Genomic DNA, 57452 nt, shown 5'->3' on the forward strand with positions numbered 1-57452 from the left:
ATGGCAAGGGGCGTCGAGCGGCCATCGAGGTGATGATCAATACACCATTGATTCAGGACCATGTCCGCAAGGGCGAGGTGCACGAAATCAAGGAAGTGATCAAGAAGTCTACCAACCTGGGGATGCAAACCTTTGACCAGGCGCTGTTCGCCCTGTATCGCGATGGCATCATTTCTTACGAGGTGGCGCTGTCACATGCCGACTCGGCCAACGACCTGCGCCTGATGATCAAGCTGGATGATGAAACCAGCAAGAAGGCCGATGCTCAGGAAACAGACCTGCCGAGCTTCACGCTGCAGGACGAGGACGACAACCTCAACCTGTCCGGCGAGTTGAACGTCAGGCAGATGTAAGCGTCGGGTACGGCGATCGGTTCAAAAAAGGGCGGCTCTTGCGGGGCCGCCCTTTTGCGTAGGTCGTGGTGGTGCTGTCAGCATCAGCGGCGGAACACGATACGTCCGTCCATCAGGGTGGCATTGACCTGACCCTTCAGGGTCTGGCCCAGGAAGGGCGTGTTCTTGCCGGCCGACCGCAGTGCTTCGGGTGTCAGTGTCCACTCGGCAGCGGGGTCGAAGATGCAGATGTCCGCCTGGGAGCCGATTTCCAGCGTGCCGGCATCAATGTCCAGAATCCGGGCTGGTGCGGCGGTCAGCGTCTCGATCAGCTGCGGCAACTCGATCAGCTGCTGTTCCACCAGCGACAGGCTCAGGGGCAGCAGGGTTTCCAGACCACTCATGCCGGGCTCGGTTGCCGCGAAGGGGGCCTGCTTGGCAATCGGGTCGTGGGGCTGGTGATCCGAGCAGATCGCCGTAATCGTTCCCGTGACCAGGCCCTGCCGCAGTCCGGCGCGATCCAGCGGGCTGCGCAGGGGCGGTTGCAGATGATAGGCCGAATTAAAGCCGTTAACGCACTCGTCGGTCAGCAGCAGGTTCTGGATCGTCACGTCTGCAGTGACCTGCAGGCCGCGTTCGCGAGCCGCTTCGATCAGGCGCACCGAGCGTTCACAGGACAGCTGGCCGAAATGGGCACGGACACCGGTCTGTTCGACCAGCAGCAGGCAGCGGGAAACCTCAATGGTTTCAGCGGTTTCCGGGATGCCGACCAGGCCCAGTCGGGTGGAGGTGGTGTCATCATGCATGCAGCCGTTACCGGCCAGAGCGTTGTCCTGAGCCTGGAAAACCACCAGCAGATCATGGGTCGCTGCATATTCAAGACAGCGCAGCAGGGTCTGGCTGTTGTGGATGGCGTTGCGCATATTGGTGAAGGCTACGCAGCCGGAGCTGGCCAGTCCGTGCAGGGGAGCCAGTTGTTCGCCTGCCAGCCCCTGGGTCAGGGCGCCCATGGGTAGCACGCGGGCAAAGCCGAGATCGGCAGCACGGTCCTGAATCAGTTCGGCGACGGCTGCGGTTTCCACGATCGGGCGAGTGTCCGGTGTTACGACCAGGGTGGTGATGCCACCGGCGACGGCCGCCGCGGTTTCGCTGGCGATGGTGCCCTTCTGGGTGAAACCGGGCTCGCGCAGATTGGTGCAGAGGTCGATCAGGCCGGGGCAAACCACCTGATCCCGGGCATCGATCACCTCGTCGGCGACGAATTCCTCGGGTGCCTGGCCCAGCGCGACAATGGTGCCATCCTGCACATAGAGGTCGGCAACTTCGTCCCAGTGCTGGGTCGGGTCGATGACGCGGCCGCCCTGAATCACGATATTCATGCCTGCTCCTCCTGAATCAACTCTTCGCGCTGGGACAGCTGGCCACTCATGGCCTTGGACATCACCGCCATGCGTACCGCGATGCCGTTGGTGACCTGATCAAGAATCAGGGAACGCGGACCATCCGCAACTTCGGACTCGATTTCGACACCGCGGTTGATCGGCCCGGGGTGCATGACCACGGCATCCGGTTTGGCATAGGCCAGCTTGTCGCGGTTGAGGCCGTACAGCTTGTAGAACTCGGACTCGTTGGGCAGCAGGGCGCTTTGCATGCGTTCCTTTTGCAGGCGAAGCATCATGATGACGTCCACATCGCGCAGGCCGGGGGTCATTTCGGTATACACCTTGACGCCGAGGGCCTCGATATGACGCGGCAGCAGGGTCTTGGGCGCGATCACACGGATTTCGCCGACCCCAAGGGTGCGCAGGGCATGGATCTGGGAGCGGGCGACGCGGGAATGCAGAATATCGCCGACAATGGCGACGGTCAGGGGCTCGAAGGCACCTTTGTGGCGTCGAATTGTCAGCATGTCCAGCATCGCCTGGGTCGGGTGGGCGTGACGGCCATCCCCGGCGTTGATCACGGCCACGTTCGGGGTGACATGCTGGGCGATGAAGTGTGCCGCACCGCTGTCGGCGTGGCGCACCACGAACATGTCGGAGTGCATCGCTTCCAGCGTCATCAGGGTGTCTTTCAGCGTTTCGCCTTTCTTGGTCGAGGAGGTGTTGATATTCAGATTCAACACGTCCGCGGACAGGCGCTTGGCGGCCAGCTCGAAGGTGGACAGCGTACGCGTGCTGTTTTCGAAAAACAGGTTGGCTACGGTTTTGCCTCGCAGCAGGGGGACCTTCTTGACCTGCTGTTGGCTCATGTCGACGAACGAATCGGCGGTATCAAGAATTTCGGTCAGCAGTTCGCGTGGCAGACCTTCAATGGTCAGGAAATGGCGCAACTGCCCGTCGGGTGTCAGTTGAATTGCGTTCGGGTCGGTAGCCTCAAACATGGTGGTATGCTCTTGTCGTTTCAGTCACGCTGACGAATGGTCAGCGTCAGGGGGTCGGGGCCATTGAGTTTGACCAGCTGGTCGGGACCCAGCGCCAGGGTGCCGCCGATGACATCGGCCTGGATCGGCAGTTCGCGGCGCTGCAGGTCCAGCAGGGTAATCAGATTGACCGATGCGGGACGGCCGTAATCGAACAGCTCGTTCAGGGCTGCTCGAATGGTACGGCCGCTCATGATCACGTCGTCCACCAGCAGAATATCGCGACCTTCGGTGGCGCAGGGCAGTTGTGTAGGTTGGACCTTGGGGTTCATACCCACCTGGGTGAAATCATCACGGTAGAAGCTGATGTCCAGAACGCCGAGGGGGCTGGTCAGCTCCAGTTGCCGGTGCAGTCGCTCCGCCAGCCAGACGCCACCGGTGCGTATCCCGATCATCAGCGGATCCTTGAGGTTGCGCTGGGTAATCAGAGCGCGGGTTTCGCCCGCCATTTTGTCGAGCAGTGCATCAACGCTCAGGGTGCCCGAGACCATAAATATCCTCCAGTCGGGTGTGGCTTGGAATACGGTCGGCACTGCCGAACCAGTCTTCCAGAATCAGTTGGGCGGCAATGCCATCCACCGATTCCTGCTTGAAGTTGGTGCCGCCGCCGGCTTCCAGGTGAATGCGCTTGGCTTCGGCCGTGGTCAGGCGCTCGTCACTCAGAAAACAGGGCAGCTGATAGCGATCCTGGATGCGGTTGGCAAACTTGCGTGCCCGGCGAGCCATCTCGGAGATGGTGCCGTCCATATTGAGCGGAATGCCCACGACCAGAATATCCGGTTTCCATTGCGAGATGACGCGATCAAGTGCCTCCCAGTCGGGCATGCCGTCGCGGGCTCGGATGGGGTCAATCGGGTTGGCGCTGGCGGTCAGGCTTTGGCCGATCGCCAGGCCGATACGTGTTGTGCCGAAATCGAATCCCAGCACCAGTTGGGTGTCGCTGTTCATCCAGTCGTTTCAATCAGGCGTGTCCGGCGTGAGCCGGCAGCAGGTTCAGGTTGATGCCCAGCGTGGCGGCCGCGGCTTGCAGCCGGTCCTCCAGTGGCAGGTGGAAAAGTATATCCGAATTTGCCGGACAGCTTAACCAGAGGTTGTCGCGCATCTCCTGTTCCAGTTGCTCTGGCCCCCAGCCGGCATGGCCCAGTGCGACCAGAAACGTCTCCGGACCATGGTTGCGGGCAATTGCTTCCAGAATGTCGACCGAGGTAGTCAGGCAGATGTCGTCGCTGATGGCGTGTGAGGACAGCCAGGTGTGCCGAGACGATGGCGTATGCAGGACAAACCCGCGGTCATCGCGCATCGGCCCGCCGTTGAAAACGGGGCGTTCGGATTCCAGTCCGGTCTGATTGTCCAGCTCCAGATGATTGAGCAGATCGCACATGCGGATGCCGCTGGGGCGATTGACTACGATGCCCATGGCACCGTATTCACTGTGATCGCACATGTAGATCACCGTCTGGGCAAAAGTGTCATCCAGCAGGTGTGGCATCGAGATCAGGAAATGGTCGCGAAGCGAAGTGAAAGACATGGGCATGGTCCCTCCGCCAGTCAAGTGAGTAGTTAAGGCTTAGTACACTCGCGTCTGTTTCTCAAATTTCCAGGTGCGAATAATTTCAAGTACTTCTGCCTCCTTGCGCATTTCGACCGGGAAACTCTGGAACGGTGATGCCAGCTGTACGATGCGAATGGCCGCATCATCCAGAGCCGGGTGGCCGGATGACGCCAACACCTCAATGTTGATGACCTGACCGTCGGGGTTCAAGGCGACCAGCAGTCGCAGGGTGCCTTGCAGCCCTTGGCGGCGAGCCTGTTCAGGGTAGTTCAGGTTCCCCACCGTTTCCACCCGGCGGCGCCAGTTGTCCAGATAGCTGGCATAGCGGTGAGACCGTGTTGCCGCCGATGTCAGACGCAGGACGCGCGGCTTTTTGGCTCGTTCCTCGCGGATCAGGTCCAGCTTGGCCTGCAGACTGGCAATTTCCAGGCTGCGCGCCATCAGCGAGGTGGAGCTGGCCGGCTGGGGAGCCGGAGGCTGTGCCGGCTGAGCGGCCTGTTGCGGTGCCTGGCGTTTGGCTTGCGGTGTTTCACGGGCGACCTGAACGCGTTGGGCGCTGGCTGCTTCGCCACTCTGCCGGGCTTGCTGGCCGGTGCTGGGCGGGGTCTCCGGTGCGGGCTGAGCCGGTGCGGGCTCAGGATCACGCTGGGGCGCCTGGGCGCGGGACTCGGCGCTGGACAGAGGGGCGATTTCCGTGGTCGACGGCGTGGCGACCGTGTCGGAATTGCCGCTGCCACGCTGGTTATGCTGGGCGATAAAGTCGGCCTGCTCGGGCGCCTCCTGCTGTGGGTACTGAGCCAGGGTAACGTCCAGTGTCTGCTGTGGCGGTTCCAGATCCGGCAGGCTGAAGCTCAGGATGAGCACGAGGACGCCGTGAACCAGGGTGGCGAGAAACAGCAGGAAGCCGAAGCTGTCTCTGTTCAGGTAGTGCCAGAGTGGTAAACGGTCGTCCATGGTTTTCATCGTGCTGTCAGTTTCCCTTCAATACAGTCCATCAGTTGCATGCCGATGTCGAGATTAAACTGGTCGTCCAGCTCTCGGATACAGGTCGGGCTGGTGACGTTGATTTCGGTCAGGTAATCGCCAATCACATCCAGGCCGACGAACAGCAATCCCTTTGCTTTCAGTGTGGGGCCGACCTGTTCGGCAATCCAGCGATCCCGATCGCTCAGCGGGCGGCCTTCACCGCGACCACCGGCGGCCAGGTTGCCACGGGTCTCGCCGGCCATGGGAATGCGGGCCAGTGCATAGGGCACGGGTTCGCCGTCGATCATCAGAATGCGCTTGTCGCCATCCTTGATCTCGGGGATGTATTTCTGCGCCATGATGGTTTGCGTACCGTGCGCGGTCAATGTCTCGATAATCACGCCCAGGTTGGTTCCGTCTTCACGGATGTGAAAAATCGAGGAGCCGCCCATACCGTCCAGTGGCTTGAAAATGACGTCCTTGTGCTCGGCGTGGAACTGGCGCAACAGGTCTTCGCGACGGGTTACCAGTACGGGCGGGCAGCACTGAGGGAAATGGGTGGCGAACAGTTTCTCGTTGAAATCGCGCAGGCTGCCGGTACGGTTGACGATCAGGGTGCCCTGGGTTTCCGCCATCGCCAGCAGGTGAGTGCTGTAGATGAATTCGTTGTCGAACGGCGGGTCCTTGCGCATCAGGATTACATCCAGCTCGGCCAAGTCACGGATGACATAATCGCCGCGTTCGAACCAGGCGTTCGGATCCATGGCAACCTTCAGTGGCGCCATCTGTGCCTTAACGGTACCGTCACGCAGGAACAGGTGTTGCTGCTCCATGTAGTGCAGTTCCCAGCCCTTGCGCTGAGCGGCCCAAAGCATGGCCAGAGAGCTGTCTTTCTTGTAACTGATGGCCTCAATGGGGTCCATCACGATGCCGACTTTGACTGTCATCACAAATGTCCTGTACTGAGTGAAAGAGTGCTACCCCAGATCGCCCCAGAGATATTGCAGAATGGCGCAGGCCGTGACCGGGGCCGTTTCGGTGCGCATGACGCGAGGGCCAAGGGCGACCGGTTGGAAACCGGCGTCCAGAGCTGCCTCGACCTCGGTTTCGGTGAGGCCGCCTTCAGGGCCGATCAGCACGGCGACGGAGGATGGCGCGTCCATTGTCTGCAACGGTTGTGCGGTGTGGTGGTGCAGCACCAGCTTGAGTTCGGCGTCCACGTTGTGAATCCACTGTTCCAGCGGGCTGACGTCGAAGATTTCGGGTGGTCGTGTGCGCAGGCTCTGTTCGCAGGCACTGATGGCGATCTGCTGCCAGTGGCGCAGGCGTTTGTCCTCGCGCTCCGCCTTCAGGCGCACTTCGCAGCGTTCACTGGTCAGTGGCGTGATTTTGGCGACGCCCATTTCGGTGGCCTTTTGCACGGCATAATCCATGCGTTCGCCTCGTGACAGTGTTTGGCCGATATGCACCTGCAGGCCGGATTCGACAGCAGGCTGGGCTGCCTCGGTGATCTGTGCACTGGCACGGCGTTTATCGACGGCGCTCAGGGCAGCGGTATATTCGGCCCCGTCGCCGTTGAACAGACGGATCAGGTCGCCTTCGCGCAGGCGCAGGGCGCGCACCAGGTGCTGTACGCTGGTGTCGGACAGTTCGACCAGGGTGCCGACGGTAAGCGGCTGGGGTTCATAGACGCGGGGTATGCGCATGAGCGTCCTGCTGATTCAAGGAAACAAGCCGCTATTATGTCGCATCGCAGGCAAGGGATGCCAGTGGGCAGGGCATTGTCCATTCGATTTCACGAATGGACAATGCGGGTGTGTCGCTGTCCGGAATCAGAGCCCGGCGGCAGCACGCAGGGCGTCGGCCTTGTCGGTCTTCTCCCAGGGGAAGGCCAGGAAGGTGTCGTCGCCAACGCTCATTTCGAACGGGTTACGACCGAAGTGGCCATAGGCCGCGGTCTGACGGTACATCGGGTGCAGCAGGTCGAGCATGCGGGTGATCGCGTATGGACGCAGGTCGAAATGCTCGCGTACCAGTTCAACGATCTTGTCATCGCTGATCTTGCCGGTGCCGAAGGTATTGATCGACACTGAGGTCGGTTCAGCGACGCCGATGGCGTAGGACACCTGGATCTCGCAGCGATCGGCCAGGCCGGCAGCGACAATGTTCTTGGCGACGTAACGGCCGGCGTAGGCTGCAGAACGGTCCACCTTGGACGGGTCCTTGCCGGAGAAGGCACCGCCACCGTGACGGGCCATGCCGCCGTAGGTGTCGACGATGATCTTGCGGCCGGTCAGGCCGCAGTCACCGACCGGGCCGCCGATGACGAACTTGCCGGTCGGGTTGATGTGGTACTGGGTCCCCTTGTGCAGCAGCTCGGCCGGCAGAACATGCTTGATGATCAGTTCCTGTACCGCTTCCTGCAGATCGGCCTGGGAGACGTCCGGGTTGTGCTGGGTGGACAGCACTACGGCGTCGATCGCGACCGGCTTGCCGTTTTCGTAACGGCAGGTCACCTGTGACTTGGCATCGGGGCGCAGCCAGGGCAGCAGACCGGACTTGCGCGCTTCCGCCTGGCGCTCCACCAGACGGTGGGAAAAGGTGATCGGCGCGGGCATCAGCACGTCGGTTTCGTTGGAGGCATAGCCGAACATCAGGCCCTGGTCACCGGCGCCCTGATCTTCCGGGCGGCTGCGGTCGACACCCTGGGCAATATCCACGGACTGCTTGCCGATGATGTTGATCACGCCACAGGTTTCACCGTCGTAGCCGACGTCGGAAGAGGTGTAGCCGATATCGCAAATGACGCCGCGTACCAGGTCTTCCAGGTCAATCCAGGCGGAGGTGCTGATCTCGCCGGAAATGATCGCAACGCCAGTCTTGACCATGGTTTCACAGGCGACGCGGGCATACTTGTCTTCCGCGATGATCGCGTCCAGCACGGCATCGGAGATCTGGTCGGCAATCTTGTCCGGATGTCCTTCAGAGACGGACTCGGAGGTGAATAGACTGTATTCGCTCATTCCGGGGAAAATCCTCGCACAGGGTCAGGCGCGGCCACTCGGCATCAACAGGCGGGCCGGGCTGAAATTGAGATAGGTTGTTTACAGGGCGTTGAAAGCCGCTATCAAGGCCGTGGATCGATTTTCGACGGCCTGCCAAAACCGGTTATTCTAACGCCAGCATTGGCCGCTTGCATAATATCGAACGGCTTTTTACTTGAAAATTTTGCGTATTCCGCATGAAAAACGCTCTATTTGCATATTTGGATTTGAAGCCGGTCGCCATCTGGGCGAAAATTGCGCCCCTATATTTCCCGAATCCGTAAACCTCAGGTTGGGTCCAGCCCCAGGAGTAGATTGATGTCCTCTCGCCGAGAACTTGCCAATGCCATCCGTGCATTGAGCATGGACGCCGTACAGAAAGCCAAATCCGGTCATCCGGGTGCCCCCATGGGCATGGCGGATATTGCCGAAGTGTTGTGGAACGATTTCATGAAACACAACCCCGGCAACCCGCACTGGTATGACCGTGACCGCTTCGTGCTGTCCAATGGCCACGGTTCCATGCTGATCTACTCGCTGCTGCACCTGACCGGCTACGATGTCGACATCGATGACCTGAAAAACTTCCGTCAGCTGCACAGCAAAACTGCCGGTCACCCGGAATACAGTTATTGCCCGGGTGTCGAGACCACTACCGGCCCGTTGGGTCAGGGCATCACCAACGCGGTGGGCATGGCGGTGGCCGAGAAGGCACTGGCGGCGCAGTTCAACCGTGACGGTCACGACATCGTGGATCACTACACCTATACCTTCATGGGCGACGGCTGCCTGATGGAAGGTGTATCCCATGAAGCCTGCGCACTGGCCGGTACCCTGGGCCTGGGCAAGCTGATTGCCTTCTGGGATGACAACGGCATCTCCATCGACGGTGAAGTCGAGGGCTGGTTCACCGACGATACGCCGGCACGTTTTGAAGCCTATGGCTGGCAGGTGATTCGCGGTGTTGACGGTCATGACAGCGATCAGATCCGTGCCGCCATCGAGCAGGCGCGCGGCAATGGCGAACAGCCGACCCTGATCTGCTGCAAAACGGTGATCGGTTTCGGTTCCCCGAACAAGCAGGGCAAGGAAAGCTGCCATGGCGCACCGTTGGGTGATGATGAAATTGCACTGACGCGTGAAGCGCTGCAGTGGACCCATCCCGCCTTTGAAGTACCGGCGGAACTCTATGCCGACTGGGATGCGCGTGAAGCGGGTGCCCGTGTCGAAAACGAATGGAACGAGCGTCTGAGTGCCTACACCGCTGCCTACCCGGAACAGGCGGAAGAGCTGTTGCGCCGTCTGTCCGGTGAGCTGCCGGCCGACTTTGCCGACAAGGCCGATGCCTGGATTGCCCAGGTTGCCGAGAAGGGTGACACCATTGCCTCCCGCAAGGCCTCGCAGAACGCCATTGAAGCCTTCGGTCCGATGTTGCCGGAGTTCATGGGCGGTTCTGCCGACCTGGCCGGTTCCAACCTGACCCTCTGGTCCGGCTCCAAGGGCCTGACCCGTGACGATGCCAGCGGCAACTACATCCACTACGGTGTCCGTGAATTCGGCATGAGCGCGATCATGAACGGCATCGCGCTGCACGGTGGCTTCATCCCCTACGGTGCCACCTTCCTGGTGTTCATGGAATACGCCCGCAACGCCGTGCGCATGGCGGCGCTGATGAAGCAGCGTGCACTGTTCGTTTACACCCATGATTCCATCGGTCTGGGTGAAGACGGCCCGACGCATCAGCCGATCGAGCAGATCGCCAACCTGCGCCTGACCCCGAATATGGAAACCTGGCGTCCCTGTGATGCGGTAGAGTCCGGCGTTGCCTGGAAAGCCGCCGTGCAGCGCAATGACGGCCCGAGTTCATTGATCTTCTCCCGCCAGGGACTGCCGCACCAGAGCCGCGATACCGACCAGATCGCCGCCATTGAGCGTGGTGGCTATATCCTGCGTGACTGTGCCGGTACCCCGGACGCGATTCTGATTGCGACCGGCTCTGAAGTATCACTGGTGACGGAAGCCGCTGACGTGCTGACTGCCAAGGGCAAACAGATTCGTGTGGTGTCTATGCCCTGCACCGAGCGTTTCGACAAGCAGGAGGCCGCGTACAAGGAACAGGTCCTGCCGGCTGCCGTGACTGCACGTGTGGCTGTGGAAGCGGCTCACGCCGACTTCTGGTACAAGTATGTAGGCCTGAACGGCGCTATCGTCGGCATGCGCAGCTTTGGCGAATCCGCCCCGGCCGGCGAACTGTTCAAACTGTTCGGCTTCACGGTCGACAATGTTGTCGGCACCGTTGAAGGCCTGCTGTAAGCGGGGTGCCGGGCGTTCGGTACGCCCGGCCATGCAACCGGCATGAGCTACAGAATCGCGATCAATGGTTATGGCCGTATCGGCCAGGGTGTGCTGCGGGCGCTCTATCAGCGCGGGCTGCAGCATGAGCTGCAGGTGGTGGCCATCAATGAACTGTCCGATCTGGATACGCTGACCTATCTGACGCGGTATGACACCACGCACGGCCGTTTCCCCGGCCCGGTCAGCAATGACGGCGAAGCCTTGCTGATCAACGGGGATCGTATCCGGGTGTTCAGCCAGGCAGAACCCGAACGGGTACCCTGGGGTGAACTGGATGTGGATCTGGTGCTGGAATGCTCCGGTGCATTCAGAACCCGTGCGGATGCCGAGCGGCATTTGGCCAGTGGTGCCAAGCGTTTGCTCTATTCGCACCCGGCCCAGCCCGATATCGATGCGACCCTGATATTCGGACACAACGAGTCCAGTCTCAGGGCCGAACACCGTATTGCCTCTGCGGCCTCCTGCACCACCAACTGTGTGGTGCCGGTGCTGGACCGGCTGGACCGGCATTTCGGTATCGACAGCGGCGTGACGACCACCATCCATTCGGCGATGAACGATCAACCGGTGATCGACAGTTATCACCGCACCGATCTGCGTCTGGCGCGCAGCGCCATGCAGTCGATTGTGCCGGTGGATACCGGGCTCAGTCGTGGTATCGATCGTCTGCTGCCACACCTGGCCGGACGTTTCGAATGCCTGCATGTGCGGGTGCCGACGATCAACGTGTCGTTGATGGACCTGTCGATCAATCTGCAGCGGGATACCGATCCGCAAGAGGTCAATGCCATGCTGCGTGCGGCGGCTGACAATGAGCTGGCGGGGTTGCTGGGGTATACCGAAGAGCCTCACGCCTCGATGGATTTCAATACCGATCCCCGCTCAGCGGTGGTGGACGGTACCCAGACCCGTGTATCGCGAGGGCGGCTGTTGAAGCTGCTGTGCTGGTTCGACAATGAATGGGCGTTTGCCAACCGAATGCTGGATATTTCCGGATACTGGTTGCAGCTCAAGGATTGAATCTCTGAATTAACAAGAACAGGAACTCCTCTTATGAGCGTATTGAAGATGACTGATCTGGATCTGGCCGGCAAGCGCGTGCTGATCCGTGAAGACCTTAATGTTCCGGTCAAGGATGGTCAGGTAACCTCCGATGCCCGTATCCGTGCCTCCCTGCCGACCATCGAAGTGGCGCTGAAAGCCGGTGCCAAGGTGATGGTGATGTCCCATCTGGGCCGCCCCACTGAAGGTGAGTACGAAGAGCAATACTCGCTGGCACCGGTAGCCGAGCATATCAGCAAGCTGCTGCAGCGCCCGGTACCGCTGGTCAAGGACTGGCTGGACGGTGGCTTCGAGGTGGAAGAGGGTGAACTGGTTCTGCTGGAAAACGTCCGCTTCAATGCCGGCGAGAAAAAGGATGATGAAGCGCTGTCGCAAAAAATGGCGGCGCTGTGCGACGTCTACGTGATGGACGCTTTCGGGACTGCACACCGTGCCCAGGCTTCGACTCACGGGGTTGCCCGGTTTGCGCCGGTTGCCTGTGCGGGGCCGTTGCTGGCCAAGGAGCTGGAGGCTCTGGCCAAGGCGCTGGACAACCCGGCTCGCCCGATGGCCGCCATTGTGGGTGGCTCCAAGGTATCGACCAAGCTGGAAGTGCTCAATGCACTGTCCGAAAAGTGCGATCAGCTGATCGTCGGCGGCGGTATCGCCAACACCTTCCTGGCCGCTGCCGGCAAGCCGGTAGGCAAGTCTCTGTGCGAGCACGACCTGATTCCGGCCGCCAAGGCGCTGATGGACAAGGTCAACATCCCGCTGCCGGTAGATGTGGTTGTGGCCAAGGAGTTTGCCGAGTCCGCTGCAGCGATCATCAAGTCTGCCGATGACGTAGCCGACGATGAAATGATCCTGGATATCGGCCCCGAGTCTGCCAAGAACCTGGCGGCACTGCTGACCAGCGCCGGCACCATCATCTGGAATGGCCCGGTGGGCGTGTTTGAATTCGACCAGTTTGGCGAGGGCACCAAGGTCCTGTCGCTGGCCATTGCGGACAGTGCAGGATTCTCGATTGCGGGCGGTGGCGATACCCTGGCGGCGGTGGATAAATACGATATCGCTGATAAGATCTCCTACATCTCCACCGGCGGTGGCGCCTTCCTGGAGTTCGTGGAAGGCAAGGTGCTGCCGGCGGTTGCCGTATTGGAAGCACGCGCGGCGAAGTAAGATTTTTGATTAACCAATTCAAAGGGTGAAACCATGGCTTTGATCTCCATGCGTCAGCTGCTGGACCATGCCGCCGAATATGGCTACGGCATTCCGGCGTTCAACGTCAACAACCTGGAGCAGATGCGTGCGATCATGGAAGCGGCGGCCAAGACCGACTCGCCGGTGATCGTGCAGGCTTCTGCCGGTGCGCGCAAATACGCGGGCTCCAACTTCCTGCGTCACATGATTCTGGCTGCCATCGAAGAGTTCCCGGATGTGCCGGTGTGCATGCACCAGGACCACGGTACCAGCCCGGCGGTATGCCAGCGCTCCATTGCCATGGGCTTCTCGTCCGTGATGATGGATGGTTCTCTGGGTGAAGACGGCAAGACGCCCACCGATTACGCCTACAACGTTGATGTGACCCGTCGTACTGTTGAGATGGCGCACGCCTGCGGTGTTTCCGTGGAAGGTGAACTGGGCTGCCTGGGTTCTCTGGAAACCGGACAGGCCGGTGAAGAAGACGGCATCGGTGCCGAGGGTACCCTGACCCACGAGCAGATGTTGACTGACCCGGATGAAGCAGCCGACTTCGTCAAGGCGACCAATGTGGATGCGCTGGCAATTGCCTGCGGTACTTCCCACGGGGCCTACAAGTTCACCAAGCCGCCAACAGGCGATATCCTGGCGATCGATCGCATCAGGGCGATCCACGAGCGTATTCCGACTACCCACCTGGTGATGCACGGTTCCTCTTCCGTACCTCAGGAGTGGCTGGCCGTGATCAACCAGTTTGGTGGCGAGATCCCGGAAACCTACGGTGTACCGGTTGAGCAGATCGTCGAAGGTATCAAGTACGGCGTGCGCAAGGTCAACATCGATACCGACCTGCGTCTGGCCTCTACCGGTGCCGTGCGTCGCTTCCTGGCCGAGAACCCGGCCGAATTCGACCCGCGCAAATTCCTCAAGGCGACCATGCAGGCGATGAGCGAAATTTGCATCGCCCGTTATGAGGCCTTCGGTACTGCCGGTCACGCCAGCAAGATCAAGGCGATTTCGCTGGAAGCGATGTCCGAGCGCTATGAGCGCGGTGAGCTGGACGCCAAGATCAACTGACAGCCCTGAAACCGCTGTAAGAACCCGGCTGTAGCCGGGTTTTTTTATGGCCGAGGGTTGCGTGGAGGACCTCTGTCTTCTTTTGGAGACTGCGTAAGTTATTGATTTTAAATAATCATGAATGTGAATGCAGGATGAATCATGCAAATGGCGACACTTTTGCTCATGATTCATAGCAGTTTCTGGCTGAACCCGAGATGACTTTCAAATGATTGTTTTAACTCATTGTTTATAAAGAAAAAATTATTATTGGCACGATACTTGTTTAGACATACCAGCTGTCACAGAAAGGAGTAAACAGAATGGTACGTCTGACCCTGGTTTTGACCGTCGTGCTGGCGGTAGTCGGTTTGCCGAAGGCCCTGCAGCCATTATTGTTTCAGAAGGAGCCACGGCTGGTCATGTTGACCACGGATGAAGACCCGCATTTGCTGAATACCGGGGCACCGGTAAAAGCGGTACCGCAGAGGGCCGAACAGGACCCAAACCTGCTGCTGCCGATAGAAGTGCTGGAGGCCGGTCCTCAGCTGACCCTGGTACAGCCGTATGCCGAAACACTGATCATGGACCCCCGCAGCTGATCTGTCGCGAGGATCATGTATGTCGGGTCGTGTGTCGTGATCGCAGTTGAGGCCGTTGGGCAGGGGCCCCATGTTGTCCGGGCAGCGGGCAGGTTATCCTAGGCCGGTATTTACGGTTACAAGGATCCTCCCATGCCCTATCTGATTGCGGTCACCCTGTTGTGGGCCGTTTCATTCAGCCTGATCGGTGAATACCTGGCCGGACAGGTTGACAGCTATTTTGCCGTGTTGACGCGTGTTGTACTGGCCGGAGCGTTGTTCGTGCCCCTGTTGCGTCCCGCGCGCTTGCCGGCCGGGCTGATGTTGGGGGTGGCCGGATGCGGTGCGCTGCAGTTCGGCCTGACCTATATCTGCCTTTACCTGTCCTTTGAGCACCTGAGTGTTCCCGAAGTTCTGCTGTTTACCATTTTCACACCGCTGTACGTGGCGCTGATCGACAATCTTCTGCAGCGCCGTTTCAGTCTGGCACCGCTGGTGTCGACGCTGGTGGCCGTGATCGGTGCTGCCATTATCCGTTATGACCAGGTGGGGGCCGGCTTTGTGCAGGGGTTCCTGCTCCTGCAGTTGGCCAATCTGGCGTTTGCCGCCGGTCAGGTGGGTTATGCGCACCTGAGCCAACACTATGACCAGGGTGGGCGTCAGGGCTGGCACAGTTTCGGTTTCTTCTTTATCGGGGCTTTTGTATTGGTGCTGCCGGCCTGGCTGCTGCTGGGGAGTACGGAAAAGCTGCCGCAGACGGGGTTGCACTGGAGCGTGCTGGCCTGGTTGGGACTGGTCGCTTCTGGACTGGGCTTCTTTTTCTGGAATCGTGGCGCCGCCCAAGTGGATGCCGGTACGCTGGGTATCATGAATAATGCGCTGATTCCGGCGGGACTGGTGGTGAATGTCCTGATCTGGAATCGAGATGCGGATCTGCTGCGCCTGTTGACGGGTGGCGGGGTGATTCTGGCCGCGATCTGGCTGAATGCCGTATGGCCGCGCTGGTTCCGGCCGGGTTCCAGATGGGTATGACCCCTCCGGTCATGCGGATGATGATGGTGAGAAAAGGGAGATGTGAAAAGCCGGATGTCATGGAGTGACGGGCTTTGAAAGGTGGTTAACGGGACTGGCGGTGTGCCCTGGAGTGGTCGACTGAAGGGGTGGAGGTTTATACTCCACCCCCGCGTCTACTCAGTGCACCAGTGCTGAAGCGCCTGCCAGGGGACGGCGGGGCTTGAACATGCGCACGATGCTGCGTGCCAGTGACTTGATGCCGTTCATGATGAACTCGGCGCGCTCGCGGCGAGCCTGCTCAACATAGTAATCCACGTCTACCAGACCGTTTTGTGTCATTACCATGCGATTGAAGTCGGACATATTAGAGTAGAGCTCCTGATTTGTAGTGAATTTACAAGGCTTATACTAAGGTCTAACGTCAGAGGCGACAAAGGATAGATTTTCAGGCTATAGTTGAAAAAAACTAAACAGTCACAGGAGAGCCATCATCCGTCGCCTGCCACCCCTCAACGCTCTGCGCAGTTTCGAGTCTGCCGCCCGTAACCAAAGCTTCAACGATGCTGCGGAGGAGCTGTGCGTGACCCCTTCAGCGGTCAGTCATCAGATCAAGTCACTTGAAGAATTTTTAGGTTTGAAATTGTTTCGACGCGAGCGTCGCCAGGTCAGTCTGACCACGGCCGGAGAACGCTACCTGCCGTCCGTGCAGTTGGCACTGGATGAAGTCGAGAGTGCTACGCGTCGTTTGATGACGTCGCCCAACCTCAGTGCGGTCAATATCAGTGTGGCTCCGGCCTTCCTCAGCCGCTGGCTGGTCCCGCGCATTACCCGTTTTCAGGAACAGTATCCGGATGTAGAGCTGAGGTTCAGCGCCACGACCGGTTATGTGGACTTCGAACATTCGGATACTGATATGGCGGTGTACTACGGGGAAGGGGACTGGCGTGGTGTGGATATCCACTTTCTGCGCCATCTGGCGGCTACGCCCGTGTGCAGCCCGGCCTTGACGGAAGGTGACCGGGGGCTCAGAGAGCCTCAGGACCTGTTGCACAAGACACTGATTCACGTGACGGGGCGGCAGCAGGAGTGGCGACAGATTCTGCAGCAGCTGGGTGTCCGTGCGACCGGACTGACGCGCACCATGTCGTTTTCGAGTACGGCACTGGCCGTGTCGGCAGCCATTGAAGGTATCGGGGTGGCGTTGGCGGATCGGGCGCTGGTTCGGCGGGAGCTGGATAGCGGTCAGCTGGTAGTACCCTTCGATATTACCCTGGACAAGCCGAAAGGATTTTATTTGGTGTATCAGGAGAAGCGGCAGCTGACTTACGGCATGGAAGCCTTCCGTGACTGGATGCTGCTGGAGATGCAGCAGGACCGGCACTCCGGGTGAGTGCCGGACAGTGATCAGCGTTCGGCTTTATTCATCGATGAACTGCTCGAACTCGGTCATGGTCAGTTTCCACCAGTCGATGGTGTCGTCCAGGTTGTCGCGGCTGACGCCATATTTCAAGTTGACGATCAACTCGACGGTGGGATCGCCATCGTCATCCAGATACGCCTTGCCATAACGCTTGTTCAGGTTCCAGTCGTTGATCTGCTCAAGGGTTATGTCATAACCGCTCCAGGCGGCTGAAAACTGAATGTCGGTGCAGTCGCGGTTGTCGTCACAGCCGTAGAAGTAGATGCCGTACTTGCTGCCGTTGATGCGGCCGGTGATCAGGGGATCGCCGTAGTCATCCTCCTCAAGGGTGGCGGAACCGAACCCTTTGGCCAGCTCGAGAATCTGTTGCGGGTCGGTAGCGTCTACCTGAGAGGCCGCCTGAACGTTGGCGGCACACAGACCGGCGGTGAGCAGCATTATCGGGATCGCTTTCATTCGTCACTCCATGTGTTGATTTCAGCGGATATTATTCCGTATGTGATGCCGGCAAGATACCCCGAGAGGCAAAGGATTGGAGCATAAGGGGGCGGCAAGGCTAGAATGGGCGCATCACTTATTATGCAGGTGCGTCATGTTGGACAACAGTCAGCCGTTTTACCAGTTAACTCCGGACCGGGTTATTGATGCTGTCGAATCGCTGGGCCATCTCAGCGACGGGCGTATTCTCGCATTGAACAGTTACGAGAACCGGGTTTACCAGGTCGGGCTGGATGAGCGCGAGCCGCTGATCGCCAAGTTCTACCGTCCCGAACGCTGGAGCGATGCCCAGATTCTGGAAGAGCATCAGTTTTGCTTCGAGCTGGCCGAGCAGGAGTTGCCGGTGGTGGCGCCTCTGCGCAATGCCGATGGCGACAGTCTGTTCAGTTTCGAGTCCTACCGGTTTGCGCTGTATCCGCGCCGAGGTGGTCGAGCCCCCGAGCTGGGTGATCCGGATCATCTGTACCAACTGGGGCAGACGCTGGGCCGCATTCACCTGATGGGAGCGCGACATCCGTTTCAGGCGCGGCCGGTGCTGGATATTCAGAGCTACGGTCGTGACAGCATTGAATTGATCACCGAGGCCTTTATTCCCGTTTCGCTGCGTGCGGCGTATACCAGTCTGGGGGCCGATCTTCTGGCCGGAATCGAACAATGCTATCGGAATGCAGGCGATGTGCGTCGGATTCGGGTACACGGTGACTGTCACGGCGGCAATATCCTCTGGCGCGATGATATGCCGAATTTCGTCGACTTCGATGATGCGCGCATGGCACCGGCGATTCAGGATCTGTGGATGCTGTTGACCGGGGATGATCGACAGCAGCAACAGTTGCAGTTGTCCGAAGTGCTGGACGGGTATAACGAATTCGCCGAGTTTGATCCTCGCGAGCTGCATCTGGTCGAAGCGCTGAGAACGCTGCGCATGCTGAACTACAGTGCCTGGCTGGCGCGCCGTTGGGAGGATCCCGCATTTCCGCGCAACTTCCCCTGGTTCAACACGGAGCGCTACTGGGGTGAGCACATACTGCAGTTGCGTGAGCAGTTGAGTGCACTGGGTGAACCGCCGCTGCAGCTGCTTTAGGGGCAGCTGCAGCAGGTGGTGGAATAACCGGGATCAGCGGGGAGGGTCGAGCTGGTTGTTGATGCTGGTATTAACCCTGAACCAGCCGGCAATGCTATAGCGGTCGGTGGTGGCGGGCAGGACCTCGTGGGGAAACTGCTCGCTGAGGAATATCACCAGTGTGCCCATTTGAGGCACCACGGTTTCGATCACCTTGTCACTGTCTGGTTCTGGCCAGATCAGCAGCTCGCCGCCCTGCCTGCTGTGCCAGTCCCTGTTGAGGTAGAGTACGGTGGTCAACACCCGGTTGGTTTGGCCGCGAAAAGCATCCAGATGGCGCTTGTAGAAAGCCCCCGCCCGGTAGTGAGAAAAATGGGCTTCGTAATCGAACAGGCCCATGAACAGGCGTCGGTTCAGTCCTTCGCGCAGCCCTTCCATCCAGTTCAGGTATTCGGCTTCGACTGCCTGTTGCTGACCCAGCCAGCGGATCGTGTCACGGCGAATCTCGCCATGCAGCTGGTGGTCCTGTTCACGACCGATTCCGGCGCGTTGAAACTGTTGGTCATTGAGTGCCTGCAGGTGCCGGTAAAGATTGCCGGTCAGCGTTTCGGGTAGAGCAGAAGGCAGGATAATGTAGCCGTTGTCGACCAGTGCATCAGCGATCTGGTCGTACAGTCTCTGATGCAGGTCGAGGGTCAGTTCAGGGGGTGAATACACGTATGCATCCTCCGATTATAGGATGATATTGTATACTGTTATTTGCGATAAATGTCACGAAAATGTTTTCATAATGGATATAAATGCCTTCTTTTTCTGTTAAATGGTTGTTTTTGATGGTGCTGGTGCTGGCGGGCTGCACTGAAGCGGTGTCCGAAGTGCGAACGTTGACCGTGCAGGCCAGTGCTTATAACTCGGTGGCCGCGCAGACCAGTGCAACTCCGACGGTGGCTGCCTGGGGGGATCGACTGGAGCCCGGCATGAAAGCGGTGGCGGTATCGCGGGATCTGCTGGCCGAGGGGCTGACACGCAATACGTTGATCGAGATCGAAGGGCTGCCGGGGCAGTACCGGGTGCTGGATAAAATGAACAAGCGCTGGACGCGCAAGATCGATATCTACATGGGCACGGATGTCAAAACCGCACGGGAATGGGGTGTGCGAGAGGTTACTATCCGCTGGTTGCCGGTCGCCGATGTTGGGCCGCAAGGGGAGTGATGTATTATGCGCGTTCTGCGCCTTCGGAGCGCAACGGGTGCATGACGAGGTAGGCAAAACGTGGAATATGAATTCAGGCGTGATCTGTACGATCAGCCGGAAGCAGTGGTTGAAATGGAGCAGGCGCTGTTCGGGCGCTGGCTCAGTGAAGAACTGGCTGAAGACCGGCGGCAGGCTGAACGGGTGTTGCAACAGGCGGAGCAGCTGTTGGTATCGCGTCGTGGCCGGTTTGACTGGCATGGCCATGAGTTAAGCGTGCGCCTGGACAGCGAGAGCGCCCGTGTCTGGTTGCAGGCCGATGCGGACCCGGATGAGCTGGAAGACGGCTATGGACTGGCGGACGAGGCCTGTGAAGCGGGCCTGGAAGATTTTATCGGCCTGTTGCGCGGCTGGATCGATTATCTGTCCAATTGAGTTATAGGCGCATGGGTGTGGCCCTGCTACAATCCTGAGTGAAACAGTCAACTATAGACGTGGAGAACACAGCATGAGCATTCAGATCGGCGATCGTATTCCTAATGTAGAACTGCGTGTTATGGGCGCTGAAGGGCCTGAAGCCGTGAACACGGCAGATCTTTTTGCCGGCAAGAAAGTCGTATTATTTGCCGTACCGGGCGCGTTCACGCCGGGATGCTCCAAAACGCATCTGCCGGGTTTTGTCGTCAAGGCCGACGACATCAAGGGCAAGGGCGTGGACAGCATCATCTGCACGGCCGTGAACGATGTCTTCGTCATGGATGCCTGGGGCAAGGCTCAGAACGCCGAGGAAATCATCATGCTGGCAGACGGCATCGGTTCTTTTGCCGCAGCACTGGGTCTGGATCAGGACCTGTCGGGCATCCAGTTCGGTACCCGCAGCCAGCGTTATGCCATGATCGTCAACGACGGTGTGGTTGAGCTGTGCAACATCGATGAAAAGGGCATCGACAAGAGCAGTGCCGACACCATTCTGGCCGCACTCTAAGCATGTCCATGGGCCGCTTTCGCGGCCCATGTAAGATTCCGCAATACCTTCAGAACAAATGGATCTGAAAACCGCCTGCACGATTTTCCTCGCCGCCTAATACTGAAGTGACTTTCAGGTCTACCTGAGAGCTGCTTACTCTCACAGGCGGGAGGTACTATGAAACCTGTACGTACATTGCTTACGGCACTGATACTGGGTGGTTCGATCGGACTGGCGGTACCCGCATCAGCCGAGATGGCTTTTGGCAATCGGGCCGACACGGAACTGGCCACCTCGCTCTGGGCACTCATGGAGTACAAGGGACTGGTGGGTGAAGGGGCGGTGATGACACGTCCCTATAAGGGCATGCCGCCCCACGGGATGATTCTGGAGCTGATCGAAATGCCGGTGAGCCTGCAAGGGCATACCGGTCCGCTGATCGTCAAACGCAACTATGGCGGTGACGGCATATCGGTGGACGATGTCATCAATGATCCCGGGCGTTATCTGCAGGCGGTCACTGTCATGCTCAAGCGTGAGCCCGGCTACGACCCTGACAATCACGACTGGTTCTATGTCAAATACGATGCTCGTGGCAGGGTAATGAAAAATCCCAAGGGCGTACCGCTGGCGGGACGTGTTGCCAAGGGCATGCAGACCGGCTGTATTGCCTGTCACGGGACGGCAAGCGGGGATGACTTCGTGTTCAATCACGACCGCTACAAGTAGTGAAAAGCACCGGACCGGTTATCCCGGCCGGTGCTGTCATTCAGTCTTCCATCAGTACTCTGGCGTGGTAGCGCAGGTGATCTTCGATGAAGCTGGCGATGAAGAAATAGCTGTGGTCATAACCGGGCTGCAGGCGCAGTTCCAACGGATGTCCCGCTGACGTACAGGCGACCTGCAGAGCCTCGGGTCGGAGCTGTTCGGTCAGAAAATCATCCGCACCGCCCTGATCGACCAGAATGGGAATCTTGCTGTCCGCTTTGGCGATCAGTGCACAGGTGTCCCAGTCTTTCCAGGCCTCGGGATCGGTGCCCAAATAGCCTGTAAACGCCTTTTCTCCCCAGGGACATTGGCTCGGATTGTTGATCGGCGCAAAGGCCGAGACCGAAGCATAACGGCCGGGGTTCTTCAGCGCACAGATCAGCGCACCGTGGCCGCCCATGGAGTGGCCACTGATGGCACGTTTGTCGGTGACCGGGAAGTGCTGCTCGATCAGTGTCGGCAGCTCTTCGGTCACGTAGTCGTACATGCGGTAGTGATCGGCCCAGGGGGCTTCGGTTGCGTTGATGTAAAAGCCGGCACCGGAACCGAAGTCGTAGCTGTCATGCTCACCGGGCAGATCGGTGCCGCGCGGACTGGTGTCCGGCGCGACGATAGCGATGCCCAGTTCGGCGGCGATGCGCTGGGCACCGGCCTTCTGCATGAAGTTCTCATCGGTACAGGTCAGGCCCGACAGCCAGTACACTACGGGAACCGGCTGCACCTGTGCCTGTGGCGGCAGGTAGATGGCGAATACCATCTCCGTACCGGTCGCAGTTGAGACATGCTTGTAGCGCTTGAGCCAGCCGTCAAAACACTTGTTGCTGGCGATCAGTTCGGGAGCGATGTTGGACATGCAGGCCTCACTGGTCGAACAGAATGACGGAACGAATGCTCTTGCCTTCGTGCATCAGGTCGAACGCCTTATTGATGTCTTCCAGCCCCATGGTGTGGGTAATGAACGGATCGATCTCGATTTTGCCGTTCATGTAATCTTCCACATAGCCTGGCAACTGGCTGCGGCCCTTGACGCCACCGAAGGCGGAGCCTTTCCAGACCCGGCCGGTGACCAGTTGGAACGGACGGGTAGAAATTTCTTCCCCGGCACCGGCTACGCCGATGATGATCGACTCGCCCCAACCCTTGTGACAGCATTCCAGCGCGGAACGCATCACCTGCACGTTACCGATGCATTCGAACGAGTAATCCACGCCGCCGTCGGTCATATCGACGATGACCTGCTGGATCGGATCGGAGTAGTCCTTCGGGTTGACGCAGTCGGTGGCACCGAACTGACGTGCCATCTCGAACTTGTCTTCATTGATGTCGATGGCGATGATGCGCTCGGCACCGGCCATGCGGGCACCCTGAATACAGGACAGACCGATACCGCCGAGGCCGAAGATGGCCACGGTGGAGCCCGCTTCAACCTTGGCCGTGTTCAGCACGGCACCGATACCGGTGGTGATGCCACAGCCCAGAAGGCAGACCTTTTCCAGCGGTGCGTCGACCTGGATCTTGGCCAGGGAGATCTCCGGCACTACGGTGTACTCGGAAAAGGTCGAGGTGCCCATGTAGTGATAGAGTGTCTTGCCACCGATGGAGAAGCGGCTGGTACCGTCCGGCATCAGGCCCTTGCCCTGGGTTTCGCGCACGGCCTGGCACAGGTTGGTCTTGCCGGACAGACAGAACTTGCAGGTGCCGCATTCGGCGGTGTACAGCGGAATGACGTGATCACCCGGTTTCAGCGTGGTGACGCCCGGACCCACCTCTTCGACGACACCGGCGCCTTCGTGGCCGAGGATCGACGGAAAGATACCTTCCGGGTCTGCGCCGGACAGGGTGAAGGCATCGGTGTGGCAGACGCCGGTGGCGACAATGCGCACCAGGACTTCACCGGCCTTTGGCCCCTGAACGTCGACTTCTTCAATCGTGAGCGGCTTGCCTGCTTCCCATGCAATGGCTGCGCGTGATTTCATGAGGATTCTCCTGTTCTGATCATGAACCCAGTCTAGCCGTTGGACAGGGACTTGATAATGACACCAATTGAAAAGTATTTTTGCTGACTGGCAATAATAGTGGCACAGAAAGGATGATAACCGGGTCGGGAGCAGCGTGATGCGAAACTGGGAAGCGGTAGAGGCTTTTGTGGAGGTGGTGCAGCAGGGCGGATTTTCGGCGGCGGCTCGCAAGCTCAAGGTCTCGCCATCGCATATCAGCCGTCTGGTCGCCCGGCTGGAAGCGGAGATGAACACGCAGTTGCTGTATCGCACCACGCGTACCTTTCGGCTCAGCGACGCGGGCGAGCACTATTACCGGCAGTGTCGTGATCTGTTGCAGGGCTTTGCCGCCGCTGAAGAGGCACTGGCCGGTTTTCAGTCCGAACCGTCGGGCAACCTGAGGGTGACCTGTGCGACCACTTTCGGCGAACGCTTTCTGGCGCCGCAACTGAATGACTTCATGCAGCAGTATCCGAAAATCAGCCTCGATCTGTATCTGACCAACCGTCAGATCGATCTGATTTCCGAAGGCTATGATCTGGCCGTGCGTATGGGGACCCTGAAAGACTCGTCACTGCTGGCACGCCGTCTGTGCAACCGGCGTGAATACCTGTGTGCCAGCCCGGACTACCTGCAGCGTCATCCCATGCCGCATACACTGGCGGAACTGAATCGGCACAACTGCCTGCTGGGGTCCAACCCCTGGTGGCTGTTCAGTGAAAACGGACAGCGTCGTGAGCTGAAAGTTGCGGGAAACTGGCGCTCCAACTCCGGCCCGGCGTTGCTGGATGCGGCTCGCAAGGGACTGGGGATTGCCCAGCTGCCGGATTACTACGTGGAACCGGCGCTGGCGCGGGGCGAGCTGATTTCCATGCTGGAGCAGTATCGCTACCCGTTCAGCGGGGTCTGGCTGGTTTATCCACAGGCGCGACAGCGTTCACCCCGGTTGCAGGTACTGTGTGATTTTCTGCTTGAACGCTTCAAGGAAGGGCTGCCCTGGTGACGGGCGGGTACGCCGTTTGCGGCAGATAACCGGCTCGGCACCGAGCCGAACCGGGTGTCGCGAGGGCTGCTCAGTCTTCGCGGCTGGTCACTTCCAGCAGGTGGAAGCCGAACTGGGTCTGTACCGGACCCTGAACTTCATTGATCGGGGCGCTGAAGACGACTTCGTCGAACGCCTTGACCATCTGACCCGGGCCGAAGCTGCCCAGCTCACCGCCCTGCTTGCCTGACGGGCACTGAGAGTGGGCCTTGGCCAATGCGGCAAAATCCGCGCCGTCGGCGATCTGGTCTTTCAGGGACTGACATTCGGCTTCGGTACCGACGAGGATGTGACGTGCGCTTGCGCGTGCCATGGGCTTTCTCCGTAACAGTTGGGATATCAATTTAAACATGGTGATTATCAGGTTCACACAGGTGGCAGTGATACCACATCAGTGGTGATGACCGCCAACCCCGTGGGCGTGGCCGTGGGCAATTTCTTCATCGGTTGCCGCACGTACACTGGCCACTTCGATATCATAGGTCAGTGTCTTACCGGCCAGCGGGTGGTTGGTATCGACCAGCACCATCTTCAGCCCCGGCTTGATCACGGTCACCTGGCGCATGCCCTGATCGGTCTGTACCACGGCGACCATGCCCGGCTTCCAGCTGCGTACGCCCTTGGGCAGTCCCTGCAGGTGCTTGATCGGCACGCGCTGTTCACGGCCGTCTTCGCGTTCGCCGTAGGCCTGCTCCGGCGTCAGGGTCAGGTGCAGCGTTTCGCCAGCGGACTTGCCTTCCAGTGCGGCTTCGATTGCCGGAATCATGCCGTCATGGCCGTGCAGATACGCGATCGGATCGGCGCCCAGGTTGGTTTCGATTTGGGTATCATCGGCATCGGTCAGTGTGTAGTAGAACTGAACCACTGTATTATCGGTAATCTGTGTCAACGCAAGCCCCTCGTGCGCCATGGGTGAAAGCGTGCAGTATCCGGTTCTCGCCCGGGCTTGGCAAGAAAACACAACGAACAGGTAACACGAACAGGTAACACAATGCGATTAGGACAGTTTACGTGCGCAGCGCTGTTTGCTGCAGTGCTGAGCACCGGATTGGTACAGGCCGAGGAGTGGTCACGAGAGGGCGTCATCAGCTTTGATACCCGCAAAATTCTGACCGAGCTGGAAGAGGCGCTGACGATTCATGACGAAATTCCCGGGCTGGAAAAAAGCCGCCTGATCGGCCGGGATCAGTCCGATGCCGAAGCTGATCTGGACGAACTGGTGCAGGACGCGATGGCGCTGTTCGAGTCCGACGCGATCAACCGCCTGCATGATCAGTACCGGGCGCTGGAAGCGCGCATTGAGGAGCAGGAAGAAAAACTGATCAAATACCGCTCCGAACGGGTGCTGGCGGTTGCAGATGAGCGCAGCTTGCGTACGCGCCTGATGCCGGGCGACACCCTGAAAAGTTTTGTTGCCGTGACCAAGGCCGATTTCGACATGCTGATCGAGGCAACCGAAAACAACATTGCCGCCTATGAACAGGATCGGGCCCTGACCCTGGAACAGATGAGCCAGGCGCTGAGCGCCATTGGCGTACAGCTGGATGTCGAGCAGCTGGAGGCAATGATGGCATCGGTTATCGGTGATGACATGCTGAACATGTCGGTGGTGTTCAACACCATCAAGGATATGACGGCGCAGCTGGCCGAACTGACGCAAGAATCCGGCGAGAGCCTGACCCATGCCAAGAAGTATTACGGCATGGTCGTGATTCTGCATCGCATGATGACCGGCATGCAGGACAACTTCATCCGCGATGTGGATGAAACCTACCTGCCCAAACTGGCCGGTTACAAGGACAGTGCCAAGGCCAATATTGCGGAATCGCGTCGTCTGATCAAGGAAGGCGGCGACCGGAAAACGCTGGAGCACAATATCGAGTCCAACCGGCTGACGCTGAAGGTGATCGACCTTTATGCCGACCTGCTGAAACGTCAGCGGGACAAGGTCGCCAAGGCGAACAGGGTGACCCGGCGTGAAATGAAGGTCGCCAACAACACCTACAACACGGTGTCACTGAGTTCATCGGTGGTGACGCTGTTGCGTGAAGGCGCCGGCACCTTCGATCGCCTGATTTCACTGCAGATGCCGGATATTCGCGAGTTTCAGAACGAAGCGATACGGGACGAGTTTCGTAACCTGACCCAACGTCTGGCGATCTGACGACTCGCGTTCCCGACAGGCAGGACTCCGGCGGAGGCCATGCCTGTCGATCCAGTCTGAATACTCAGGACTGATGTTCCCGCAGGGGGCTTGAGCGGTCGGCGTTGGCCTGGGCAATATCCATGCGTGCATGGCGTACCACACCCACGCCAGCGGTAATGGCCAGCGTGCCCATGATGGCGGCGACGATCAGGTCGGGCCAGGCGGTGCCGGTACGGAAAACTCCCAACGCGGCTGTCATCACGGCCAGATTGCCGATGGCATCGTTACGGCTGCACAGCCAGACCGACCGCATGTCGGCATCCCCTTCACGAAAGCGGAACAGCACGATGGCGACGCTGACATTGGCGACCAGTGCCAGCAGGCCGACCAGTCCCATGGTCAGTGGCTCGGGCGTAGCGCCGCTTTGCAGCATCCAGAGTGCACGGGCCCAGACCAGCAAGCCGAACAGCGTCATGGTCACCCCTTTCACCAGTGCGGCACGGCCGCGCCAGAGCATGCCCATGGAGAGCACACACAGCGACAGAACATAGTTGGCACTGTCGCCGAAAAAGTCGATGGCGTCGGCCAAGAGCGAGACGGAATCGGATTGCAGACTGGCGATGCCCTCAACCAGAAACATGCCGGCATTGACCCACAAGGCAAACCAGAGCGCCTTGCGGAAACCCGGAGCCGGGCCTGTGGGAGTGGGGGCGGAACAACTGCATGCCATGGGGACCTCCTGTAATTGTGGATTCAGCAGGTCCTATTGAAAACCCTGTAGTAACTATAGAGTCAACGGCCGCTGTGTCGAGCGCTTACGCATGTCCCTTGCCATGGGTGCCGGGTACATGATTGTGCGCCTCGGTGGAGGAGGTGGTGTCCTGGTGCGCGTTCAAGCCATCCAGAATGCCGCATTCGCGTACGGTTTTGCCCTGGCTGCAGGCGCTCTGGAGCTGGACCAGCGTCTGTTCCAGGCTGGCCAGTTCCTGCAGGCGCTCACGCACATGCTGTAGATGGCGCGCCAGCAAGGCATCGACATCGCGGCAGTCGGCGTCCGGCTGGCGGGCCAGATCGATCAGTTGACGGATTTCGTCCTGTGCCATGTCCAGGCTGCGACAGCGCTTGATGAACTGCAGACGTTCCAGATGGAGGGGGCGGTAATGGCGATAGCCGTTCTCGCTGCGAGCGGGCGGGGGCAGCAGGCCGATCTTTTCGTAGTAGCGAATGGTCTCCACGGACAGGCCCGTGGCCGTGGCAATGTCACCGATTTTCATGATCCTGTCACGCCTTGTGAACACGTTGTGGATCGGCAGCCCCGGCCATGCCGTGGGCTGCGCGGTCATCGAGCTTAACCGCCCCGAAGGGCGGTCGCGGGCAACCGGTAATCAGTTGCGGATCAAATGATCGAAGGCACCCAGTGCGGCCGTTGCGCCCGACCCCATGGAGATGATGATCTGCTTGTACGGGGTGTTGGTCACATCACCCGCCGCAAACACACCCGGCATGGACGTCGCGCCCTGGCTGTCGATGACGATTTCGCCACGCTCGGTCAGTTCCAGGCTGTCCTTCAGCCACTCGCTGTTCGGGACCAGGCCGATCTGAACAAAGATACCGGCCACGTCGACCACATGAGTCTCTTCGGTCTGGCGATCCTGATATTTCAGACCGATCACCTTGTTGCCATCACCCAGTACTTCGGTGGTCATCGCCTGCTTGATGATGGTGACGTTGGGCAGGGATTCCGCCTTCTTCACCAGTACCTCATCGGCCCGCAGGGTGTCGGAGAACTCCAGCACGGTCACATCCTTGACCAGTCCGGCCAGGTCGATGGCCGCTTCGATGCCGGAGTTGCCGCCACCGATCACCGCTACGCTTTTGCCCTTGAACAGCGGACCGTCGCAGTGCGGGCAGTAGGCCACGCCCTTGCCGCGGTATTCCTGCTCGCCCGGCACGTTCATTTCACGCCAGCGGGCGCCGGTAGCCAAAATCACGCTGCGGCTCTTCAGGGTTGCACCGCTGGCCAGCTCCACCTCGATCAGCTCGCCTTTGGAGAGCTTGGCGGCGGACTGTTCGGTGATCACATCAACCTCGTACTCCTTGACGTGCTGCTCCAGGCTGGCAACCAGTTTCGGGCCTTCGGTGTAAGGCACGGAGATGAAGTTCTCGATCCCCACGGTATCCATTACCTGGCCACCGAAGCGCTCGGCCACGACACCGGTACGGATACCCTTGCGTGCCGCGTAGATCGCAGCGGACGCACCGGCCGGGCCACCGCCCACGACCAGTACTTCGTACGGTTCTTTTTCGTTCAGCGCAGCGGCCTTCTTCTCGGCAGCACCGGTATCAACCTTGTTGACGATCTCGGCCAGCGTCATGCGGCCCTGACCGAAGTGTTCGCCGTTCAGGTAGACCGAGGGCACGGCCATGATCTGGCGTTCATCCACTTCCTGCTGGAACAGGGCGCCATCAATCATGGTATGCGTGATGTTCGGGTTCAGCACCGCCATCAGGTTCAGCGCCTGGACCACGTCCGGGCAGTTCTGGCACGACAGCGAGATGTAGGTCTCGAAGTGGAACTCGCCCGTCAGGTGGCGGACCTGCTCAAGCAGTTCGGCATCGGCCTTGGACGGGTGGCCACCGGCCTGCAGCAGCGCCAGCACCAGAGAGGTGAACTCGTGTCCCATCGGAATACCGGCGAAGTTGACGCGCGGCGCCTGTCCGGCAGCACCCACCGCCATGCTCGGTGCGCGACGGTCGTTGCCGGTCTTGACGCTGATCTTGTCGGACAGCTCGGCAATTTCGTGGGTCAGCGTTTCCAGCTCGCGGGACTTGTCGCTGTCATCGGTGGTCAGGGTCAGCTCAATCGGAGTGACAATGTTCTGCAGGTACGCGTTCAACTGCTGTTTCAGGTTTGCATCCAACATAGCGAGTATTCCCTCAATGCCAAAAGTTCAGTCAATGTTTCGAATAGCGTTCCGCCGGTGGATCTCCTGTCTGGCGGTCTGGCTCATCTCGAATATGACTCTATAGTAGCGGGCGGCTATCCATGTGTGAAATTAATCATAATTAATAAGACGATAGCTTTAATTTATGGAAACCCTGGCCCGTTACAGAATACATAAAAACGCCGCCCTTTAGGGGCGGCGCAGGGACGAGTACAGCGTGTGTACTCTGCCAGAGGCATAGGCCGGTCAGTGCGAACCGGCCCGTACCACGGATTCAGATCTTGCCGACCAGGTCCAGAGACGGTGCCAGTGTGGCTTCGCCTTCCTTCCACTTCGCCGGGCAGACTTCACCCGGGTGCGCTGCGACATACTGAGCGGCCTTCACCTTGCGCAGCAGGTCGTCTGCATCACGGCCAATACCTTCAGCGGTGATCTCAACCGCCTGGATAACGCCCTGGGGATCGATCAGGAAGGTGGCGCGGTCGGCCAGGCCCTGGTCTTCACGCATTACACCGAAGTTGTTGGTGATGTTGCCGGTCTGGTCGCCCACCATGTAGTAGTTGATCTTGCCGATGGTGTCGGAAGAATCGTGCCACGCCTTGTGGGTAAAGTGTGTGTCGGTCGACACGGAAAACACTTCAACACCCAGTTTCTGCAGCTCGTCGTACTTGTCGGCCACGTCGCCCAGCTCAGTGGGGCAGACGAAAGTGAAGTCGGCCGGGTAGAAGAAGAAAACGGCCCACTTGCCTTTCACGTCCGCTTCGGTGATTTCAACGAACTCGCCCTGTTTGAACGCAGTTGCCTGGAACGGCTTGATCTCGGTGTTAACGATACCCATGTGTGTATCTCCTGTAAGTTTGGTGTCGTTGCTTGCGAATCTGAAACCATCTTAACGAGAGGGAATGGGTTTTAGAAATTGATTAGCGTGATGAAATCTATAGTTAATAGCTATCACAGGGGCGGGCGATCAGCATACTCTAGCGAAGCTGCCAGGCCGGTTTCAGACGGTCGGCTTAAGGACCATGGGAAAGGTAGACGCTTTAGGTATACTCATAGGCGAATTTAAAGGAAGTGACACCAGCAAGGGACGGTTATGCCAAAGCAGACCATCGCGCATTATCACCAGCAAGCCGAACATTTTCAGGCGCAATATGATTCGGTTGCGGCGCATGAGGTACATGCCGATTGGGCGTATTTGCTAGCCGAGCGCACCCCGGGACTGGCACTTGATGTGGGGGCGGGCAGTGGTCGCGATGCCCACTGGATGGCGCAGAAGGGCTGGCTGGTGACAGCGGTCGAGCCTGCACAAGGGTTACGTGAACTAGGTTGCCGCACTACCGGTGATCAGGTGCGTTGGGCCGATACCCAGCTCCCCCTTCTCCTTGATCTTGCCACGCCTGCACAGGGCTACGACCTGATTCTGTTATCCGCCGTCTGGATGCATCTGCCGGCGGCAGAGCGTCCACAGGCATTTGCTCGTTTGGCTGACCTGATGGCCAAGGGTGGCTTGCTGATTATAACCCTTCGTTTTGGCCCCTCCGATCCAGCCCGTCCCATGTATCCGGTGAGTACGGAAGAGCTGGCGCAACTGGCCGCTCAGCATGGGCTGCAGTTAAAGGCGCTTAACAATGGCGGTACGAATGCTGATTTCCTGCAACGCCAAGAGGTAAGTTGGCAAACGGTTTGTATCCAGCGTCCAGCGGAGGTGCAGGGATGAGCGCAAAATCCTATCTGCTCACCGGGGGCGATAACCGCCAGCTGCTGCCTGCGCTGCGCCGTGCGTTAACCCAAGCCACCGAGATCGAGATTGCCGTTTCCTTTATCCGTTCCACCGGCCTTGAGCTGATCTTTGGCGATCTTGAAGCGGCGTTGCGCTCTGAAACCCGTAATGTTCGGCTGACGCTGCTGACCAGCGACTACATGTGCATCACAGATCCCAATGCATTGAAAAAGCTCATGCTGTTAGCGGAGCGGGGGGCTGATGTTCGGGTATTCGAAACGGGCTCATCGGATAGCTTTCACTTAAAAGCCTATATCTTCGTCCGTTCTACACAGGGTGAGTTGATTAGTGCGGATGCCTTTGTGGGCTCCAGTAATATCAGTGCCAAGGCGCTGACCGACGGGCTGGAGTGGAATTACCATCTGGACTACCCCAACGAAGCGGATTCGTTGGCGGCACAGCGGCTGGATGAAGTGCGTCAGCAGTTTCAACACCTGCTGCAGCAACCACAGGTGCGTGAGCTGAGTTTTGCGTGGATAGAGCAGTACCAACGCCGTTATGAACAGGCGCGCAAGGTGACGCCGATCTACACCGCCAGTGTCGATGCGCAAGAACCGGAACCCGAGATTCCGATGCCAAAACCCCACCAGCAAGAAGCGCTGGATGCCTTGGACGCTACGCGACAACGTGGCTGGCAAAAGGGCCTCGTGGTGTTGGCCACGGGGATGGGCAAAACCTATCTAGCCGCCTTTGATGCCGCGCAGATCGAAGCCAGTCGAGTGCTGTTCGTGGCCCATCGTGAAGAAATTTTGCTGCAGGCCGAAGCGAGCTTCTTGGCGATCTTGCCGCATAAACGGGTTGGGCATTACACCGGTAAACAGAAAGACGACGAGTGCGATCTGCTGTTCGCGTCGGTGCAGACCTTAGGGCGTGTGGCCCACTTGGAGCGCTTCAGCCGCGAATACTTTGATTACATCGTGGTGGATGAATTTCATCATGCGGCGGCCGGCAGCTACCAGCGCCTGCTGGAATACTTCCAGCCCAAATTCCTGTTGGGGCTGACGGCGACACCGGATCGCACCGATGGCTCGGATATTCTGCGCTTGTGTGATCATAACCTGGTGTACCGCCGCGATCTGTTCGACGGCATCAACGACCAGCAGCTGTGCCCGTTCAGCTATTACGGCATCTTCGACAGCGAAGTGGATTATGAGCATATCCCTTGGCGTAACGGCCGCTTTGACCCGGATAAGTTATCCACACAGCTCGCTACTCGTGGTCGTGCTCGCCATGCGTTGAAGGAGTGGCGGGATAAGTCTCAGGCTCGCACCCTCGCGTTTTGCGCCTCGCGCCGACACGCGGATTACATGGCGGCTTTTTTCGAGAAAGCGGGTATCAGCGCCGCCAGTGTGCATACCGAATCGGACCTCACCCGCTCCGAAGCCTTGGAGCAGTTAGGTCGTGGGCAGTTGGATGTGCTCTTCTCGGTGGACCTGTTTAATGAAGGGGTCGACCTGCCGCAGATCGATACCGTGATGATGCTGCGGCCCACGGAATCCAAAATCCTCTTCCTACAGCAACTGGGACGTGGTTTGCGGCTTAGCGAGGGTAAAGACCGCTTGGTGGTGCTGGATTTTGTCGGCAACCATCACAGTTTCCTCAACCGCCCCGAGATGCTGTTTGGTTCGGCCTTTGATAACAAACCGACCCGCAAACAACTGATCTCTGCTGCCAAGAACCCCAGCGACTTGCTGCCAGACGGCTGCTACGTCAACTATGACCTTGGCTTTATCGAATTTATGGATAGCCTGGTGGGCGACCAGCTGGATACCCAGTACGCCAAACTGAAACAGAGCCTGAAACGACGCCCCACACTGAACGAGTTTTGGCGCAGCGGTGCGAATCTGGGCCAGTTAAGGCGCAACTATGGCTGTTGGTGGGAGTTCATCGACGAACAGGGCGATGCTAAGCCGGATGAGCTGCAGGTGCTGGAGCTGCATGCCCAGTGGTTCCGTGATTTGACGGTCACGAAAACCTCAAAATCATACAAACTGGTGCTGCTGCAAACCCTGTTAGACCAACAGGCGATGAGCCAGTCGGTGACGCTACAGCAATTAGCCCAGTGGGCCAGAAGCTGGTTCCAAGCGCACCCGGACTGGTTAGCTGACCTACCGCAGAGCCTGCTGCCATTGGATACCGTTAGCGATGCCGCCTGGCTGAGCCACTGGCGCAAAATGCCGATCCATCACTGGTGTACCCCCGAGCAGGGCTCTCAGATCGAATGGTTTGCCCAAGACGGACTGCTGTTTCACTATCAGCCGCGCCTGAATGCCGCAGAGTTGCCCACATTGAGCACAATGACCGAGGAAATTTTGGCCTGGCGCTTAGCTCAGTACGCGCAGAGCAAACCGATTGAAGTAAAACCGGAATGGCCCGTCGCCCCGGTTCACTCAACGGCCGAAACCGCTGTACAGCTACCTTTCTTCCCCAATATCAAAATTGCTTGTGGACACTTCAAAACTGGCCATGCGGACGTGGAAGAGTATCTGCCCGCACCCAGTGGCTTTGGGCACTTATCCCCAGACCGACACTTCATCGCCCGCGCTTCGGGTAACTCCATGAACGGCGGCAAGAACCCGATCTACGATGGGGATTACCTGTTGCTGGAACAAATCACACCTGAAAATGCCGGCAGCATCAGCAACCAAACCATGGCGATCGAACGCCAAGACGGAGCAGGCGATAACCAATACCTGCTGCGTAAGGTGCTGAAAAACAAAGACGGTAGTTACACCCTAAGAGCCAACAATCCCGACTACGACGACCTGATTGCCGATGAAAGCATGGTCACCTTCGCTCGCTTCAAGGGCATCCTGGACCCGCTGGAACTGAAGGTAGGGCAGGATTTTATGCGTGAAGAGATCCCGCCGTTATTTGGTGCAGAGTTCAATCCCGGCAATTGGCAGTCCGGTCATGTGGTGCTGAAAGACCCGCAGGTTCAGGTATTACTGGTGACATTGAATAAGCAAGGTAAAGCCAGTGATCATCAATACCATGATTACTTTATCGATGACCGGCACTTCCACTGGCAATCGCAGAACAGCACCAGTCCGGACAATAAACGTGGGCGGGAGATAATTGAGCATGAAAAGCTGGGGAGTAAGGTCTATCTTTTTGTGCGTGAGCATAAATTGAGTAATGGCAAAGCGGCGCCATTTCGGTTTTATGGTGAGGTGAGTTATCAGAGCCATGAGGGGAGTAAGCCGATGAGTGTGGTTTGGGAGTTGAAGGGATGAATCTTGTCAGATTTGCGCACGAAGCAGACATTCGCAGGAATCAGCAGGTCGCTCCGTGCACGACAGGACTTGTGGACAAGCTGCTTTGAGTTTTAGTGATTACATACAGTCTATTGAGGGCCACATGCCGTGGGTGCTTGTTTTGTGACATTACCGTGCTCATTTGCGACTGGTAACAGGCTCAAAAATCGTTCAGTATCAGGAAACTATGGACTAGCCGTTGCAGGATAACGCGCATGATCGTTTTCAACGGAAGAGAATAACTGTGGTGTCTCGATTTATCTTTTCTCTTCAGATGCTTACAACAGCTCTCCAGTCTTCGACTGAGAACAAATATGCGCATGCGCAGTATTAAAAATGTTATGTTTCCAAGCTAAATTCGAGGATTGATCTCTATGGAAGATAAAATGATCTTAGGCTTTGCCGTATTGGCAATATCTTTAGTCGCTATTTTAGTTTATGCGTTCAAGGTAAAAGGGCGATTGAAAGCACTGGAATCAAAGTATTCTAAGGTTATTGATGTTGACTTAGAGGTTGATAAGTCGAAGAAGGAAAAGGAGGCTATTGATAAAAAAATAGAATCTCTAAAAAATGATTATAAAGAAAAAAGAGTGATCTTCGAGAAGCTAGTAAAAGAAGCGGCGATATATGATGAAGAGATCCAGATGGCTGAGCTTGGCTTCTATAAGCCCCACTTTGATTTTGATACCTCAGAGCGCTATAAACAAGAAATATCTCAGGTAAAGCAGAAGCAAAAAGATTTAATTTCATCTAAGCAAGCAATTTACTGCACTACAGAGTGGACTGTTGAGGGCAGCAAGGCCAAAGGTCGAACGATGACCAATCGAGCGATAAAGTTAACTGCGAGAGCGTTCAATAATGAATGTGATGCGGCAATATCCAATACTCGGTGGAATAATGTAGATCGTATGGAGCAGCGTATAGAAAAAGCCTATGACGCCATAAACAAGATGAATGAATCGAATGCTGTTGTCATTTCGCGCGAATACTTTCATCTTAAGCTCAAAGAATTGAGGCTAGCTTATGAATTTGCCGATAAAAAGCAGCAGGAGAAAGAAGAGCAGCAAGAAATTAAACGGCAAATGAGGGAAGAAGCAAAGTTAGAGCAAGAGAAAGAAAAAGCATTAAAAGAAGAAGAAAAATACAAAAAATTACTTGAGAAGGCTCAAAAAGATGCTGAAAAATCAACTGGCGATAAATTAGATTCCCTCAAAGAAAAAATAGCTCAGTTGAGTCAAGACCTACAGGAAGCTCATGAAAAGTCAGAACGAGCTAAGTCAATGGCAGAACAAACCAAGCGCGGCCATGTGTATGTGATTTCAAATATCGGATCATTCGGTAAAGATATATACAAAATAGGCATGACTAGGAGGCTTGAACCATTGGATCGCGTGAAAGAGCTAGGTGATGCTAGCGTACCATTTACTTTTGATGTTCACGCAATGATTCACTCTGAGGATGCTCCTGCCCTTGAAAACTCTCTACACAAAAAGTTTGAGCAGCTAAGGCTGAATTTGGTTAACTCACGTAAAGAATTTTTCCGAGTTACGCTTTCTGATATTGAGGAGGAGGTGCGTAAAATATCACCTGATGCAGAGTTTATAGAAACAGCAGAAGCAAGGGACTATCGAGAGTCGCAAAGTATTATAGCTAAGCGTGACGATGCAAAGTCAGTAAATGAGTCGATAGAGGCATTCCCAGAAGAGATATAAAACATAACAAATCAATCAAATTCGCGCCTTCGGCGCCGGACTCAGCAAAGCTGCGCCGGTTATTGAGGCGTTATGTTTTCAAAGGAGTTTCGAGTGCTACGGAAAGAAAAAATCCTGTTTCTCAGCGCATTCTTAGTTGCAATATTTGCAGCATCTGCATATTTTTTAAATTTTCATTCCGGATTTTCAAGTGAAGCATCTGATTGGGGAAGCTTCGGGAGCTATCTCGCTGGCACAATCACTATCCCTTTTAGTGTCTTAACGTTGTATTTTATATATAAAACATATGTTACTACTGAAAACACATTGACAAGCAACTTAATTTCAATCAGAACTTCTGAGGCTCATGATGCCATCCGAGAAGCCTCGAATTTTGTTGAACAATCACTTGATAGTAAAGTAATGTTTCACGGTGAAGAGGTTACTTTTCGGGACTTACATAACGACTTATCGAAATTCAAGCATATTTCAGGGCTCATAGAATCAGATCATATCTTCAAGCATCGCTACCGTATCTCTGTAGTTAAACCAATTCTTTGCCTTTATGATTTCTTGAATGCCGCAGAAAGCCAATTTGGAATCACTCCAACAGTTAGATTCTACAAAATACGCTATCAGTGGATTATTAATTTGCATAATGAATATAATCTTCACGAGATTCATATGCCAAAATTTGGAATTACGTCAAAACAACTCGAAGATTACTTTTACAATATCGAATGAAAACATAACAAGTAAAAGCACTCGGAAATAAAGACCTTCTCCCGGTGCTGATCCATCAGCACCGGGTCAGGACTGAATCTCTCGGGCAGCTTAATTCTCTGCCCCTCAATCGACTCGAAAAAGCGTTGCATAGCGGGTTCCGGCTGTTTTAGCCGATATGACAGCACCACCCGCCAATCCTCATCAAACGTCATCAGCCCCTGATCGAATGCCCGGTCATACAGTGCCGATAAGCAGAGGCCATTGCTGGGGTTGAGCCGGTTCGCTTTATCTTGGCTCCAAGGCACGATATGGCTTGCGATCAGCAAGCGGGGCTCTGATAACCCGGTAATACAGCAGCGGTTCCCGTAGCTGGATAGCACCGCACGGCGGAAGAAGGACTGCTTGACCCGCTGTTGTACGCTTTGGGTACGCGTCTCACCAGTGAAATCTTCAAGCGTGCTGACCTTAGGCTGCTCAATCCCAGAGGAAGCATCTTTACCGCCCTCAAACTGTGCTCGAATTTGCATGCTTTCCAGCACCAGACCTTCCCAGTCAGCATGAAATTCATCCCAAATGGCACGGTCCAGTTTTGAGGCACCACTCAGCCCTTTGCGACCTGAAGCGATGATGGCCGGGTCCAGGCTGGCAAGGTTGGTCAGTTTCATAGCAATGGCTGAGGGAGTACGGCCGATCAGCTCCGCCAACGCGATAATCTCGGGATTACTATGATGCAAGCGGCCAAAGGGAAGCTGGCAGTAGAGGTGAAATGCAAGTTTGACCTGTTCTGGTGTCCAGCCTTTCCCTGACATTACGAGGCTCCATTCGAAATTGTTTTCAGTGACTCTACCGGGTAGAACGAGTCTGTCACGATTTATCCAGTCGAGTTATGCACAGCAGATTATATTTTCAACCCTGTGGGTAATTAGCTTGCAGAGTGACTACGTTATCGTTCTTACCCCTTGTGACTAACTTAACTTACCCCCAGAACCCCTGAGTAGTTCTGTGGATAAGCTAAGGACAACAGGTCCGCACATCTATGCTAAGCCCTTATAATACGGGGTTTGTAAAACTGTTCAGGCATTACTCAAATACCTGAACAACGTAACCCGCACGTCATATTTCAGCGCAAGCTCATGGATCTGGTTTGTGAATAACTATGTGTCCACCTGTGTAGTATCCTGTTGATGGACTTTCCCACTGAGCAATTTGTATACATGTCGATTGCGTGATTCGCTGATGCCTCGACGGTGGCTTTCCCTGGCGGCGGCGGCCCAGTTGCCGTCGCGAATATGCTGGTTGAAGCGGGGGAAGCCGTGTTTCAGTTTGGGTTGCCCCAGGTTGAAGATCATGTCGTACAGGGCCAGTTGTACGCGTTCCGGCATGGCGATCAGCTTGGTCGGGCCATACAGGTTGCCGAGTTCTTTGGTGAAGGTGTTGATGTGCCGGTGGGTGAGTGCATCGATTTCGCTGTCGGGCAGGATCAGTCGAGTCTGGGGCTTGAAGCTGTGGGCACTCAGATGCTGTCCGTAGGGACGGGTCAACAGATGGCGGAATTCGGCACGGATATCGGTTTCCTGGGCGGGGTGGCCGTTTTCTCTGTGTATGAATGCCAAACGGGCAGCGGAGTGGGGATAGGCCAGCAGATGGCCCACGCCGATGGTGATAAAGCCGCGGGTGTCACGATACATGTGGTTGATACGGCCTTCCTGTTGTTCCAGCAGGTGTATCAGACGGCTGTGCAGTGACGGAGTGAGTGTTGTCATCAATGGAGGTTCCTTTTCCTGTTGAGATCGCGGGCAGTCCTTGCCAGCTTATCGATTGATTAAATCAATCAGGTTTAGTTAAAAGATAAATTTCAACAAATAAATTAATCCGGTTAATCTGGTCCCATATTCAATCGGAGGACAGCAACATGGCTCATATCGCACGTTACATTATTGAATCATCTTCACAGTCTGTTCGTTCGGCGGACGCTCAGGTGGCCAGAACAGACGAACAGGCCTGCCTGCACTGCAACTATAGCAACAACTACTACGGTGACCAGGTGTGCGTACCCCGCGCACGTTAAGGCCGGAGTGGCCGGAGGTGGCCCTTGGCAAGGCGACCCCCGGTGGTATACGTACTCAGCGGCAGGCGGCGCGTTCAGCAATGTCGGCAAAACGATGGAAGTCGTTGTTGCCGCCGCTCAGAATACAGACCAGAGTTTTGCCTGCAATCTCGTCTTTCAGTGCGGTCAGAGCAGCAATGCTCAGGCAGCCGGACAGTTCGGCCACAATGGCCTCTTCCTGATACAGGTTGATCAGTGCCTGGCAGGTGTCGGCATCGGGTACGCTGACTACGCGGTTCAGCGTGCGTTGGCAGATTTCGAAGCCCAGCTCACCGATGCGTTGTGTAGCGGCGCCGTCTACGAAGGGGTCGATCTGCGCCAGGCTGTGGTTGTGGCCGACTGATAGCGAGTGTTTGAGGGCAGCGGCCTTGTTCGGTTCCACGCCGATCAGCCGGGTATGCGGTGACCGCTCGTTAAAGACGGTACCCAGCCCGGCGGCCAGTCCGCCACCGCCAACAGGGACGAACAGGTAGTCGATCCGGGGCTGGTCATGCAAAAGTTCAAGTCCCAAGGTGCCCTGGCCGCAGATTACATCCACGTCGTCGAAGGGGTGGATGAAGGTAGCGCCCTGCTGGCGCTCGAATTCGCGGGCGGCGGCACAGGCGTCATCAAAGGTCTGTCCGGTCAGGACGATACGCACCTGCTGACCACCAAATTGACGTGCCTTGTTTACTTTCAGGGCCGGTGTGTTGGCGGGCATGAACAGGGTGCCGCTGATACCCAGCGCTTGGCATGAAAAGGCGACGCCCTGGGAGTGGTTGCCGGCACTGGCACACACAATGCCGCGCTGGCGCTGGGCTTCGGTGAGCTGCACCATGCGATTGTAGGCCCCGCGGAGCTTGAACGAGCGGACCGGCTGCAGGTCTTCGCGTTTCAGCAGGACATTGGCGTTAAAAGCGCGGCTCAGAAACTCGGAGCGTTGCAAGGGCGTGTGGCGGACGATACCCGCCAGTCGGTCCGCTGCGGTCATGATATCGGCGGTGGTCGGCAGAAGGGGGTTGGACTGGGCGGGGAGTGCCGAGGCTGCGGTCGTCATGAGGTCACCTTTCCTTTGGAAGGCCACGGGCAGCGGGTATTAAAAAACCCGCCGGGTGGCGGGTTTCTTGTTAGTCGTCGTGCGTGTACGGACTATCCCACCAGGCGGTTGCCAGTGCGAATAATCATCATGATGTTGCTGAAGTTGGCTTGGTACATGCGTTGCGACGTGCGAATTCGGTTCAATATGTAGCTTGTAACTATCGACCACCCTGTAAGCCGAGTCAAGCTCCGAGTGGAGTTGCCAAGTGGCGGGCGGTTCACGTTGCCGGTGACGACAGCTCCGCGATGACCGTTTGTAACACGGGTGTAATGGGAGCGTTCAGCTTGAGGCTGAGCAGTTCGTCGGCCCGTGTCCTGCCCAGAGTCAGCGCTGCGATCGGTTTGTTCCACTCATTGGCGCGGCGGCAGAAGCGAAAGCCGGAGTAGACCATCAGCGAAGAGCCTATCACCAGCAGGCCATCGGCGTTTTGCAACGCCTCCAGGGCATCGATAACACGCTGTTTGGGCACGTGATCGCCGAAAAAGACTACATCCGGCTTCAGGATGCCGCCACATTGGGGGCAATCCGGGATGCGGAAGCCGCTGAAATCCACTTCCAGATCGGCATCGCCATCGGGTGCGGTTGCGGCCGTGTAGTGGGTGAAGGTCGGGTTCAGTTCGGCGCTGCGATGGTGGACTTCGTCACGGCTGCAGCGGAAGGCGCAGCTCATGCAGATGACGCGGTCGGAGCGGCCGTGTAGATCGGTCACTTTTTGGCTGCCGGCTTGTTGATGCAGACCATCCACGTTCTGGGTGACCAACAGGTCGATATGGCCCAGTTGCTCCAGCTGCGCCAGCGCCGCGTGGGCCGGGTTGGGGCACGCATCGCGCATCACCGGCCAGCCAATGAGGCTGCGTCCCCAGTAACGCTTGCGGGTGTGTTCGCAACGCATGAAATCCGGGTGCTGCACCGGCTGCTTGCGTTTCCACTCGCCGTTCCGGTCGCGGTAGTCGGGAATGCCGGAATCGGTGCTGATGCCGGCGCCGGTCAGCACCAGCAGGCGCGGGTGGCGGTGGATAAACCGGGTCAGGGCATGGCGGGGCTCAGTCAACGGCATGGGCATCAGGTCCGATCGGGTCAGGTTACAGTATTGTGGCTGCGTGCCAGTTCTACAAATGCGTGCAGATAGTCGGTTTCGATATCTTCCTTGCGCAGGCCCAGAAAGATCTGCTTGTCCACTCCGGTCGGCCCCAGTCGCAACGGATGCAGGGGCAGCCGCTGGCGGTACTCTTCTACCAGCCAGCGCGGCAGCGCGGCCACACCGCGTCCGGTAGCGACCATCTGCAGCATGATGTCGGTGGTTTCGATCTGCTTGTGGCGGCGCGGGCTGCAGCTGGCGGGAGTCAGGAAGCGGTTGAAGATATCCAGTCGGTCCGGCTCCACCGGGTAGGTGATCAGGGTGTCCTGCACCAGCTGTTCCGGCTCGACCTGCGACTGGCCGAACAGCGGATGCTCGGGGCCGACCACCAGTACCTGTTCGTAATCGAACACCGGCTCGAAGATCAGGCCGCTGCGGTAGAGCGGGTCCGGCGTCACCAGCAGGTCGATCTCATGGCCGTAGAGTGCGCCCATACCGCCGAACTGGAATTTCTGCCGCACATCGACATCCACCTCGGGCCACTGCTTGAGGTAAGGGTTCACGACCTTGAGCAACCACTGGTAGCAGGGGTGACACTCCATGCCGATGCGCAGGGTGCCACGCAGCCCGCTGGCAAACTGCTGCATCAGATCTTCGGCGTGCTCGAACTGGGGCAACAGCCGTTCGGCCAGCTGCAGCAGGTATTCACCGGCTTGGGTCAGGCGCAGGCGGCGGCCCTCCTTCTGCCACACGGGCGTACCCAGCTGCTGTTCCAGCTTGCGTATTGAGTGGCTCAGGGCGGACTGGGTCAGGCAGAGTTTCTCGGCCGCAGCGGTCAGCGACCCTTGCTGGTTTACGGTACGAAGGATCATCAGGTGGTGACGTTCGAGCATATCAATCCATGATTTTAATTAATTATTTAATGAGATAATGCCATTATTTTTCATCATTAAGAAGGGCTAGGATTTTCTTCGAATCGAATTTTGGAGAGAGCCATGAGCCTTCAGTCTGCCGACAAGAGTCGCCTGCACAATCTGGGATTCCCGCGTATTGGGGCCCGTCGTGAATTGAAATTTGTCCAGGAAGCCTTCTGGAAAGGTGAAATCGGCGAGGCCGATTTGCTGGCTACGGCGGCCGGTTTGCGTCAGCAGAACTGGCAGCGCCAGTCCGGTCTGGATCTGATCCCGGTGGGGGATTTCTCCCTGTATGATCAGGTGCTGGACATGAGCTTCACCCTGGGCAATCTGCCGGCCCGTGTACAGGGACTGGATGGTTCCGAGCTGGATCAGTTCTTCCGCGTGGCCCGTGGCCGCTCGGCCAATGACAGCGACTGCCATTGCGTTCATGCCGGTGAAATGACCAAGTGGTTTGACACCAACTATCACTACATCGTGCCGGAATTCAGTGCCGAGACCCGTTTCAGTCTGAACCCGAACCGTCTGCTGAGCCATCTGGAAGAAGCCCGCGCGCAGGGGCATAGTGCCAAACCGGTATTGCTCGGTCCGGTGACCTATCTGTTGCTGGGCAAAGCCAAGGACGAGACGCAGCCGTTGAGCCTGCTGGCCCAGTTGCTGCCGGTCTATGCCGAGCTGTTGAAACAGCTGGCTGACAAGGACGTTGAGTGGGTGCAGATTGATGAACCGGCTCTGGTAACCGAACTGTCGCCCGAATGGCAGGCCGCTTACCGCACCGCCTATGCGGTGTTGGCCAACAGCGGGGTGAAGCTGTTGCTGACCACGTATTTTGGTCAGCTGGGGGAAAATCTCGATCTGGCCTGCAGCCTTCAGGTGGAGGGTGTGCACCTGGATGCCATCAACGCCGGCCACGAAGTCGAAACGGTCAAACGTCGGCTGGGAGCCGATCAGGTGCTGTCGTTGGGGGTGGTCAACGGTCGCAATATTTGGAAAACAGACCTGAATAAGGTGCTGGACTGGCTGGAACCGGTGGCTCGGGACCTGGGTGAGCGTTTGTGGATCGCGCCGTCCTGTTCCTTGCTGCATGTCCCGGTGGATCTGGACAGTGAGCAGACGCTGGATGCCGAAGTACTGTCCTGGCTGGCCTTTGCACAGCAGAAGCTGGATGAAATTCGTGTTCTCCACCGCGCCTTGAATGAAGGACGTGATGCGGTGGCAGCAGAACTGGCTGAAAACCGCTGTGCTCTGAACAGCCGTCGCAGTTCGCCGCGCGTGCATAACCCGGCGGTACAGAAAGCGGTTGCTGCAATCGATGTCGCTCTGGGCGAGCGCCAGAGCCCGTATCTCCGGCGTGCAGCGTTGCAGCGTGACAAGCTGAACCTGCCGTTGTATCCGACCACCACGATCGGCTCTTTCCCGCAGACGCAGGACATTCGCAAGGCGCGTCTGGCCTTCAAAAGGGGTGAGTTGGCGGCCGTCGAATATGAAACCCGCATGAAGCAGGAAATCGAGTTTGCCGTACGTCAGCAGGAGGCATTGGGGCTGGATGTACTGGTGCATGGTGAAGCCGAACGCAATGACATGGTCGAGTACTTCGGTGAGCAGCTGGATGGCTATGCCTTCAGCCAGTTCGGCTGGGTGCAGTCCTACGGTTCCCGCTGCGTCAAGCCGCCGATCTTGTTTGGTGATATCAGCCGCCCCCGGGCGATGACGGTGGCCTGGAGTCAATATGCCCAGTCGCTGACCGACAAGCCGATGAAAGGGATGTTGACCGGTCCGGTGACGATCCTGAACTGGTCATTCGTGCGTGACGATCAGCCGCGATCCATCAGCTGCCAGCAGTTGGCTCTGGCGATCCGTGAAGAAGTGCAGGACCTTGAACGGGCCGGTATCGATATCATTCAGATTGACGAAGCGGCTTTGCGTGAAGGCTTGCCGTTGCGCCGCAGCCAGTGGGCCGAATACCTGGCCTGGGCCGTCGAGTCCTTCCGTATTACCGCCAATGGTGTGGCAGACACGACTCAGATTCACACCCACATGTGCTATTCGGAATTCAACGACATTATCGAGGCGATCGCGCACATGGATGCTGATGTGATCACCATTGAAACGTCACGCTCCGACATGGAGTTGCTGGATGTGTTCGACGAATTCCATTACCCGAACGAAATCGGTCCGGGCGTTTATGATATTCACAGCCCGAATATTCCGCCGGTTGAACAGATGGTGAAACTGATGCGTCTGGCTGCTCAGCGTATCCCGGCCGAGCGCTTGTGGGTAAATCCGGACTGCGGTTTGAAAACGCGTCAATGGAGTGAAGTAATTCCGGCCCTGCAGAACATGGTGGATGCTGCCAAAGTGCTGCGTGAAGCTGAAGTGGCTGCCGCCTGACAGCTGTTCTGGAAGCCAACGCCCCGGTCTGGATGAACGGGGCGTTGGGGCAGGCGGTTGCAGGTGTTTCAGTCGCGTTTTTCGGTCACCGCATTCGGTGCCAGATACACCAGTGTCCAACCGGTTTCCGGAGCCAGGTTTTCGGCATCGGACAGAAGGGTCAGGTGCCGGTCGGGGCTGATCAGTGCGATGGGGATGCGGGTATTGTCGGCATCCTGTGCCTGCCAGTGGGTATAGCTGAAGTTGTCACTGAAACGGGTCGCACGGAAACGGGCGCCTCGACTGATCAGTCCGGCCAGGGTACTGAAGCTGAGCGTCTCCGGTCCCAGACGCTGGCCCTGATGTTCTTCGGCCAGTTTGAGCCGGGCTTTTTGATGCTGATCCGTACGCACGCTAAAAATATGATGTGCCGGGAAATCGCGTTGAAAATGCTGGCACAGCAGGGCATTCCATTCGCGTTGCGGAGTCAGCGTCAACAGATGGCCAAGGCCGGCCAGATCCAACCGGTCATCAATAACTGTGGCCAGCGGGTTGCCACAGAGTGTGCGTATACCATGCATGCGTGCATCACGGATGGCGTCCCAATGGGTGTCGACCATCAGCAGGGGAATCTCTTCTTTTTGCAGGCACTCGGCCAGTGCTCGGGCAGCGGGATTGGCACCGATCAGCAGCAGGCCGCGTGGTTCCGGCTCGGTGACGCCCAGCAATTTGGCAATGGGGCGCGCTGTTGCGCTCTGGAATACGACGGTGCCGATGATCACGGCAAAAGTGAGTGCGCTGATCAGTCCTGCGCCTTCATAACCGGCCTGCTCCAGTTTGATGGCAAACAGGGCCGAGACGGCGGCGGCGACGATGCCACGCGGGCCGATCCAGGCGATCAGACTCCGCTCCTGCCAGCTGAGGCGGCTGCCCAGAGTGCTGACCCAGACCGACAGGGGGCGGGCGATAAACTGGATCACTGCCAGCAGTGCCAGGGCGGGCCAGCCCAGTGCCAGTAAGGCCGTCAGATCCAGGCGGGCGGCCAGCAGAATGAACAGGCCCGAGATCAACAGCACGGCCAGGTGTTCCTTGAAAGCCAGAATGCCTTCTATATTGATACCGCGTGCATTGGCCAGCCAGATTCCCATCAGGGTGACGGCCAGCAAGCCGGATTCGTGCGCCAGTTGATTGGACAGCGCGAAGGTTACCAGTACCAGCGAGACTGTCGCCAGCACTTCAAGATACTCGGGTACCCAGTGGCGACGCAATGCGCTGGACAGCAGCCAGCCCGCCAGCAGGCCAGCCCCGGTGCCAACCAGGGTGACTTTCATGAATACCAGCAGGCTGGCAAACAGGCCGTTGTCGCCGTTGCCGGTTGCAATCAGCCACTGAAATACCAGAACAGCCAGCAGGGCCCCCAGAGGGTCGATCAAGATGCCTTCCCAGCGCAGGACTTCCGCAATACGCGGGGTGGCCCTCAGGGTGCGTAGCATGGGGACGATGACGGTGGGTCCGGTGACAACCACCAGGGCGCCGAACAGAGCCGCGAGCGGGGGTGACAGTCCGATCAGGCCATAAGCTGCCAGGCTGATGACCAGCCAGGTGATCAGGGCACCCCAGGTGACCAGGCGCCGGACAACGGGGCCTGTTTCACGCAGTTCGCTGAATTTGAGCGTTAGACTGCCTTCAAACAGGATCAGTGCGACACTGATCGAGACCAGAGGAAACAGCAGTTCATCAAGAAAGTCATCCGGTGACAGCAGCCCGCCGATGGGACCCAGCAAAATGCCCGTGAGCAACAGAAACAAAATGGCCGGCAGTCGCCAGCGCCAGGCCAGCCATTGGCAGGCAAGGCTGGCCAGTGCCAGCGATGCAAACCCCAGAGTCGGTGAAAAGAGATCGTTAAGCGTCATTGGCGGTCCTTGTCGTTGTGATTAAAGGTATAGCGGCGTGTACCGCCAGTTCTTCAGTTCCGTATTAACGAGCAGGAGAGGTTAAGATAATGGTTGCAATCGCTAATCATTATCATTAATATTCATGTTGTTCATTGACAGGTCTGGCTGAGTGTTGTCGAGCAGTCAGCTCAGCATTTCCCGCCGTATACCCCATCGATCTGGCAGGTTGGGGTATGCGGCTTTTTTTGTTTTGGTCGCACCGGTCGGGGTGACACAGCGCTGTGCCGTTTGCGGTTCAGCGTGCCAGCCACTCGTCGATCCATGCCCGCACCGGCGAGTCTTCGCTCAGGGCTTCCACCGCGCCCAGACGGAAGTGTTCGGTGTAGGGTTTGAGTCCGGGGCCGAGCAGACGGTCATAGGGACAGTGCTCGGTCGGGTCCACATACAGAATGACCGCTTCGCCCTGACTGCCGTGGTAGGCTTCAAGACAGAACTGCAGCACCGATTCACTGCTGCCGACGACCAGAACCAGATCCCGGCTGCTCAGTGAGTTCATCAGATTGAACAGGTCGGGATAGACCGGTGCCGCTTCGCCAAAGAACACCACATTGGGTTTGAAGTGAGGCGGATGTGTCCGGTGGTCAAAGGGTTCGTAGCCGATCGGCTCGATGCGCCCTGCAGCCAGATTGACCAGTTCCAGCAGGTTGCCGTGGATATGAACGACATCGGGACTGCCTGCGCGCTCGTGCAGGTCGTCTACGTTGGTGGTCATCAGCGTGACCCGCTCGCCGTGCCGGTGCTGCAGTTCGGCGATGGCCCGGTGGGCGGCGTTGGGCTCCACACCCTGCAGGGCGGTGCGGCGATCGTTGTAGAACTGGTGGACCAGCTCGTAGTTCTGTTCGAAGGTGTCGATATGACAGACATCCTCGATACGGTGGTTGTGCCAGAGGCCATCAGGTCCGGTGCGGAAGGTCGGGACTCCGGACTCGGCGGAGATGCCGGCTCCGGTGAAGATGATCAGGCGTCGGGTGTCAGGGCGTGTCATCGTGCGAGTCTCGGTCATTTCGGCATATTGTGGTATGTGTCACAAATCAAAAAAATCAATATGTTAGGTGGTTGTATCTGTCACAAATCGAAATCAGGAAGTTCAACATGAAATTATTCGGGGCCTCCTGATCTTTTAAGATTGTACTACTTACAACCCAGCTCGGAGGCTAAGGCTCTTCATCATCGCAGTACCTTTGAGTCCTGAATACATGTGATGGCTACATGTCAGATACGCGTTATCTCATCTTCTCTGAGCAATCGTGTGTTTGTATTCTTCTAGCTTACTATCTGAAATCAAATTTCGAAAAAAACGGCATAATTTTCGTTTAATAGAAAATTATTTCCATTTTTGTATCTTTCATGCTTTTAAGTAATTGATATATATGGTTTATTTTAATTCAAATTGTTGGCATGGAACTAGCTTATAGGAGTTGCCAATAATTTTTGCCGAAGGGAGGCACTATGGCACTGCTGCACTATGAGAATTTGGTTGAGCACCGACCAGACATGTTGATGACTAAGGCCTTTTATGGCCTCAAAAGTCATAATGACTACCTGACTCGTGTAATGAGCTACATGGTGAGCGACGAAGCCGTTCTGCGCCTGGCCGTTGAGCGCGGGTTTCTACCGGAGTCGCACCACCAGGATGATGGCAAGAAAGCAAATAATTACAGCGGAGTGTGGGTTCAACTAACAGAGCCTGAGGACTTGCCAAACCTGCCTGAGAAAGTATTCGATGACTTTTTAAAAGATAATGTTAAATCGGTCTACGAGACTGGTCCGGCTGAGCCTGATACTCAAAGCAACAAACGCAAGGAACGACGTAAATTTTTCCGCGAGCGCGAAATTCGTGTACTCAATCGCGATGTAGAGACAGAACAGTTATTACTTGAACGTATGCCAGTCGGCGAAATCCTGCTTCGCCCTAACACGTATACAGTTCAAAAGCAGTTGGAGGCGATTCGCAGGCTGCAGAATGCTCCCTCACCTGCTCACTTGCCCTTGTTACGCTTGCTTGAAGACACCTCCCATGCACGCTGGCCTGATCTTAATCCAGACTTTGAGACCAAGTTCTTTAAAACAGATTATGATATCGAGTCCTGGATAGAAACGACAGTTCCAGACCCCGATGGCTTGGAAAAAGGCCTTGAATGGAAGGTTCTAACTGACGCCACCAGGCCTGGTACGACGGAGCAACGCCTGTTTGTTGCAACAGCCCTCAACACACCGGACTTTTCCTTGCTTGAAGGTCCTCCTGGTTCAGGTAAGACAACCGCGATTTGTGAGCTTATCCTGCAACTGGTTCAGAAAGGTCAGCGTGTACTTCTTTGCGCATCCACCCATGTTGCTGTTGATAATGTCATAGAACGCCTGATGGAGGACGGTAGCCCGCATCGTCACCTAGTCATTCCAGTTCGTATTGGTGATGAGGCTAATGTATCCGAGAAGACTTGGTGTTGGCAGTTGGGTCAATTTGTAAAGACCGAATCCAAACGGATAAAAGCACACCTTGATAATCAGCACCCTCTAACTGAGTCACAATCGGCGCTGAAGCAGAACATTCAGAACGATAGCTCTTTGATTGAGCGGATGCTTCTTGATTCTGCCAACTTGGTCTGCGGAACCACGATAGGGTTGCTTCAGCATCCGGATATAAAGCAATCAAGAGGAGTAGGCAGCCCTCAGTTTGACATCATGATCATTGATGAGGCATCCAAAACCACATTTCATGAATTTTTGGTTCCTGCTCTTCATGCCAAACGCTGGATCTTGGTCGGTGATCCCAAGCAGCTTTCGCCGTATGTCGATGATGAAGACATGGCCATTAATTTAAAACCATGCCTTAACAAAGAGGTTATCCGTAACGCATGTGTTGATGTTTTTTTGGCCAGTCAACGCTCTCCAAAGAAGCGGCGGACCGCGATTGTCGAGTTGGTCAGTCCTGATGATACAGATGTATATGAAAAGCAGGCCGCTGCACACTCGGTTTCGCTTAAGCGTGTGCATCCCGAACCGACGACAGGTTATGCCTCTATCGTAATTGGAGATCGCGAGAGCCTTCAGCGATGCGAAGATTATTTACCACTGGATAGCACTACGATCCGGTCAGCGAAGGACGAGTCATTTCTTCCTGTCGCAGAGCGGCGGGCTATCGCTTATGCCAGACGTAATGACCTGAAAATCGACGGAAGCCCTGCTTGGGAAAAGGAGGTCGCATGGCGGCAGGCGAGACTCTATGAACAGCGCTTCGCACCGGAAAAAGCTGACGCAGAAACGCGCAAGAATACAGTTGAAAAATTAACCCAGGATCTTGCGGCTTTGTTACCCGCGGAAGCGATTGAAGGCGTTAATCCTGCCGAGGTGAGGGACAGTATCGAGTCTGTTAGGCGGGTCGCACTACCTTCAGTGCTGGAGTGTCTTCGTTACGGCTTTGAACGCACCTCTCGAGATCGCAAGGGTTCAGCCTTGACGGATGGTTTACCTGACGACGTATTGGCAAAACGTCGCGTGTTGCTCTCATACCAGCACCGTATGCACCCGGAAATCGCCAGTTTCTCTCATTGCCATGTTTACAACGGAGAAGCCTTGTTTTCTCCCGATGGCATGGAGAAGAAGCGCTCCTGGGAGTATAAAGGCTATGCAACGAGGTCTGAATGGCTCGATGTAAAAGGAAAACCAGGTAAGGCAAATGCTAATAAAAAAGAAACCGAAGCGGTTTTGAGAGAGCTCAAACGCTTCGATCATTGGGCGAAAGATAGCCCTTGTATTGAGTCCTCCGAAACGGGAGAAAAGAAAGCAAGACCATGGGAAGTGGCTATCCTGTGCTTCTATCGTGGCCAGGAAAGAGAATTTCAGAGGTTGCTGCAAAAGTGGACGAACAACCAAAAGTCCAAACGACACTTCTATCGGGGCGGTAAACATAGCCCTTACCTGTCCATTCAGCTTTGTACCGTCGATCGATTTCAAGGTCATGAAGCTGATCTGGTGTTTCTGTCTTTTTCTAATAATTACGCCACATCGTTCTTGGAAAGCCCGAATCGCCTAAACGTTGCACTGACACGAGCCCGCTATCAACTGGTCATTGTTGGTAATCGCCATGCATTAAAAAACTCGAATAGCCTGGTCGGAATCCTGGCTGGTGATAGCATATGGAGTGTGAATGTTGAATAAGATAAACGACTTTTCTCAGCTCGGTAATTTGATTGATCAGGCTGAAAAGCCAGTTCCGGTGAAGGAAGCACAACCAGAGCCACATAGGCCTACCAAGCGAGCGAACAAAAAGAAACTGGAGCAGGCGAGGCAAAGGCCGACGAGTAAGCAAGCCGAGAAGCCTCAGACTCACGCTATACCCAGCAAAAGCTTATCGGCAACGTTCCAACTCAAGCGAACGGTGAACGTTTATTGTTGGAACGTTAAAGCCACTATTTCCAGGTCTGCTAAACGGGACGACTTGATGCCGGTTTTAAAGCGCGCGTTAGAAAACGAGGGCACATACGCACAGGATATAGCCGGGCACCTATTGGGTGAAGAAGTTGGACGAGAAGTGGTTGGCCATCGCTTGCTGGAGATGTGTACGGGTCTCGGGCTACTAGAGATACAAGGCGAGAAAAAACGCCCTCGTTACTTCTTGAGTGAGGATGGCCAAAAAGCCTTGGACGCCGGCAGGGTAATGGTACCGGAAGAAGGAACCTGGACTATCTGGGCTTCAGACGACCAACTGTTGGAATACCCGATATTGAGAGTCAAACCCTGCAGAGAAAGCTCTGCCTATGATGAGGTGATGGGGGATAAGAAGCAGGATACCAAAAAAAGAAGCGATAACTTCGAAACGATTCCGAAGTGGTTGGAGGCTAGTGTACACAAGCTTTCTCAACCTTCAGCAACAGGTAATGAGTTGATCCGACTGGACTCTATAGAACCTCGTATAGAGCGAACGGATCATGAGGCCCAGCTTGAAATTACCTGGTCGCCAGAGGCTCGTAATCTGCTTTTGAAAGGGAAAATTGCCGACTCTAAAGTGAACGCCACGCCAACGGCCCCTGCCGTATCATTCGAAGAGGTGTGGAGAGAGTTACTTGAAGATGCTCACCTTTGGTCATCATGGGATCGAGATAAAAGCCGCCTCTTAGTTTCATTTTCGGAGACCAAGGGACAGGAGCGCGAGCCCATGCAACGACGACTGGAATTTGTGACGCCTCGCCTATCGATGTTCGGCTCATTTGACGCGACAAGTCGATTGATTTCGATCTTCCCTGCCAGTCAAGCGGACGCCCAGTATTGGGCCGAGTGGATACTACAAAACAAGATCAATACTTATGCGACTGAGCCTGACTACTCAGCTTGGTGTGAACAGGCGACCCTGCCGCTTAATGAATATTCCGATGTTTTAAATCTTCCGACACGATCTGAGCTGGCAAGCCAGATATGGATGGGACGACACAATCAGAAAAACACATCGAAAACTTGGCACATCATGGCTGTTGAGGATTGGGGGATTTAAGGATGAGCACGCTGAATAATGAATTTATAAAGTCTTATTCGCAGACTATCGATAACCGTGCTGAACCAGTACCTCCCCTTTGGGTACAACGTGAAAAGCAAAGGCCTAGCTCTCCAATTCGTAAGTCAGGCGCTCGGGTGCGAGACACGCTGCTTTGCGATGAATCACTGGCAACCGACGTGATTAGGGTTATATCCGGAGCAAAGGAAATGCTGGTGTTATGCACTTTCTTGCTGGCGGACAATGATGTTGAACAAGCAACACTAGAGGCGGAGGAGCGAGGTGTTCGGGTTTATTGCCTGATTGCAGCAGAGGCTCGCCTGGACCGAGAGGACCCTGAAGGGGAATTCGACAAAAAGGTTCTGGCTCAACACAAGGCTATGCTTAAAAAACTGGCAGGTCGAGTTATGTTCCGGACCAGCTCAAGCTTCCACGCCAAAGTCGTGCTGGCGGATCCATTTACGTCCATTGCCAATGGCGTATTACTGACCGCCAATCTGACAACAGATGCCATGAAGCGCAATGAGGAATTGTTGCTTCAGCTGGAACTGCAAGAAGTGAAGCAATTGGCAGGTTATTTGAAATGGGCCATTTGGGAAGCGGCTGAGCACGAATCGATTGAATCAGGTGAGTTCCGAGCAGTTAAGCCCCTGTCTCACATATCCGATCCGAAGATCGAGTTACCGGTTGTTGCCACAACAAGTTGTAGCCGCCAAATTGCCAACGAGGCATTGGCAATGATTGAAAGAGCCCAAGCTGAAATCCTGGTCAGCTGCTTCGGCTGGGACCTTGATCACCCAGTGGTACAAGCTCTGGCAAAAAAAGCGAAATCAGGTATCCCGGTCACTGTTTTCGCGAGAATTCGGCCGGCATCAATGCCAGCGCTTGAGTTTTTAACTCAGTCTGGTGCCCGAATCTATGGATTCAAATGGCTGCACGCCAAAGCGTTGGTGGTCGACGGTCAGCAGGCGATGGTCATGTCTGCCAACCTACAGGAACATGGTCTGGATAAGGGATTCGAACTGGGTGTGATGTTTGATGATGTGCGCCTCGAAGAACTGAAGCATACCCTGGCTTACTGGCAGTCAGCAGCCAAGTGGGAATTAAAGACCGGGGGGACCGTTGGGGATGTGGTCGGACTAGTCCAAATCTGGGATGGGAAAGCATTCAGTGATGCAAATATTGAGTCCCAAATGCACCTGACCTTGAAAGATGTTGAAGCTTCGTCGGCTGAAACATTGACTGCGGCCATGCCGGAACTGCCATCCTCTGGAAAACTTCCCCATCTGGCGCATGAGCTCAAATGCCAATGGAACGTAGTTGCACCGAGCCTTGCCAAAGGCGCTAAGCCTAAACTAAGGAAATTTCCCGCAGAACAACTGTCTCAAGGGAAAGCAACACAGAAGCAATCCGAACCAAAGTCTGTTCCATATGATCCGCCAGCCTTTACCGAAGCGGGTGGTAGGGTTGTTGTGGCAATCAAATCGCCGCGGCAGTTAAGCTCAGCTATGCAATTAAAAGCTGAACTAAACGCATCCGCCATCGTGGTGGAGTAACGCTGTTATGGAGCTGAATGGACATATCCTTCTTTGCTGGCACGCTGAGCGTGCCGGCAAAGAAGTACTCGAAAATACACTCAAGAAGCTTGAAAAGAAGTTCCCGATCAAACAGGTGGTGTATCTAGTGCAGTCAAACAGCACTGCAGAGGTACCAGACTCTATGGGCTCTGCGACTATTCATTGTATTGGTGTTGATTTGGAGGACCCGACAGAGCATCAGGTTATATACCAACGAGTCCGGGACGACATTGTCCCTTTAGTCCAGCACTGCGAAAACCAACTCCACATTAATATTTCACCCGGAACACCAGCGATGCACAGTGTGTGGCTGATGCTCTCGGCAGGTGGTGCATTCCCCGTAGGGACCCGACTGTGGTCATCCCAGTACAATAAGAAAACCAATCGTACGAGTCTGAAACCTGTCGACTTTTCGATCACGACGTACCTGGCAGAAATTCGAGCCTCCAGGCAGATTGATCCTGAACTAGCTCATTATGAACCCGAGGCAAAATCGCCCGCTCGGCATGCCGCTCTCAAACGCCTGAAGCAGTACGCTGGATTAAACGGGCACCCATTATTGTTGCTGGGCGAGCGTGGAACGGGAAAAACCCGGCTTGTTGAAACCTTTTTGAGCACAATTAAACAACGGCAAGTCGTGGCCTTGGCCTGCGGTGGTTTAGACTCTACGGTGGCGGAAAGCCTGCTTTTCGGTCACGTGAAAGGTGCTTTTACGGGTGCAGAAAAGGAACGCGAAGGCCTTTTAGGGAAAGCCAAGGGTCAAATTTTGTTTCTGGATGAAGTGCAGGACTTGCCGCGGAACGTACAGCGGGAGCTGGTCAGGACACTGCAGGATCCTAAGCACCGGTATCGCCGCCTCGGTTCCGATGAAGAGAATACGTCCGACTTCGAGTTGGTGTGTGCCAGTAACCTGAACTTCGACGAACTCAGAAAAAAACTGTACCCGGACTTCTTGGATCGTATCGCACACATGACTGTTGAAATTCCGCCTTTACGCGATTGTCGAGACGATATACCGGACGACTGGCAACACGTCTGGACGGAGTCCCGCCGAACAGTCTCCACACCAGAGAAAGCTCCTTTATCCGCACCGCTTAAGGTCTTGCTGAAGGAGCATCCACTTGCTGGGAATATGCGTGACCTGCAGCGTTTGGCTGTTTTAATCATGGCCTGGCTCGGCGAAACAACAGAGAAGGAAGCAGTTGAAATTGCCATTGCTGAATGGCAGCGCTGGGATCGAATTGATAGCAGTGAATCTGATCTGGGAATGGGTAGCTGGAACAACCGGGTTCGACGGTTTCAGCACCGGCTCGCCATATGGGCGAAGCAACATTACGGCGACTGGAACTCTGCTGCAAAAGCATTGGAATGTACGCCGAAAACCCTTTCCAGTCATGGAAAAAATACTGATCAATGTTGAAGGAGATCTATCGATTGTTGAGAAATCGCCAGATACTTAAAGGTTGGATGTGAACCAACGACCTTCGGGTTATGAGCCTCTCAGTCTGTGGCTAGTTCAGTTTATCAGTCCCGCTGGCAGAAGGGACACCGGCGACAGGGAGCTGCCGCCAGTGTGGTGGGGGCCTGATCAGCTCAGGTTATAGAAGAACACTACCAGCACGGCGATCGGAGTGACGAACTTCAGGGTGTTGTGCCAGAGGCGGAAACTTCCGGCGGACAGTGACAGTTCGTTCTGCAGTGCCTGTTTCGACATGAACCAGCCGACCATGACGGCGACCAGAAGCCCGCCCAGCGGCAGCAGGATATTGGCAGTCAGATAATCAAGCAGGTCGAAAACGGTTTTGCCTTCGAAGGCGGCAAACATGCCCAGAGGCGCAACATCCGCCCACAGATTCAGCGACAGGATGGAGGCAATGCCCAGGAGCCAGCAGGTCAACCCAGCGACCAGGGTGCTGAGGGTACGGTTCATTCCTTTTTGTTCTTCCAGCCATTCGACAATGGGTTCCAGCAGTGAGATGCCGGAAGTCCAGGCCGCGAATACCAGCAGGACGAAGAACAGGGTGCCGAAGATGCTCCCCATCGGCATCTGGCCGAACGCCAGCGGCAGGGTCTGGAAGATCAGGCCGGGACCGGCGCCCGGTTCCAGCCCATTGGCAAATACGATCGGGAAAATGGCCAAGCCTGCCAGCAGGGCGACCCCGGTATCCATGACGGACACCGTGATGGAAGCGCGGGTAATGGACACGTTTTTCGGCAGGTAGGATCCGTACGCCATCATAACGGCCATGCCCAGGCTCAGGGTGAAGAAGGCATGTCCCAGTGCTTCAAGGACACCGGACGTGGTCAATTTGGAGAAGTCCGGTTGGAACAGAAAGCTCAGCGCCGCGCTGAAGTGACCGGATGTCATGGCGTAGCCCACCATAACCAACAGCAGGATAAAAAGACTCGGCATCAGAATGCCGGTGGCGCGTTCCAGACCGGAGCGGACACCGCGTGCCACCACGGTCATGACCAGCGCCATGAATAGACTGTGCCAGGCCAGCAGTGTAACGGGATCACTGAGCAGGCCGGAAAAAATGGCGCCTACGGTTTCAGCGGTCTGGCCGGTGAATTGGCCGGAGGCCGAGGTGCCGACATAGGACAGCGCCCAGCCTCCGATCACCGAGTAGAACGACAAAATCAGAAAGCCGGCCAGTATGCCGATGGCTCCGACCAGCTTCCACAGAGGATTGAGCCTGTCGCGTTCGGTGATCAGACGTAGGCTGTTAACCGGGCTGTGTCCGCCGCGTCGGCCAATCAGCACCTCCGCCATCATGATCGGAATGCCGACGACAGCGATACACAGCAGATACACCAGCACGAAGGCCCCGCCTCCGTTTTCGCCGGTGATGTAGGGGAATTTCCAGATATTGCCCAGCCCCACGGCGGAGCCGGTGGCGGCCAGAATAAAGGCCAGACGTGATGACCAGAAACCGCGTTTGGCGGACGTATTGTCCTGAAGGCCGGTTGCGGTGGCGGAAGAAGAGTAGGACATGACTGTCTCCTGCTTGGATTTTTTGTTGTCGGGGGACAGGAGCCGACCGGGGTCGGCTCGTTTTTCAGGGTGTATGGGGACGGCTAGCTGACTTGAGCCAGAGTACTGTCCTGCGGTGTGGCGGCAGGCTTGAAACGTTCTTCGGCCAGCTCATTGGCAATGACGCCGGTTGGGCGGCCATCGCGATCGGAGCGGGTGAAAATTTCGCTCAGGGTGGCGTCGATACTGTCGACATGAGCACGGACTCGGTCCGGCTCATAGTCGGTGCGACTGTGGAATACATCAATGATGCCTCCGGCATTGAGGACAAAATCGGGGGCATAAAGGATGCCGTGTTGCATCAGCAAGGCGTCATGGTCAGGGCGTTCCAGCTGGTTGTTGGCGGCACCGGCGACCACTTTGGCTTGCAGTTTGGGAATGCTGGTGTCGTTGAGTACGGCGCCCAGCGCGCAGGGTGCCACTACATCGACCGGCAGCGTCAGAATGTCGTCGGCACTGACGGGGGTGGCACCGAATTCCTGGACCGCACGGTCCATCTGGTCCTGATGGATGTCGTAAACCCAGAGTTTGGCACCGGCTTCATGCAGGTGCCGGGCCAGACGATAGCCCACGTTGCCGATGCCCTGCACGGCCACTGTCAGACCGGCCAGGTCGTTGCGACCGAGCTTGTGCCGCACGGCGGCTTTCAGACCTACGAACACGCCATAGGCGGTGACGGGGGAGGGATCGCCGTTGCTGGGGCGGCCGTCAAAGCCGGGATGCTCCGAGGTGCCTGCAACCTGTGTGGTGTGGCGGCCCATGATCTGCAGATCGACTACACTGGTGCCGGAGTCT

Annotated in this window: 54 protein-coding genes (2 of these 54 only partly in view); 25 read left to right on the forward strand and 29 right to left on the reverse strand. The window is 56.6% G+C overall.

Features of this window, described 5'->3' with window-relative positions; genetic code table 11:
* Positions 1–353, forward strand: the 3' end of a protein-coding gene (locus H1S06_RS15005) for a PilT/PilU family type 4a pilus ATPase (protein WP_181741660.1). The gene continues 817 nt to the left of window position 1, outside the view; only the last 353 of its 1170 coding nucleotides appear in the window; the start codon falls outside the window, past its left edge; the stop codon is at positions 351–353.
* A gap of 83 nt (positions 354–436) precedes the next feature.
* Here H1S06_RS15005 and H1S06_RS15010 read toward each other — a convergent pair whose 3' ends face one another.
* From H1S06_RS15010 to metK, 9 genes are all read right to left on the reverse strand, one after another.
* Positions 437–1711, reverse strand: coding sequence for a dihydroorotase (locus tag H1S06_RS15010; protein ID WP_181741662.1), 1275 nt, complete (start codon positions 1709–1711; stop codon positions 437–439).
* Complete coding sequence (locus H1S06_RS15015) at positions 1708–2715, reverse strand: aspartate carbamoyltransferase catalytic subunit (protein ID WP_181741664.1); 1008 nt, start codon at positions 2713–2715, stop codon at positions 1708–1710. Before H1S06_RS15015 ends, H1S06_RS15010 begins: the two co-directional genes overlap by 4 nt.
* Before the next feature lie 20 nt (positions 2716–2735).
* Positions 2736–3245 (reverse strand): bifunctional pyr operon transcriptional regulator/uracil phosphoribosyltransferase PyrR, encoded by a 510-nt coding sequence (gene pyrR, locus H1S06_RS15020; protein ID WP_181741666.1) that lies wholly within the window; start codon positions 3243–3245, stop codon positions 2736–2738.
* Positions 3220–3702, reverse strand: a complete 483-nt coding sequence (gene ruvX, locus H1S06_RS15025) for a Holliday junction resolvase RuvX (RefSeq protein ID WP_181741668.1) — start codon at positions 3700–3702, stop codon at positions 3220–3222. The genes pyrR and ruvX overlap by 26 nt, the downstream gene beginning before the upstream one ends.
* A 13-nt stretch (positions 3703–3715) precedes the next feature.
* Complete coding sequence (locus H1S06_RS15030) at positions 3716–4288, reverse strand: YqgE/AlgH family protein (protein ID WP_181741670.1); 573 nt, start codon at positions 4286–4288, stop codon at positions 3716–3718.
* A 33-nt stretch (positions 4289–4321) separates the two neighbouring features.
* Complete coding sequence (locus tag H1S06_RS15035; RefSeq protein WP_255483150.1) at positions 4322–5269, reverse strand: energy transducer TonB; 948 nt, start codon at positions 5267–5269, stop codon at positions 4322–4324.
* Positions 5266–6219: a glutathione synthase gene (gene gshB, locus H1S06_RS15040; RefSeq protein WP_181741672.1), complete on the reverse strand. Its 954-nt coding sequence runs from the start codon at positions 6217–6219 to the stop codon at positions 5266–5268. The genes H1S06_RS15035 and gshB overlap by 4 nt, the downstream gene beginning before the upstream one ends.
* A 30-nt stretch (positions 6220–6249) precedes the next feature.
* Positions 6250–6978, reverse strand: coding sequence for a 16S rRNA (uracil(1498)-N(3))-methyltransferase (locus H1S06_RS15045; protein WP_181741674.1), 729 nt, complete (start codon positions 6976–6978; stop codon positions 6250–6252).
* Positions 6979–7104: 126 nt separating this feature from the next.
* On the reverse strand, positions 7105–8295 hold the full coding sequence (metK, locus tag H1S06_RS15050) for a methionine adenosyltransferase (protein WP_181741676.1): 1191 nt from the start codon (positions 8293–8295) through the stop codon (positions 7105–7107).
* A 339-nt stretch (positions 8296–8634) separates the two neighbouring features.
* Here metK and tkt point away from each other — a divergent pair, with 339 nt between their 5' ends.
* The 6 genes from tkt (at position 8635) to H1S06_RS15080 (ending at position 15581) form a co-directional block, all read left to right on the forward strand.
* Positions 8635–10629, forward strand: coding sequence for a transketolase (gene tkt, locus H1S06_RS15055; RefSeq protein ID WP_181741678.1), 1995 nt, complete (start codon positions 8635–8637; stop codon positions 10627–10629).
* Between the two features lie 42 nt (positions 10630–10671).
* Entirely contained in the window at positions 10672–11691 is a 1020-nt protein-coding gene (locus tag H1S06_RS15060; RefSeq protein ID WP_181741680.1) for a type I glyceraldehyde-3-phosphate dehydrogenase, read from the forward strand.
* 33 nt (positions 11692–11724) lie between these two features.
* The gene (locus H1S06_RS15065) at positions 11725–12891 is read left to right on the forward strand and encodes a phosphoglycerate kinase (RefSeq protein ID WP_181741682.1); all 1167 of its coding nucleotides are present in this window, start codon (positions 11725–11727) and stop codon (positions 12889–12891) included.
* A gap of 33 nt (positions 12892–12924) precedes the next feature.
* Positions 12925–13989, forward strand: a complete 1065-nt coding sequence (gene fba, locus H1S06_RS15070; RefSeq protein WP_181741684.1) for a class II fructose-bisphosphate aldolase — start codon at positions 12925–12927, stop codon at positions 13987–13989.
* Positions 13990–14291: 302 nt separating this feature from the next.
* On the forward strand, positions 14292–14570 hold the full coding sequence (locus tag H1S06_RS15075; protein WP_181741686.1) for a hypothetical protein: 279 nt from the start codon (positions 14292–14294) through the stop codon (positions 14568–14570).
* Positions 14571–14702: 132 nt separating this feature from the next.
* A complete protein-coding gene (locus H1S06_RS15080; protein WP_181741688.1) occupies positions 14703–15581 on the forward strand; it encodes an EamA family transporter in 879 nt (292 codons plus the stop codon).
* A gap of 159 nt (positions 15582–15740) precedes the next feature.
* On the opposite strand, the gene H1S06_RS15085 is transcribed toward H1S06_RS15080, so the two are convergent.
* Positions 15741–15926, reverse strand: a complete 186-nt coding sequence (locus H1S06_RS15085; RefSeq protein WP_181741690.1) for an RSP_7527 family protein — start codon at positions 15924–15926, stop codon at positions 15741–15743.
* Between the two features lie 136 nt (positions 15927–16062).
* On the opposite strand from H1S06_RS15085, the gene gcvA reads away from it, so the two are divergent.
* Complete coding sequence (gene gcvA / locus H1S06_RS15090) at positions 16063–16953, forward strand: transcriptional regulator GcvA (protein ID WP_220183920.1); 891 nt, start codon at positions 16063–16065, stop codon at positions 16951–16953.
* 27 nt (positions 16954–16980) lie between these two features.
* On the opposite strand, the gene H1S06_RS15095 is transcribed toward gcvA, so the two are convergent.
* Positions 16981–17439: a YbjN domain-containing protein gene (locus H1S06_RS15095; RefSeq protein WP_181741692.1), complete on the reverse strand. Its 459-nt coding sequence runs from the start codon at positions 17437–17439 to the stop codon at positions 16981–16983.
* Positions 17440–17575: 136 nt separating this feature from the next.
* Between H1S06_RS15095 and H1S06_RS15100 the strand changes: the two genes are divergently transcribed.
* Complete coding sequence (locus H1S06_RS15100; protein WP_181741694.1) at positions 17576–18565, forward strand: serine/threonine protein kinase; 990 nt, start codon at positions 17576–17578, stop codon at positions 18563–18565.
* Positions 18566–18598: 33 nt separating this feature from the next.
* Here H1S06_RS15100 and H1S06_RS15105 read toward each other — a convergent pair whose 3' ends face one another.
* Positions 18599–19261, reverse strand: a complete 663-nt coding sequence (locus tag H1S06_RS15105) for a 2OG-Fe(II) oxygenase (RefSeq protein ID WP_181741696.1) — start codon at positions 19259–19261, stop codon at positions 18599–18601.
* An 83-nt stretch (positions 19262–19344) separates the two neighbouring features.
* On the opposite strand from H1S06_RS15105, the gene H1S06_RS15110 reads away from it, so the two are divergent.
* The 4 genes from H1S06_RS15110 (at position 19345) to H1S06_RS15125 (ending at position 21433) form a co-directional block, all read left to right on the forward strand.
* Entirely contained in the window at positions 19345–19758 is a 414-nt protein-coding gene (locus tag H1S06_RS15110; protein WP_181741698.1) for a 3D domain-containing protein, read from the forward strand.
* A gap of 60 nt (positions 19759–19818) precedes the next feature.
* Positions 19819–20172 carry a YacL family protein gene (locus tag H1S06_RS15115; protein ID WP_181741700.1) on the forward strand — a complete coding sequence of 118 codons (354 nt, stop codon included), beginning with the start codon at positions 19819–19821 and terminating at the stop codon, positions 20170–20172.
* Between the two features lie 73 nt (positions 20173–20245).
* Positions 20246–20722, forward strand: a complete 477-nt coding sequence (locus H1S06_RS15120) for a peroxiredoxin (RefSeq protein ID WP_181741702.1) — start codon at positions 20246–20248, stop codon at positions 20720–20722.
* 159 nt (positions 20723–20881) lie between these two features.
* Positions 20882–21433: a hypothetical protein gene (locus H1S06_RS15125; RefSeq protein WP_181741704.1), complete on the forward strand. Its 552-nt coding sequence runs from the start codon at positions 20882–20884 to the stop codon at positions 21431–21433.
* Positions 21434–21473: 40 nt separating this feature from the next.
* Here the strand turns inward: H1S06_RS15125 and fghA are convergent, their stop codons facing one another.
* Positions 21474–22325 (reverse strand): S-formylglutathione hydrolase, encoded by an 852-nt coding sequence (gene fghA, locus H1S06_RS15130; protein WP_181741706.1) that lies wholly within the window; start codon positions 22323–22325, stop codon positions 21474–21476.
* Between the two features lie 7 nt (positions 22326–22332).
* Positions 22333–23448: an S-(hydroxymethyl)glutathione dehydrogenase/class III alcohol dehydrogenase gene (locus H1S06_RS15135; RefSeq protein ID WP_181741708.1), complete on the reverse strand. Its 1116-nt coding sequence runs from the start codon at positions 23446–23448 to the stop codon at positions 22333–22335.
* A gap of 139 nt (positions 23449–23587) precedes the next feature.
* Between H1S06_RS15135 and H1S06_RS15140 the strand changes: the two genes are divergently transcribed.
* Positions 23588–24472, forward strand: a complete 885-nt coding sequence (locus tag H1S06_RS15140; RefSeq protein ID WP_181741710.1) for a LysR family transcriptional regulator — start codon at positions 23588–23590, stop codon at positions 24470–24472.
* Between the two features lie 70 nt (positions 24473–24542).
* Here the strand turns inward: H1S06_RS15140 and H1S06_RS15145 are convergent, their stop codons facing one another.
* Both H1S06_RS15145 and H1S06_RS15150 read right to left on the reverse strand, forming a co-directional pair.
* Complete coding sequence (locus H1S06_RS15145; RefSeq protein ID WP_181741712.1) at positions 24543–24824, reverse strand: peptidylprolyl isomerase; 282 nt, start codon at positions 24822–24824, stop codon at positions 24543–24545.
* A 78-nt stretch (positions 24825–24902) separates the two neighbouring features.
* Positions 24903–25421 carry an FKBP-type peptidyl-prolyl cis-trans isomerase gene (locus H1S06_RS15150; RefSeq protein WP_181741714.1) on the reverse strand — a complete coding sequence of 173 codons (519 nt, stop codon included), beginning with the start codon at positions 25419–25421 and terminating at the stop codon, positions 24903–24905.
* 81 nt (positions 25422–25502) lie between these two features.
* On the opposite strand from H1S06_RS15150, the gene H1S06_RS15155 reads away from it, so the two are divergent.
* Positions 25503–26675: a hypothetical protein gene (locus tag H1S06_RS15155; protein ID WP_181741715.1), complete on the forward strand. Its 1173-nt coding sequence runs from the start codon at positions 25503–25505 to the stop codon at positions 26673–26675.
* Between the two features lie 64 nt (positions 26676–26739).
* Here the strand turns inward: H1S06_RS15155 and H1S06_RS15160 are convergent, their stop codons facing one another.
* From H1S06_RS15160 to ahpC, 4 genes are all read right to left on the reverse strand, one after another.
* Positions 26740–27387, reverse strand: a complete 648-nt coding sequence (locus tag H1S06_RS15160; protein ID WP_181741717.1) for a cation transporter — start codon at positions 27385–27387, stop codon at positions 26740–26742.
* 85 nt (positions 27388–27472) lie between these two features.
* Entirely contained in the window at positions 27473–28000 is a 528-nt protein-coding gene (gene cadR / locus H1S06_RS15165; protein ID WP_255483151.1) for a Cd(II)/Pb(II)-responsive transcriptional regulator, read from the reverse strand.
* A 42-nt stretch (positions 28001–28042) separates the two neighbouring features.
* On the reverse strand, positions 28043–29581 hold the full coding sequence (gene ahpF, locus H1S06_RS15170; protein ID WP_181741719.1) for an alkyl hydroperoxide reductase subunit F: 1539 nt from the start codon (positions 29579–29581) through the stop codon (positions 28043–28045).
* Between the two features lie 295 nt (positions 29582–29876).
* Complete coding sequence (gene ahpC, locus H1S06_RS15175; RefSeq protein ID WP_456085597.1) at positions 29877–30434, reverse strand: alkyl hydroperoxide reductase subunit C; 558 nt, start codon at positions 30432–30434, stop codon at positions 29877–29879.
* 261 nt (positions 30435–30695) lie between these two features.
* Here ahpC and H1S06_RS15180 point away from each other — a divergent pair, with 261 nt between their 5' ends.
* The 4 genes from H1S06_RS15180 (at position 30696) to H1S06_RS15195 (ending at position 37074) form a co-directional block, all read left to right on the forward strand.
* Entirely contained in the window at positions 30696–31319 is a 624-nt protein-coding gene (locus H1S06_RS15180) for a class I SAM-dependent methyltransferase (protein WP_181741724.1), read from the forward strand.
* Positions 31316–34618 (forward strand): DUF3427 domain-containing protein, encoded by a 3303-nt coding sequence (locus tag H1S06_RS15185; RefSeq protein WP_181741726.1) that lies wholly within the window; start codon positions 31316–31318, stop codon positions 34616–34618. The genes H1S06_RS15180 and H1S06_RS15185 overlap by 4 nt, the downstream gene beginning before the upstream one ends.
* Positions 34619–35013: 395 nt before the next feature.
* Complete coding sequence (locus tag H1S06_RS15190) at positions 35014–36351, forward strand: DUF4041 domain-containing protein (protein WP_181741728.1); 1338 nt, start codon at positions 35014–35016, stop codon at positions 36349–36351.
* Between the two features lie 93 nt (positions 36352–36444).
* The gene (locus tag H1S06_RS15195; RefSeq protein ID WP_181741730.1) at positions 36445–37074 is read left to right on the forward strand and encodes a hypothetical protein; all 630 of its coding nucleotides are present in this window, start codon (positions 36445–36447) and stop codon (positions 37072–37074) included.
* Here H1S06_RS15195 and H1S06_RS15200 read toward each other — a convergent pair.
* Together H1S06_RS15200 and H1S06_RS15205 are read right to left on the reverse strand one after the other, a co-directional pair.
* Complete coding sequence (locus tag H1S06_RS15200) at positions 37059–37865, reverse strand: HNH endonuclease (protein ID WP_181741732.1); 807 nt, start codon at positions 37863–37865, stop codon at positions 37059–37061. The genes H1S06_RS15195 and H1S06_RS15200 overlap by 16 nt on opposite strands.
* A 345-nt stretch (positions 37866–38210) precedes the next feature.
* Positions 38211–38819: a lysozyme family protein gene (locus H1S06_RS15205; protein ID WP_181741734.1), complete on the reverse strand. Its 609-nt coding sequence runs from the start codon at positions 38817–38819 to the stop codon at positions 38211–38213.
* Between the two features lie 149 nt (positions 38820–38968).
* Between H1S06_RS15205 and H1S06_RS15210 the strand changes: the two genes are divergently transcribed.
* The gene (locus tag H1S06_RS15210; RefSeq protein WP_181741736.1) at positions 38969–39124 is read left to right on the forward strand and encodes a hypothetical protein; all 156 of its coding nucleotides are present in this window, start codon (positions 38969–38971) and stop codon (positions 39122–39124) included.
* A 55-nt stretch (positions 39125–39179) separates the two neighbouring features.
* Here the strand turns inward: H1S06_RS15210 and ilvA are convergent, their stop codons facing one another.
* From ilvA to H1S06_RS15225, 3 genes are all read right to left on the reverse strand, one after another.
* Positions 39180–40199, reverse strand: a complete 1020-nt coding sequence (gene ilvA / locus H1S06_RS15215) for a threonine ammonia-lyase IlvA (protein WP_181741738.1) — start codon at positions 40197–40199, stop codon at positions 39180–39182.
* A gap of 259 nt (positions 40200–40458) precedes the next feature.
* On the reverse strand, positions 40459–41298 hold the full coding sequence (locus H1S06_RS15220; RefSeq protein ID WP_220183910.1) for an NAD-dependent protein deacetylase: 840 nt from the start codon (positions 41296–41298) through the stop codon (positions 40459–40461).
* Between the two features lie 20 nt (positions 41299–41318).
* Positions 41319–42212, reverse strand: coding sequence for a LysR family transcriptional regulator (locus tag H1S06_RS15225; protein ID WP_181741743.1), 894 nt, complete (start codon positions 42210–42212; stop codon positions 41319–41321).
* 102 nt (positions 42213–42314) lie between these two features.
* On the opposite strand from H1S06_RS15225, the gene metE reads away from it, so the two are divergent.
* Entirely contained in the window at positions 42315–44624 is a 2310-nt protein-coding gene (metE, locus tag H1S06_RS15230; protein ID WP_181741745.1) for a 5-methyltetrahydropteroyltriglutamate--homocysteine S-methyltransferase, read from the forward strand.
* A 68-nt stretch (positions 44625–44692) separates the two neighbouring features.
* On the opposite strand, the gene H1S06_RS15235 is transcribed toward metE, so the two are convergent.
* Both H1S06_RS15235 and H1S06_RS15240 read right to left on the reverse strand, forming a co-directional pair.
* Complete coding sequence (locus H1S06_RS15235; RefSeq protein ID WP_181741747.1) at positions 44693–46516, reverse strand: cation:proton antiporter; 1824 nt, start codon at positions 46514–46516, stop codon at positions 44693–44695.
* 277 nt (positions 46517–46793) lie between these two features.
* On the reverse strand, positions 46794–47543 hold the full coding sequence (locus H1S06_RS15240; RefSeq protein WP_181741749.1) for an SIR2 family NAD-dependent protein deacylase: 750 nt from the start codon (positions 47541–47543) through the stop codon (positions 46794–46796).
* A gap of 464 nt (positions 47544–48007) precedes the next feature.
* Between H1S06_RS15240 and H1S06_RS15245 the strand changes: the two genes are divergently transcribed.
* Genes H1S06_RS15245 through H1S06_RS15260 form a run of 4 tightly spaced genes read left to right on the forward strand, consistent with a single transcriptional unit; the run spans position 48008 to position 55043 of the window.
* On the forward strand, positions 48008–50716 hold the full coding sequence (locus tag H1S06_RS15245; RefSeq protein ID WP_181741751.1) for an AAA domain-containing protein: 2709 nt from the start codon (positions 48008–48010) through the stop codon (positions 50714–50716).
* Complete coding sequence (locus H1S06_RS15250; RefSeq protein ID WP_181741753.1) at positions 50706–52046, forward strand: hypothetical protein; 1341 nt, start codon at positions 50706–50708, stop codon at positions 52044–52046. The genes H1S06_RS15245 and H1S06_RS15250 overlap by 11 nt, the downstream gene beginning before the upstream one ends.
* A 2-nt stretch (positions 52047–52048) precedes the next feature.
* The gene (locus H1S06_RS15255) at positions 52049–53602 is read left to right on the forward strand and encodes a phospholipase D-like domain-containing protein (protein ID WP_181741755.1); all 1554 of its coding nucleotides are present in this window, start codon (positions 52049–52051) and stop codon (positions 53600–53602) included.
* Positions 53603–53609: 7 nt separating this feature from the next.
* Positions 53610–55043, forward strand: coding sequence for a sigma-54-dependent transcriptional regulator (locus H1S06_RS15260; protein WP_181741757.1), 1434 nt, complete (start codon positions 53610–53612; stop codon positions 55041–55043).
* A 168-nt stretch (positions 55044–55211) separates the two neighbouring features.
* Here the strand turns inward: H1S06_RS15260 and H1S06_RS15265 are convergent, their stop codons facing one another.
* Both H1S06_RS15265 and H1S06_RS15270 read right to left on the reverse strand, forming a co-directional pair.
* Positions 55212–56618: a sodium-dependent transporter gene (locus H1S06_RS15265; protein WP_181741759.1), complete on the reverse strand. Its 1407-nt coding sequence runs from the start codon at positions 56616–56618 to the stop codon at positions 55212–55214.
* Positions 56619–56701: 83 nt separating this feature from the next.
* Positions 56702–57452 carry the 3' portion of a Glu/Leu/Phe/Val family dehydrogenase gene (locus tag H1S06_RS15270; RefSeq protein ID WP_181741762.1) on the reverse strand. 341 nt of this gene lie beyond the right edge of the window, so 751 of the gene's 1092 nt are visible here — the last part of the coding sequence; its start codon lies beyond the right edge, outside the window; the stop codon is at positions 56702–56704.

This window comes from Marinobacterium marinum, from assembly GCF_013868415.1.
In the GTDB taxonomy this organism is placed as follows: domain Bacteria; phylum Pseudomonadota; class Gammaproteobacteria; order Pseudomonadales; family Balneatricaceae; genus Marinobacterium; species Marinobacterium marinum.

Excerpts from the sequence above, each read along its gene's own strand:
- H1S06_RS15010 (WP_181741662.1), bottom strand. The coding sequence starts at position 1,711 with ATGAATATCGTGATTCAGGGCGGCCGCGTCATCGACCCGACCCAGCAC.
- H1S06_RS15015 (WP_181741664.1), bottom strand. The coding sequence starts at position 2,715 with ATGTTTGAGGCTACCGACCCGAACGCAATTCAACTGACACCCGACGGG.
- pyrR (WP_181741666.1), bottom strand. The coding sequence starts at position 3,245 with ATGGTCTCGGGCACCCTGAGCGTTGATGCACTGCTCGACAAAATGGCG.
- ruvX (WP_181741668.1), bottom strand. The coding sequence starts at position 3,702 with ATGAACAGCGACACCCAACTGGTGCTGGGATTCGATTTCGGCACAACA.
- H1S06_RS15030 (WP_181741670.1), bottom strand. The coding sequence starts at position 4,288 with ATGCCCATGTCTTTCACTTCGCTTCGCGACCATTTCCTGATCTCGATG.
- H1S06_RS15035 (WP_255483150.1), bottom strand. The coding sequence starts at position 5,269 with ATGAAAACCATGGACGACCGTTTACCACTCTGGCACTACCTGAACAGA.
- gshB (WP_181741672.1), bottom strand. The coding sequence starts at position 6,219 with ATGACAGTCAAAGTCGGCATCGTGATGGACCCCATTGAGGCCATCAGT.
- H1S06_RS15045 (WP_181741674.1), bottom strand. The coding sequence starts at position 6,978 with ATGCGCATACCCCGCGTCTATGAACCCCAGCCGCTTACCGTCGGCACC.
- metK (WP_181741676.1), bottom strand. The coding sequence starts at position 8,295 with ATGAGCGAATACAGTCTATTCACCTCCGAGTCCGTCTCTGAAGGACAT.
- tkt (WP_181741678.1), top strand. The coding sequence starts at position 8,635 with ATGTCCTCTCGCCGAGAACTTGCCAATGCCATCCGTGCATTGAGCATG.
- H1S06_RS15060 (WP_181741680.1), top strand. The coding sequence starts at position 10,672 with ATGAGCTACAGAATCGCGATCAATGGTTATGGCCGTATCGGCCAGGGT.
- H1S06_RS15065 (WP_181741682.1), top strand. The coding sequence starts at position 11,725 with ATGAGCGTATTGAAGATGACTGATCTGGATCTGGCCGGCAAGCGCGTG.
- fba (WP_181741684.1), top strand. The coding sequence starts at position 12,925 with ATGGCTTTGATCTCCATGCGTCAGCTGCTGGACCATGCCGCCGAATAT.
- H1S06_RS15075 (WP_181741686.1), top strand. The coding sequence starts at position 14,292 with ATGGTACGTCTGACCCTGGTTTTGACCGTCGTGCTGGCGGTAGTCGGT.
- H1S06_RS15080 (WP_181741688.1), top strand. The coding sequence starts at position 14,703 with ATGCCCTATCTGATTGCGGTCACCCTGTTGTGGGCCGTTTCATTCAGC.
- H1S06_RS15085 (WP_181741690.1), bottom strand. The coding sequence starts at position 15,926 with ATGTCCGACTTCAATCGCATGGTAATGACACAAAACGGTCTGGTAGAC.
- H1S06_RS15095 (WP_181741692.1), bottom strand. The coding sequence starts at position 17,439 with ATGAAAGCGATCCCGATAATGCTGCTCACCGCCGGTCTGTGTGCCGCC.
- H1S06_RS15100 (WP_181741694.1), top strand. The coding sequence starts at position 17,576 with ATGTTGGACAACAGTCAGCCGTTTTACCAGTTAACTCCGGACCGGGTT.
- H1S06_RS15110 (WP_181741698.1), top strand. The coding sequence starts at position 19,345 with ATGCCTTCTTTTTCTGTTAAATGGTTGTTTTTGATGGTGCTGGTGCTG.
- H1S06_RS15120 (WP_181741702.1), top strand. The coding sequence starts at position 20,246 with ATGAGCATTCAGATCGGCGATCGTATTCCTAATGTAGAACTGCGTGTT.
- H1S06_RS15125 (WP_181741704.1), top strand. The coding sequence starts at position 20,882 with ATGAAACCTGTACGTACATTGCTTACGGCACTGATACTGGGTGGTTCG.
- fghA (WP_181741706.1), bottom strand. The coding sequence starts at position 22,325 with ATGTCCAACATCGCTCCCGAACTGATCGCCAGCAACAAGTGTTTTGAC.
- H1S06_RS15135 (WP_181741708.1), bottom strand. The coding sequence starts at position 23,448 with ATGAAATCACGCGCAGCCATTGCATGGGAAGCAGGCAAGCCGCTCACG.
- H1S06_RS15140 (WP_181741710.1), top strand. The coding sequence starts at position 23,588 with ATGCGAAACTGGGAAGCGGTAGAGGCTTTTGTGGAGGTGGTGCAGCAG.
- H1S06_RS15145 (WP_181741712.1), bottom strand. The coding sequence starts at position 24,824 with ATGGCACGCGCAAGCGCACGTCACATCCTCGTCGGTACCGAAGCCGAA.
- H1S06_RS15150 (WP_181741714.1), bottom strand. The coding sequence starts at position 25,421 with ATGGCGCACGAGGGGCTTGCGTTGACACAGATTACCGATAATACAGTG.
- H1S06_RS15155 (WP_181741715.1), top strand. The coding sequence starts at position 25,503 with ATGCGATTAGGACAGTTTACGTGCGCAGCGCTGTTTGCTGCAGTGCTG.
- H1S06_RS15160 (WP_181741717.1), bottom strand. The coding sequence starts at position 27,387 with ATGGCATGCAGTTGTTCCGCCCCCACTCCCACAGGCCCGGCTCCGGGT.
- cadR (WP_255483151.1), bottom strand. The coding sequence starts at position 28,000 with ATGACCGCGCAGCCCACGGCATGGCCGGGGCTGCCGATCCACAACGTG.
- ahpF (WP_181741719.1), bottom strand. The coding sequence starts at position 29,581 with ATGTTGGATGCAAACCTGAAACAGCAGTTGAACGCGTACCTGCAGAAC.
- H1S06_RS15180 (WP_181741724.1), top strand. The coding sequence starts at position 30,696 with ATGCCAAAGCAGACCATCGCGCATTATCACCAGCAAGCCGAACATTTT.
- H1S06_RS15185 (WP_181741726.1), top strand. The coding sequence starts at position 31,316 with ATGAGCGCAAAATCCTATCTGCTCACCGGGGGCGATAACCGCCAGCTG.
- H1S06_RS15190 (WP_181741728.1), top strand. The coding sequence starts at position 35,014 with ATGGAAGATAAAATGATCTTAGGCTTTGCCGTATTGGCAATATCTTTA.
- H1S06_RS15200 (WP_181741732.1), bottom strand. The coding sequence starts at position 37,865 with ATGTCAGGGAAAGGCTGGACACCAGAACAGGTCAAACTTGCATTTCAC.
- H1S06_RS15205 (WP_181741734.1), bottom strand. The coding sequence starts at position 38,819 with ATGACAACACTCACTCCGTCACTGCACAGCCGTCTGATACACCTGCTG.
- H1S06_RS15210 (WP_181741736.1), top strand. The coding sequence starts at position 38,969 with ATGGCTCATATCGCACGTTACATTATTGAATCATCTTCACAGTCTGTT.
- ilvA (WP_181741738.1), bottom strand. The coding sequence starts at position 40,199 with ATGACGACCGCAGCCTCGGCACTCCCCGCCCAGTCCAACCCCCTTCTG.
- H1S06_RS15220 (WP_220183910.1), bottom strand. The coding sequence starts at position 41,298 with ATGCCGTTGACTGAGCCCCGCCATGCCCTGACCCGGTTTATCCACCGC.
- H1S06_RS15225 (WP_181741743.1), bottom strand. The coding sequence starts at position 42,212 with ATGCTCGAACGTCACCACCTGATGATCCTTCGTACCGTAAACCAGCAA.
- metE (WP_181741745.1), top strand. The coding sequence starts at position 42,315 with ATGAGCCTTCAGTCTGCCGACAAGAGTCGCCTGCACAATCTGGGATTC.
- H1S06_RS15235 (WP_181741747.1), bottom strand. The coding sequence starts at position 46,516 with ATGACGCTTAACGATCTCTTTTCACCGACTCTGGGGTTTGCATCGCTG.
- H1S06_RS15240 (WP_181741749.1), bottom strand. The coding sequence starts at position 47,543 with ATGACACGCCCTGACACCCGACGCCTGATCATCTTCACCGGAGCCGGC.
- H1S06_RS15245 (WP_181741751.1), top strand. The coding sequence starts at position 48,008 with ATGGCACTGCTGCACTATGAGAATTTGGTTGAGCACCGACCAGACATG.
- H1S06_RS15250 (WP_181741753.1), top strand. The coding sequence starts at position 50,706 with ATGTTGAATAAGATAAACGACTTTTCTCAGCTCGGTAATTTGATTGAT.
- H1S06_RS15255 (WP_181741755.1), top strand. The coding sequence starts at position 52,049 with ATGAGCACGCTGAATAATGAATTTATAAAGTCTTATTCGCAGACTATC.
- H1S06_RS15260 (WP_181741757.1), top strand. The coding sequence starts at position 53,610 with ATGGAGCTGAATGGACATATCCTTCTTTGCTGGCACGCTGAGCGTGCC.
- H1S06_RS15265 (WP_181741759.1), bottom strand. The coding sequence starts at position 56,618 with ATGTCCTACTCTTCTTCCGCCACCGCAACCGGCCTTCAGGACAATACG.